Source organism: Escherichia sp. E1V33 (genome assembly GCF_004211955.1).
Lineage (GTDB): Bacteria > Pseudomonadota > Gammaproteobacteria > Enterobacterales > Enterobacteriaceae > Escherichia.
On sequence record NZ_RHJI01000034.1, the window covers coordinates 1 to 48,541 of the forward strand.

The 48,541-nt window shown below is 50.7% G+C and carries 43 protein-coding genes and 3 pseudogenes; 13 read left to right on the forward strand and 33 right to left on the reverse strand.

Going from position 1 to position 48,541, the window contains the following annotated elements:
• From D9742_RS23600 to D9742_RS22100, 4 genes are all read left to right on the forward strand, one after another.
• Positions 1–817 (forward strand): RHS repeat-associated core domain-containing protein (locus D9742_RS23600; protein ID WP_240780510.1); only part of this gene is annotated, 817 nt, incomplete at its 5' end.
• Between the two features lies 1 nt (position 818).
• Positions 819–1,214, forward strand: coding sequence for a hypothetical protein (locus D9742_RS22090; protein WP_130238259.1), 396 nt, complete (start codon positions 819–821; stop codon positions 1,212–1,214).
• 386 nt (positions 1,215–1,600) lie between these two features.
• Positions 1,601–1,864 (forward strand): HNH endonuclease, encoded by a 264-nt coding sequence (locus D9742_RS23605; protein ID WP_240780511.1) that lies wholly within the window; start codon positions 1,601–1,603, stop codon positions 1,862–1,864.
• The gene (locus tag D9742_RS22100) at positions 1,855–2,259 is read left to right on the forward strand and encodes an SMI1/KNR4 family protein (protein WP_130238260.1); all 405 of its coding nucleotides are present in this window, start codon (positions 1,855–1,857) and stop codon (positions 2,257–2,259) included. The genes D9742_RS23605 and D9742_RS22100 overlap by 10 nt, the downstream gene beginning before the upstream one ends.
• An 82-nt stretch (positions 2,260–2,341) precedes the next feature.
• Here the strand turns inward: D9742_RS22100 and D9742_RS23610 are convergent.
• Positions 2,342–2,440, reverse strand: a pseudogene (locus tag D9742_RS23610) (toxin SymE, type I toxin-antitoxin system family protein); the annotation flags it as partial.
• On the opposite strand from D9742_RS23610, the gene D9742_RS22110 reads away from it, so the two are divergent.
• Positions 2,415–2,636 carry a hypothetical protein gene (locus D9742_RS22110; RefSeq protein WP_240780509.1) on the forward strand — a complete coding sequence of 74 codons (222 nt, stop codon included), beginning with the start codon at positions 2,415–2,417 and terminating at the stop codon, positions 2,634–2,636. The pseudogene D9742_RS23610 and the gene D9742_RS22110 sit on opposite strands and share 26 nt — an antisense overlap.
• A gap of 30 nt (positions 2,637–2,666) precedes the next feature.
• Positions 2,667–2,822, forward strand: a pseudogene (locus tag D9742_RS22115) (ISAs1 family transposase); the annotation flags it as partial.
• A gap of 94 nt (positions 2,823–2,916) precedes the next feature.
• On the opposite strand, the gene D9742_RS22120 reads toward D9742_RS22115, so the two are convergent.
• Positions 2,917–3,966 (reverse strand): GGDEF domain-containing protein, encoded by a 1,050-nt coding sequence (locus tag D9742_RS22120; RefSeq protein ID WP_130238284.1) that lies wholly within the window; start codon positions 3,964–3,966, stop codon positions 2,917–2,919.
• 95 nt (positions 3,967–4,061) lie between these two features.
• Positions 4,062–4,655: pseudogene (locus D9742_RS22125) on the reverse strand (alkyl sulfatase C-terminal domain-containing protein); the annotation flags it as partial.
• Positions 4,656–4,986: 331 nt separating this feature from the next.
• On the opposite strand from D9742_RS22125, the gene pptA reads away from it, so the two are divergent.
• Positions 4,987–5,214 (forward strand): tautomerase PptA, encoded by a 228-nt coding sequence (pptA, locus tag D9742_RS22130; protein WP_001120141.1) that lies wholly within the window; start codon positions 4,987–4,989, stop codon positions 5,212–5,214.
• A 3-nt stretch (positions 5,215–5,217) separates the two neighbouring features.
• Here the strand turns inward: pptA and D9742_RS22135 are convergent, their stop codons facing one another.
• Positions 5,218–5,787: a flavin reductase family protein gene (locus D9742_RS22135; RefSeq protein WP_130238261.1), complete on the reverse strand. Its 570-nt coding sequence runs from the start codon at positions 5,785–5,787 to the stop codon at positions 5,218–5,220.
• Positions 5,788–5,961: 174 nt separating this feature from the next.
• On the opposite strand from D9742_RS22135, the gene nhoA reads away from it, so the two are divergent.
• Complete coding sequence (gene nhoA, locus D9742_RS22140; RefSeq protein WP_072663085.1) at positions 5,962–6,807, forward strand: N-hydroxyarylamine O-acetyltransferase; 846 nt, start codon at positions 5,962–5,964, stop codon at positions 6,805–6,807.
• A gap of 108 nt (positions 6,808–6,915) precedes the next feature.
• Here nhoA and D9742_RS22145 read toward each other — a convergent pair whose 3' ends face one another.
• From D9742_RS22145 to yddG, 7 genes are all read right to left on the reverse strand, one after another.
• On the reverse strand, positions 6,916–7,809 hold the full coding sequence (locus D9742_RS22145) for a PhzF family isomerase (protein WP_130238262.1): 894 nt from the start codon (positions 7,807–7,809) through the stop codon (positions 6,916–6,918).
• A gap of 79 nt (positions 7,810–7,888) precedes the next feature.
• Positions 7,889–8,569: a respiratory nitrate reductase subunit gamma gene (gene narI / locus D9742_RS22150; protein WP_000617136.1), complete on the reverse strand. Its 681-nt coding sequence runs from the start codon at positions 8,567–8,569 to the stop codon at positions 7,889–7,891.
• A complete protein-coding gene (gene narW / locus D9742_RS22155; protein WP_130238263.1) occupies positions 8,566–9,261 on the reverse strand; it encodes a nitrate reductase molybdenum cofactor assembly chaperone in 696 nt (231 codons plus the stop codon). Before narW ends, narI begins: the two co-directional genes overlap by 4 nt.
• On the reverse strand, positions 9,261–10,805 hold the full coding sequence (narH, locus tag D9742_RS22160; RefSeq protein ID WP_000702560.1) for a nitrate reductase subunit beta: 1,545 nt from the start codon (positions 10,803–10,805) through the stop codon (positions 9,261–9,263). The genes narW and narH overlap by 1 nt, the downstream gene beginning before the upstream one ends.
• On the reverse strand, positions 10,802–14,542 hold the full coding sequence (narZ, locus tag D9742_RS22165; RefSeq protein ID WP_130238264.1) for a nitrate reductase Z subunit alpha: 3,741 nt from the start codon (positions 14,540–14,542) through the stop codon (positions 10,802–10,804). The genes narH and narZ overlap by 4 nt, the downstream gene beginning before the upstream one ends.
• Positions 14,543–14,639: 97 nt before the next feature.
• Positions 14,640–16,028, reverse strand: a complete 1,389-nt coding sequence (narU, locus tag D9742_RS22170; RefSeq protein ID WP_130238265.1) for a nitrate/nitrite transporter NarU — start codon at positions 16,026–16,028, stop codon at positions 14,640–14,642.
• Positions 16,029–16,306: 278 nt separating this feature from the next.
• Entirely contained in the window at positions 16,307–17,188 is an 882-nt protein-coding gene (gene yddG / locus D9742_RS22175) for an aromatic amino acid efflux DMT transporter YddG (protein ID WP_130238266.1), read from the reverse strand.
• 231 nt (positions 17,189–17,419) lie between these two features.
• On the opposite strand from yddG, the gene fdnG reads away from it, so the two are divergent.
• From fdnG to fdnI, 3 genes are read left to right on the forward strand one after another with little or no spacing between them, the layout of a single operon-like run.
• Entirely contained in the window at positions 17,420–20,467 is a 3,048-nt protein-coding gene (gene fdnG, locus D9742_RS22185) for a formate dehydrogenase-N subunit alpha (protein ID WP_012602782.1), read from the forward strand.
• Between the two features lie 12 nt (positions 20,468–20,479).
• A complete protein-coding gene (fdnH, locus tag D9742_RS22190; protein ID WP_001240582.1) occupies positions 20,480–21,364 on the forward strand; it encodes a formate dehydrogenase N subunit beta in 885 nt (294 codons plus the stop codon).
• On the forward strand, positions 21,357–22,010 hold the full coding sequence (fdnI, locus tag D9742_RS22195) for a formate dehydrogenase-N subunit gamma (protein WP_000045648.1): 654 nt from the start codon (positions 21,357–21,359) through the stop codon (positions 22,008–22,010). Before fdnH ends, fdnI begins: the two co-directional genes overlap by 8 nt.
• A gap of 228 nt (positions 22,011–22,238) precedes the next feature.
• Here fdnI and D9742_RS22200 read toward each other — a convergent pair whose 3' ends face one another.
• The 5 genes from D9742_RS22200 to bdm all read right to left on the reverse strand — a co-directional run bounded on the left by D9742_RS22200 (position 22,239) and on the right by bdm (position 26,122).
• Entirely contained in the window at positions 22,239–22,523 is a 285-nt protein-coding gene (locus D9742_RS22200) for a HigA family addiction module antitoxin (protein WP_000781370.1), read from the reverse strand.
• A 146-nt stretch (positions 22,524–22,669) separates the two neighbouring features.
• Positions 22,670–23,680, reverse strand: coding sequence for an alcohol dehydrogenase AdhP (gene adhP / locus D9742_RS22205; protein WP_000642406.1), 1,011 nt, complete (start codon positions 23,678–23,680; stop codon positions 22,670–22,672).
• A 133-nt stretch (positions 23,681–23,813) separates the two neighbouring features.
• Positions 23,814–25,511 carry a malate dehydrogenase gene (gene maeA / locus D9742_RS22210; RefSeq protein WP_130238267.1) on the reverse strand — a complete coding sequence of 566 codons (1,698 nt, stop codon included), beginning with the start codon at positions 25,509–25,511 and terminating at the stop codon, positions 23,814–23,816.
• A gap of 156 nt (positions 25,512–25,667) precedes the next feature.
• Positions 25,668–25,805 (reverse strand): stationary-phase-induced ribosome-associated protein, encoded by a 138-nt coding sequence (sra, locus tag D9742_RS22215; RefSeq protein ID WP_000841557.1) that lies wholly within the window; start codon positions 25,803–25,805, stop codon positions 25,668–25,670.
• Positions 25,806–25,906: 101 nt separating this feature from the next.
• Positions 25,907–26,122 (reverse strand): biofilm-dependent modulation protein, encoded by a 216-nt coding sequence (gene bdm, locus D9742_RS22220; RefSeq protein WP_000495766.1) that lies wholly within the window; start codon positions 26,120–26,122, stop codon positions 25,907–25,909.
• Positions 26,123–26,464: 342 nt separating this feature from the next.
• Here bdm and osmC point away from each other — a divergent pair, with 342 nt between their 5' ends.
• Positions 26,465–26,896, forward strand: a complete 432-nt coding sequence (osmC, locus tag D9742_RS22225) for a peroxiredoxin OsmC (protein ID WP_130238268.1) — start codon at positions 26,465–26,467, stop codon at positions 26,894–26,896.
• A 35-nt stretch (positions 26,897–26,931) separates the two neighbouring features.
• Here the strand turns inward: osmC and D9742_RS22230 are convergent, their stop codons facing one another.
• The 6 genes from D9742_RS22230 to D9742_RS22255 are packed head-to-tail and all read right to left on the reverse strand — an operon-like array spanning position 26,932 to position 32,645.
• Positions 26,932–27,702, reverse strand: a complete 771-nt coding sequence (locus D9742_RS22230) for a 3-hydroxybutyrate dehydrogenase (protein WP_130238269.1) — start codon at positions 27,700–27,702, stop codon at positions 26,932–26,934.
• Between the two features lie 11 nt (positions 27,703–27,713).
• Positions 27,714–29,105 (reverse strand): GntP family permease, encoded by a 1,392-nt coding sequence (locus D9742_RS22235; RefSeq protein WP_130238270.1) that lies wholly within the window; start codon positions 29,103–29,105, stop codon positions 27,714–27,716.
• 45 nt (positions 29,106–29,150) lie between these two features.
• The gene (locus D9742_RS22240; RefSeq protein WP_130238271.1) at positions 29,151–30,074 is read right to left on the reverse strand and encodes a 3-hydroxyacyl-CoA dehydrogenase family protein; all 924 of its coding nucleotides are present in this window, start codon (positions 30,072–30,074) and stop codon (positions 29,151–29,153) included.
• A complete protein-coding gene (locus D9742_RS22245; RefSeq protein WP_130238272.1) occupies positions 30,064–31,269 on the reverse strand; it encodes an acetyl-CoA C-acetyltransferase in 1,206 nt (401 codons plus the stop codon). Before D9742_RS22245 ends, D9742_RS22240 begins: the two co-directional genes overlap by 11 nt.
• Before the next feature lie 9 nt (positions 31,270–31,278).
• Positions 31,279–31,935 (reverse strand): CoA transferase subunit B, encoded by a 657-nt coding sequence (locus D9742_RS22250; RefSeq protein WP_000957780.1) that lies wholly within the window; start codon positions 31,933–31,935, stop codon positions 31,279–31,281.
• A gap of 2 nt (positions 31,936–31,937) precedes the next feature.
• Positions 31,938–32,645 (reverse strand): CoA transferase subunit A, encoded by a 708-nt coding sequence (locus tag D9742_RS22255; RefSeq protein ID WP_000907686.1) that lies wholly within the window; start codon positions 32,643–32,645, stop codon positions 31,938–31,940.
• A gap of 141 nt (positions 32,646–32,786) precedes the next feature.
• On the opposite strand from D9742_RS22255, the gene D9742_RS22260 reads away from it, so the two are divergent.
• On the forward strand, positions 32,787–33,677 hold the full coding sequence (locus D9742_RS22260) for a LysR family transcriptional regulator (protein WP_089620611.1): 891 nt from the start codon (positions 32,787–32,789) through the stop codon (positions 33,675–33,677).
• A 36-nt stretch (positions 33,678–33,713) separates the two neighbouring features.
• On the opposite strand, the gene D9742_RS22265 is transcribed toward D9742_RS22260, so the two are convergent.
• The 11 genes from D9742_RS22265 to D9742_RS22315 form a co-directional block, all read right to left on the reverse strand.
• A complete protein-coding gene (locus D9742_RS22265; protein WP_130238273.1) occupies positions 33,714–34,640 on the reverse strand; it encodes an ABC transporter ATP-binding protein in 927 nt (308 codons plus the stop codon).
• Positions 34,633–35,619: an ABC transporter ATP-binding protein gene (locus D9742_RS22270; RefSeq protein ID WP_130238285.1), complete on the reverse strand. Its 987-nt coding sequence runs from the start codon at positions 35,617–35,619 to the stop codon at positions 34,633–34,635. The genes D9742_RS22265 and D9742_RS22270 overlap by 8 nt, the downstream gene beginning before the upstream one ends.
• The gene (gene ddpC, locus D9742_RS22275; RefSeq protein ID WP_130238274.1) at positions 35,619–36,512 is read right to left on the reverse strand and encodes a D,D-dipeptide ABC transporter permease; all 894 of its coding nucleotides are present in this window, start codon (positions 36,510–36,512) and stop codon (positions 35,619–35,621) included. The genes D9742_RS22270 and ddpC overlap by 1 nt, the downstream gene beginning before the upstream one ends.
• The gene (locus D9742_RS22280) at positions 36,509–37,531 is read right to left on the reverse strand and encodes an ABC transporter permease (protein ID WP_130238275.1); all 1,023 of its coding nucleotides are present in this window, start codon (positions 37,529–37,531) and stop codon (positions 36,509–36,511) included. Before D9742_RS22280 ends, ddpC begins: the two co-directional genes overlap by 4 nt.
• Position 37,532: 1 nt before the next feature.
• On the reverse strand, positions 37,533–39,083 hold the full coding sequence (locus D9742_RS22285) for an ABC transporter substrate-binding protein (protein WP_130238276.1): 1,551 nt from the start codon (positions 39,081–39,083) through the stop codon (positions 37,533–37,535).
• Positions 39,084–39,096: 13 nt separating this feature from the next.
• On the reverse strand, positions 39,097–39,678 hold the full coding sequence (gene ddpX / locus D9742_RS22290) for a D-alanyl-D-alanine dipeptidase (RefSeq protein WP_130238277.1): 582 nt from the start codon (positions 39,676–39,678) through the stop codon (positions 39,097–39,099).
• A gap of 257 nt (positions 39,679–39,935) precedes the next feature.
• Positions 39,936–42,335 carry an oxygen-sensing cyclic-di-GMP phosphodiesterase DosP gene (dosP, locus tag D9742_RS22295; protein WP_130238278.1) on the reverse strand — a complete coding sequence of 800 codons (2,400 nt, stop codon included), beginning with the start codon at positions 42,333–42,335 and terminating at the stop codon, positions 39,936–39,938.
• Positions 42,336–42,359: 24 nt separating this feature from the next.
• Positions 42,360–43,742, reverse strand: a complete 1,383-nt coding sequence (locus D9742_RS22300; protein WP_130238279.1) for a diguanylate cyclase — start codon at positions 43,740–43,742, stop codon at positions 42,360–42,362.
• Positions 43,743–44,091: 349 nt separating this feature from the next.
• The gene (locus D9742_RS22305) at positions 44,092–45,411 is read right to left on the reverse strand and encodes a glycoside hydrolase family 10 protein (RefSeq protein WP_130238280.1); all 1,320 of its coding nucleotides are present in this window, start codon (positions 45,409–45,411) and stop codon (positions 44,092–44,094) included.
• Between the two features lie 130 nt (positions 45,412–45,541).
• Positions 45,542–47,077, reverse strand: coding sequence for an acid resistance gamma-aminobutyrate antiporter GadC (gene gadC / locus D9742_RS22310; RefSeq protein WP_130238281.1), 1,536 nt, complete (start codon positions 47,075–47,077; stop codon positions 45,542–45,544).
• A 155-nt stretch (positions 47,078–47,232) separates the two neighbouring features.
• Positions 47,233–48,541: glutamate decarboxylase (locus D9742_RS22315; RefSeq protein ID WP_130238282.1), on the reverse strand; the 1,309-nt coding region annotated here is incomplete at its 5' end.

Consider the following 48,541-nt stretch of genomic DNA (forward strand, 5'->3'; position numbering starts at 1 on the left):
GACAAAATTTTTATGGGACGGGATGCGGCTGGCGCAGGAGAGCAGGCCGGAGGGAATAAGCAGCCTGTACATCTACAGAGGGCCGGGGAGTTATGAACCGCTGGCGCGGGTGGATAAGGCGGGGAAAGAGGGACCGACCCGGATACTGTATTTTCACACGGATGTGAACGGCGCGCCGGAAGAGATGACGGACAGTGACGGGAAAATCGTGTGGGAGACGGGGTATCAGGTCTGGGGTAACACGATACAGGAGAAGGACCACGGCAGGGTGGAGCAGAACCTGCGTTACCAGGGACAGTACCTCGACAGGGAAACGGGGCTGCACTACAATCTGCACAGGTACTATGATCCGGATGTCGGGCGGTTCATGGTAACGGACCCGATAGGGCTGGCGGGTGGTATCAATCCCTACCAGTATGCGCCGAATCCGCTGAGTTGGATTGACCCGCTTGGGCTAAAATCATGTTTCTCTAGTAGTACAGGCCAGAAACGTGCTGAAGATATTATCAAAAAGCATGGCGGGATTCAGACCGCTGAGAATCGATATCAGATGCCTAATCGTCGAGCTGCAAGACAGGCTGCATCAGAAATAGCGGGGAATCTCGGTTCTGATCGTATCATAACAAGAAAGCCTGACTTTAGAGGTGGTCCATATACGTGGAAAGATTCTCAAGGACGTATAGGTGCTACAAACGCAAGTGGAACTGCGGGGTGGCGTGATGACATTTTAGGACATCCTGAATTCGGGGCTGGTTCCCATGTCAATGCCTGGAATGAGGCAGACGGTATTTTAAGTAATTTACATTTGGATTATTAAAATGGACAAAATTATATTTAGATCCGAGTCTGATAGAGAGAATGCAAAGGCAAGTGATACCGAAGCTATTTGGTATACAGTAGTGAATGAGCTGAAACAATCAGAACAAATGGCAAGTACAAATCCATGGAACCAAGATGATGCGATTATAAAGAAAAGATTTTGTTTATTAGATGATTGTGTTATTTCTATACGTTCGGCAAGAGCTGAAGATCGAATAGAAAAAAGAGATTATAATAAAGGATATTATTTTATTGAGATAATGAACCAAGATGAATCGATAAAATTTAGCTCACGTAAAATATATTCATGGGAACAAGTTATTGAATGTGCGTCTTGGTTCAAAGGAGTATCTTTTTTAGCTGCGCAAAGAATATGGAAAGCAAAGAAGTTGTAATGAAATAGAATTGAAATAAGGGATGTTACCAGATATTATTTAGCACCCAGTGAATTGGGGTATGGTGATTGCTCCTTACTTTTTCTGAAACTATGCCTTGATGTCGCAAGGTGGGATTGCACTGCAACCTTCTGAGGTACTACGACTCGGACTGTGGAACATTTACGTAACCCGATCCGATAGGGCTGCTTGGTGGATTAAACTTATACCAATATCCACCGAATCCGTTAAGCTGGATCGATCCGTTAGGACTTGCTGTAGATCCAATTGCTAAATTAGAAGATCGCGGTTATACAGGGGTAACAAGAACTTCTGGCGGTGGTTTAGACTATTCAAATAGTAATGCGTTATATAACAAACGACCTGGAGTTAGCCCTAAAGTTACTATTGAATATTCAGGTGATTATGAGGTTGATTATCAGAGAGCGAATGCGAAGGCTGGGTTAAATCAGGTTTCAACTCCAAGAGGATATGTCTGGCACCATCTTGATGATTATGATCCTGTTACTAATACAGGAACAATGCAGCTAATAGAAAAGCAAGCTCATAGCGGTATAAGCCATAATGGTGGTGTTAGTCAGTATAAGGCTGCAACTGGCAAAGAGTATACTCATCCAGCCAGAAACAGAGGATCACGGAAATGCGGTTAACGATTGAAGAGTCGGAAAAAAAACTAACTCAGGATGAATTTTCCGACTTTGAAAAGTATTTCGGTAAAAAACTTCCTGATAGCTTTAAAAATTTTTATCTTGAAAATAATGGTGGATATTTATCTGAAAATGGACAATCTTCTCCGTTATTATTTTCTGGGTTCATTTCAATAAAACATGGGAAAGTTCCGATAGAAAAAACCTATCAAGATTTAATTGATGATTTCCTTGACTTAAAAGATATGGTTCCTTTTGCTGATGATGAGGGTGGTAATTGTTTTTTGCTTTCATTGAGGGATAAAGACTATGGGAAAATATACATATGGTTAATGGATGAAAAGGAATTAGCTTTTGTATGTGAATCTTTTGATTCATTTATTAATAAATTATCATAAATAGTATTTTATTAAAAGGCCGGGAAAGAAATAAAATCTTCCCGGCTTTTTATTATTAAACTCTCGTTCAGCACACTAAACATCCCGTTCCGATCTCAAATCCCGCTTCTCTCAGCCATTTGGCGCTGATTTTGATAACCGGCGTGTCACTGCGGTTGGGAAGATGCTGTGTTGGTAGCACGACGGGTAGAGCCGGATGGCTGCCGCCAGGCGTACCGTTACAACGCGCTGAACGTGGTCATGGAAGTGGTGTTCACCAGTGGTCGGATGCCGGAGAAACGGACGCCCCGGAGATTATCCGCTTCAGTTATGACAGACTGGGGCGGATGCTGACCGAGGAGACGGCGCAGGGCGTCTTAACCCATCAGTACGATTAACTCAGCAACCGGACTGCCACCACCTTTTCATTTCATGAATGTATTACCGGGATGCGTGAATGTCATTCTTCAGATGATAAAAGTCGTCGCAGGGGAGCGATTCACGTTATTATTGCATCCTCAATAATGCACAATCTGGTCCTCGGGAAGAGCAAGATGGATGAAAAATCCAATGAGATGCCAGAAAGACATCGCTAAGAAATAGATATAGACTAATTATTACCCCCCGTCAGTCCTTGTTAAGAGCAGGAGAGACGTAATCTGGCCGGTCCCCTAATGCTTATAAAGCCCATTGATTTCGCCCACTTTCTTTCGCCCGGTATAACGCGGCGTCGGCATCTGAAACAATTTGTTCAGCCGTTTTTGCGGGAGCAGAACAGGTAATCCCCTGACTAACCGTAACAAACGCACTAACAGCAGATGCCTGATGCGGGATAGCTGCCAGTTTAAGTTCTTGCTTCACTCTGGCTGCTACCGTCTCTGCTTCCGGCAATGTTGCATTAAAAAGTATGATGGCAAACTCTTCGCCACCATAACGGACGACGACATCCTCTGACTGGCGAGTTGAACGCTGTAGAGCGTCGGCAACTTGTATCAGACAACGATCCCCAGCGGGATGCCCGTAAGTGTCGTTGTAACGTTTAAAAAAATCGACATCCAGCATAATAAGAGCAAATGGCCCGCCGTTATCTATCGCGTCGTGTAAGATACTGTTCATTGCACGTCGGTTTGCTACCCCAGTTAAAGGATCACGGTGTGCTAATGCGTCAAGGCGATTAATTAACTGATTGTTATAGCTGTTTTGTTCCCATGCTTCTTCAAACCAACGTAACAAAATGAGTCGCCCACCATATAGAGCCAGTGAAAAAATACACCAGATAACAGCAAAATGAATATTGATCTGTTGATTAAGCATAAGACTCGCTATTGGAGTGGTGAACCATAAGGGAATGACAAATGCGAGCAATGATGGGGTATGGAAATAAAGTGCAACAACGCCACTAAGCATTAATAATACACATAGTGGATAAGCAAACTGCAGCGTCCAGTGCGCAATAAAGTGATAACTACACCATGACCATAGCAGGCTCAGGGCAACTAATAGCACCTGGATAGGTAAGGTTTTTTGCCGAGGGATGAGTAGTAAACCACCGCAAATCAGCAGAATACCCGTTGCAGATATATCAATGGAATGTATAAGGCTTTTTTCATTTAACCAAGGAGGAGTAAGGTCATTAAACAGAACACGGCGCAGCAAAATCATCAATGCAAAACTGACATTGATAAAAGCAAACCATGGCAAACTAATTGTCATGCCGCGAATTACCATATCGCCGCGGGTTTTCCACGAGTGAGGCGTTTTTCTTCTTTCAGCCATTTTTTTAACCAAAAAAGGGCAGGATACCTGCCCGATACACAGTAAATTTATGGTGTCACTATATTGAACCAAAATTCAAAATTATCCATATAACCTAACAGCTCGTTGAGTTTTTCCGCATTACCAGTAATTTTGACATCTCCTTTGTCCGTGGCTTCTTTCAGCGTCTCTTCTTTCAGTACAATTTTGTTCAATACATCACGAGACAGAGAGATAGTAGCATCAGCATCCGAAGCCTCTACACCAGCGGTATGATTGAGAACACCAAAATCGAAATTCAACACGGCTTTGGCATCTGCCGCTTTCTCACCATTAATATGGACGGCACGATAATCAAAAAACATCTCTGGCGTCATCGCACGCACGGTGTCAGGGCCGGCAGTATTTGGTGTTGGTAATTGTTGTACGCCATTACGCAATTCCTGTGCGCCACTGAGATGGAAATTACGCCACGGCCCAGATTCAGCCTGATAGCCTAACTGCTCAAGCGCGTCAGCTTCCAGATTTCTCGCTGCCTGGTTGTTTGGATCGGCAAACACCACCTTACTAACAACCTGGGCAACCCAGCGGAAATTACCCTGGCCATAATCCTGTTTGGCTTTTTGTAAAATAGCATCAGCACCGCCCATATACTCGACAAATGTTTGCTTGTTGTTGATTAAGCTGCATCTTTAGCGTCTCCAGAATGGGTTTTTATTGGTGTAATTAAGAATGAAAATTTTTAGTGAGGGCAAGAATAACTATAATGGGCGTTAATAAATTGGCAAGCCGGGACTTGATGTTTTCTTAATGGCATGTTGGCGAAGAATATATTCTGCAAGTTAACGTTTTTGTTGGTGCTTTATTTAAAACAGGGTAGTACAAATATGTACAAATTCAAGTAGGCATTATTGTCGTAAAAAAGCATCACCGGACACATGACAGTCACAACGTGTGTTAATTTTACTGACATCTTTCAAAAGGAGCACAATCATGCCTCACATAGACATAAAATGTTTTCCACGGGAACTGGACGAACAACAAAAAGCAGCACTTGCTGCAGATATTACCGACGTTATTATTCGCCATCTGAACAGTAAAGACAGTTCGATAAGCATTGCTCTACAGCAGATTCAACCAGAATCATGGCAAGCTATCTGGGACGCCGAAATCGCGCCCCAAATGGAGGCTTTGATAAAGAAACCTGGTTACAGCATGTAATGCTTAACCTGCCGTAACTCGCTTGCCGCTGGTAACGAAGGTGCCAGCGCCTAAATGATGTAGTGTATTGAGTTTATCATCATCAAACTGCCAGCGGCCTTCGACAAATACTCGTGCGTCTGCCGCTGCCGATACCACTTCGCCAAATAGCGTATCGTATTTTTCTTGCTCGGAGGTCGCAGGTAGCAGGCGGCACTCCATCCACGCCAGACATTTTTCCTCGACCAGCGGCAAACCAAGCACCGGGCCTTTCACCACCGGAATGCCGTAGCAATTAAATTTATCTTCTTCACGACCCGACACACTTCCCACCGCCCACGTCCAGTTAGTTGCTGCAACGCCCGGGATAACGATGCCAAATTTACTGTTACGTTCAATCAACTCCCTGGTCCATGTCGATTTATCTACCACAATCGCCACACGTGGCGGTTCAAACTCCACCGGCATCGACCAGGCCGCAGCCATAAGGTTACGCCGCTGAGATTGATCATCGAAACTGGTTATCAAAACTGTGGGGCCATGATTTAACAGACGGCTGGCATGATGCAACTCGACGGGGATGAATCGGCTCACGGTATCGCCTCGCTAAGAAGGGTGTTTTAAAAGCGTAGCTCGTAACGCAATAAGCAACGAAATTAACGGGATCGGCGATTTGCGAACGTGATGCATGTCCGCGATCGCACAAAATAGCCTGTGCGGCGTCTATTCCAGGTTATAAGTTGATAAAACCACTAACGGAAACGCCTGATGACGCCCATTCTGAATCATTATTTTGCCCGCATTAACTGGTCTGGAGCTGCTGCGGTCAATATCGATACGCTTCGTGCATTACACCTGAAACACAATTGCACCATTCCATTTGAAAATCTCGATGTTCTGCTGCCGAGGGAAATGCAGCTTGATGATCAATCTCTGGAAGAGAAATTGGTGTTCGCCCGGCGTGGCGGTTACTGCTTTGAACAGAATGGCGTGTTTGAGCGGGTATTACGTGAGCTGGGTTTTCAGGTACGCAGTCTGTTAGGTCGCGTAGTGTTATCTAATCCGCCAGCATTACCGCCGCGTACACATCGTTTGCTGTTGGTGGAGCTGGAAGGAGAAAAATGGATTGCTGATGTCGGTTTCGGTGGTCAGACATTGACTGCGCCGATTCGTTTAGTGGCGGATATCGCACAAATAACGCCACATGGCGAATATCGGCTTTTACAGGAAGGGGATGACTGGATTTTGCAGTTTAATCATCATCAGCACTGGCAGTCGATGTATCTTTTTGATCTCTGCGAGCAACAACAAAGCGATTATGTGATGGGCAATTTCTGGTCGGCGCACTGGCCGCAATCGCATTTTCGCCATCATTTGTTGATGTGCCGCCATTTGCCGGACGGTGGCAAGCTAACGCTGACCAATTTTCATTTCACCCATTATGAAAATGGGCACGCGGTGGAGCAGCGAAATCTACCTGATGTGGCGTCGTTATATGCTGTGATGCAGGAACAGTTTGGTCTGGGCGTAGATGACGCAAAGCATGGCTTTACCGTGGATGAACTGGCGTTGGTGATGGCGGCGTTTGATACGCACCCGGAGGCGGGGAAATAGTTTGTGCCAGAGTGCCGGATGCGGCGTAAACGCCTTATCCGGCGGTTGTAGGCCTGATAAGCGAAGCGCATCAGGCAATTTGTTTTTCTGCCATCTATTGCAACGGTTTCAGAGTTCAATTGCCCATTCAGCATGGAAAAGAATCACCGCAGTGCCAGAAATGGTGACACTCTCCGGTTGGTTATCGCGAATTGTCACCGTCACATCAATCACGCCGTCACGCCCCAATGCGCGCCCCTGATGGCCTTTAACACGCAACACGCTGCCATCGTGGGGCAATACGTTGTGATGTACCAACCATGCGCCCATCGGGCCATTGGCATTCCCGGTCACCGGATCTTCCACAATACCAATTGCAGGTGAGAACATGCGACCATCGGTTTCATTTTTGCCTGGGCGGATCTGGAACGGGAAGAAACCATTGCAGCCAATCTGCTTGCTGATAGCGGTCAGCGCAGCAAGGTCAGGCGAAAGGGCGTCGATGTCCACTTCCGGTTTCAGTGGAATCATCACTTTTGAGTGTCCTGTGGTTGCCACCTGGATTGGTAAGCCAGGCAATATATCGTCTTCAGTGAGATGAAGTGCGTTGATAATCTCCGCTCGTGTTTCACCTTCCAGCGGTGGCTCAAAGCCCGGCGTACCTTGCTCTAGCGAAATACGATAATCATCGTTTTGCTTTTCGATAGTCACGCGATGTTTTCCTGCCAGTGACGTTTGCCAGATCGTGCAATTTCCTAAACCTAACGCCTTCGCACGTACATAGTGCGCAGCTACTGTCGCGTGACCACAAATCGGCACTTCAACTGTTGGCGTAAAGTAGCGGATGCGCACATCGCTGTCGTCGCTGTGCAGCAGAAAAGCCGTTTCCGAATGACCTAATTCGCGGGCGATAAGCTGCATTTGCGCTTCGCTAAGATTATCGGCGGGGAAAACAACACCGGCAGAATTGCCGCGAAACGGTTGAGAGGTAAAAGCATCGACGTGGTAAACCTGCGGTTTCATTAACGTTCTCCTGTGACTGGAGAGCTATCATAGCCTGCAAGTGGCCGGAGAGCGAAGGGCTATCCGGCCAGGGTGAAAATTATCGCCGCGAACGCACAATCTGATACCGACGAGTAAAGTACTCAAACGGCGCGCTCCACACATGCACCAGTCGGGTGAACGGGAAGAGTAGGAAGATGGTCATTCCCAGCACCAGATGAACGCGGAAAATAAAGGCGACACCATCAAGATGTGTTGATGCACCGCCCTGGAAAGTGACGATGCTTTGTGCCCAGCCCACCAGCTTCATCATTTCACTGCCGTCCGGATGTTGTGCTGAAAAGGGAATGGTGGTTAATCCCAGAATGCATTGAATTAACAAAATGGCGAGGATCAGGATATCCGCCCCAGAAGATGTCGCCCTGATGCGGGGATTGGTTAAACGACGCACCAGCAACCCCGCGCCGCCAATCAGCGTCAATACCCCGCATATCCCGCCGAGGATCATCGCCATTTGCTGTTTTACCGCCACCGGCAGAAACCACGCGTACATCCAGTGCGGCGTTAACATGCCGAACAGATGACCGAAGAAGATTCCAAGAATGCCGATATGGAACAGATTCGACCACAGTACCATCCCGCGTTTATCCAGCATCTGGCTGGAGGCGGCGCGCCAGGTATACTGCCCGTAATCGTAGCGCAGCCAGCTTCCGAGGATAAAAACCGTGCCACACAAGTACGGGTAGATATCGTAAAAAAAGACGTTCAGATACTGAATCATTTCCCACCTCCCGCACTGATGTCGACGTACTGCGGCGCGACATCCTGGCTAAAGCGTCGCTGATATTGATTAAGCGGCGAGCTGTCACACGCCGTGGCGTTATCTTCAATAAACTTCACCTGTTCTTCTTCCCACACCGCATCCAGCGCCTGGCGGGTGTCGTCACGCTCTTCACTACGAATTTGTTTTGTGACACTGTCACTTGACAGGGGGCTTCCTGCCAGTTGCAACAGGCCGTCAAATAACACGTACCACGGTGCCTCACGTTGTTTTAAGCGTCCGCCAAGCAGGGCGAGGATCGGCGCAACGTTGAGTAATCCTTCTTTCGCCTGATCGTCCGGCAGTACGCTTAAATACTCCAGATACAGCGGCAAATAATCGGGCAGTTCCCGACAATCCAGTTGCAGACCGACCTTTTCATACTCCGCCAGCAGGTCCACCATTGCCTGGCCGCGATCGCGGGACTCGGCATGAACATGTTCAAACAGCAGCAGCGACGTAGTGCGCCCGCGGTCGAACACTTCACACCATTCGGCCTGTTTATCCAGCAGCGGCGCGTTGAGCAGGTCGAGTGCAAAATCGGTGAGCATCGGCGCGTCGCGGCGGATAAGCGCCAGCGCGTCGTCCTTACACTCCCACAACAGCTCGTCCGGGTACTCCATCAACAGGCCGATCACTTTGAGGATCTGCATTATTCACCCTCCGCTTTGTCGCGCACTTCGGTGATGTTGATGGCATCGATACGGCTACTGTTGAACAGGTTGAATTTGCTGTCTGAGCCGTGGCAACCGTCGCCAAAGGTGAAGCCGCAGCCGTTGCGTTCTGCAAAGGCATCGCCCGCCATTTCCCGATGACTGGTTGGAATGACAAAACGATCTTCATAGTTGGCGATGGCAAGGTAGCGATACATTTCTTCTACCTGGGCGACACTCAGCCCAACTTCGTCGATGGCACGGGTATCGGTCACACCTTCCACGGTTTGCGAACGCATATAGTGGCGCATCGCCATCATCCGTTTTAGCGCTCGAAGTACCGGACCGGTATCGCCCGCACTCAACATATTGGCGAGATATTGCACCGGAATACGCAGGCTTTCGATGGCGGGCAGCACGCCTTCGCTTTTCGGTAAGCCGCCCGCATCGGCGTAGGACTGAATCGGCGACAGCGGCGGTACGTACCAGACCATCGGCAGGGTGCGATATTCAGGGTGCAACGGTAGCGCCAGTTTCCAGTCCATCGCCATTTTGTAGACAGGCGAACGCTGAGCAGCTTCAATCACATTTTGCGGGATACCTTGTTTCAGGGCCTCTTCGATCACTGAGGGATCGTGCGGATCGAGGAATACTTCGCACTGGCGTTCATAGAGATCAACCTCGCGTTCGGTGCTCGCCGCTTCCTCAATGCGGTCGGCGTCGTAAAGCAGCACGCCCAGATACCGGATGCGACCCACGCAGGTTTCTGAGCACACGGTGGGTTGGCCTGACTCAATTCGCGGATAACAGAAGATACATTTTTCTGACTTGCCGCTTTTCCAGTTGAAGTAGATTTTTTTGTACGGACAACCGCTAATGCACAAACGCCAGCCACGGCATTTATCCTGATCGATCAGCACAATGCCATCTTCTTCGCGTTTGTAGATAGCGCCGCTGGGGCAGGTCGCCACGCAGCTGGGATTGAGGCAGTGTTCGCACAGGCGCGGTAGATACATCATGAAGGTGTTTTCAAACTGCCCGTACATCTCCTTTTGCATGGCCTCGAAGTTGCGGTCGCGGGCGCGTTTTTCAAACTCGCCGCCCAGCAGTTCTTCCCAGTTTGGCCCCCAGATCACTTTGTCCATCCGCTTACCATCAATCAGTGAACGCGGGCGAGCAGTAGGAATATGTTTACCTTCCGGCGCGCTATGCAAATGTTCGTAGTCGAAGGTGAAAGGTTCGTAGTAATCGTCAATCTGCGGCACCACCGGGTTGGCGAAGATTTTGGTTATTACGCCCATCTTGCTGCCCAGACGCGGGCGTATCTTGCCATTCACATCGCGGACCCAGCCGCCTTGCCACTCTTCCTGATCTTCCCAGTTTTTCGGATAACCAATGCCCGGTTTGGTTTCGACGTTGTTAAACCATGCGTACTCCATGCCTTCGCGTCCGGTCCAGACGTTTTTACAGGTCACCGAACAGGTATGGCAGCCAATACATTTATCGAGGTTAAGCACCATGCCGACTTGCGAACGTATTTTCATTTTTTCGCCTCCTGTACCTGATCGCGACTTTCATCATCCAGCCAGTTAACGTTCTTCATCTTGCGGATTATGATAAATTCGTCGCGGTTCGAGCCGACGGTGCCGTAGTAGTTGAAGCCCCAGGCCAGCTGCGCGTAACCGCCAATCATATGCGTCGGTTTCGGGCAAACGCGGGTGACCGAGTTATGAATGCCGCCGCGCATGCCGGTTACTTCCGAGCCGGGGATATTCATAATGCGTTCCTGGGCGTGATACATCATAGTCATACCCGGCGGTACACGTTGGCTGACCACCGCGCGGGCCGTCAGCGCGCCATTGGCGTTAAACACTTCCACCCAGTCGTTATCGACAATGGTCAGTTCACGGGCATCGGTTTCGCTGATCCAGACAATCGGTCCACCGCGAGAGAGCGTCAGCATTAGCAGGTTTTCACTGTAGGTGGAGTGAATGCCCCATTTCTGGTGCGGCGTCAGGAAGTTAAGTGCTTTTTCCGGGAAGCCGTTTGGCGGGATCTGGCGCATCTCACTGACGCTACGGGTGTCGATAGGCGGGCGATAAGCCACCAGGCTTTCACCAAAAGCACGCATCCACGGATGATCCTGATAGAGCTGCTGGCGTCCCGACAGCGTGCGCCACGGAATTAACTCATGAACGTTGGTATATCCGGCGTTGTAAGAGACGTGATCGCTTTCGAGACCGGACCAAGTGGGGCTGGAGATAATTTTACGCGGCTGCGCCTGAATATCGCGAAAGCGAATCTTCTCGTCCTCTTTGTGCAGCGCCAGATGGGTATGTTCGCGTCCGGTGATCTCGCCCAGCGCCTGCCACGCTTTGACTGCAACATGACCGTTGGTTTCCGGTGCCAGAGCCAGAATCACTTCTGATGCGTCAATGGCGGTGTCAATCAGTGGACGCCCCTGTGCCGGGCCATCACGTTTGGTGTAATTGAGTTTACCGAGGAAATCGATTTCATCCTGGGTATTCCACGAAATCCCTTTACCGCCGTTGCCGAGTTTGTCCATCAATGGCCCGAGCGAGGTAAAGCGTTCATACGTAGCAGGGTAGTCACGCTCCACCGCTACAATATTCGGCGCGGTTTTACCTGGAATCAGATCGCATTCCCCTTTGCGCCAGTCGAGCACTTCACACGGCTGTGAGAGCTCTGCCGGAGAGTCGTGCAGCAGTGGTTGCAGTACCACGTCGGTTTCTTTGCCGAGATGACCCACGCACACTTGTGAAAATGCTTTGGCAATACCTTTGTAGATTTCCCAGTCGCTGCGTGACTCCCACGCCGGATCGACCGCCGCAGAAAGCGGATGAATAAACGGATGCATATCCGAGGTATTCATATCGTCTTTTTCGTACCAGGTGGCGGTAGGCAGAACAATATCGGAGAACAGGCAGGTGCTGGACATGCGGAAATCGAGCGTCACCAGCAGGTCGAGCTTGCCTTCAATCGCCGCAGTTTGCCACTCGACATCTTCCGGTTTGATCCCGCCACTGGCGCCGAGTTCTTCCCCCTGAATCCCGCTTTCCGTACCCAGCAAATACTTCTGCATATATTCATGGCCTTTGCCGGAGGAGCCAAGCAGGTTAGAACGCCAGACAAACAAGTTCCGTGGATGATTGCTACCGCTATCTGGCTGTTCGCAGGCCATACGTAAATCGCCCGACTTCAATGCCTGAGCGGTAAATTCGGCGGGTGATAATCCGGCCTTGTCGGCTTCGGCTTTAATCCTGAGCGGGTTACGCCCCAGTTGCGGCGCGGAAGGCAGCCAGCCCATGCGTTCGGCGCGAACGTTGAAATCAATCAGATGACCGCTGTATTTGCTGGCATCGGCCAGCGGCGAGAGCAACTCCTGAGCAGAGACTTTTTCATAGCGCCATTGGCTGGAGTGATTGTAGAAAAACGAGGTGCTGTTCATCTGGCGCGGTGGACGGTTCCAGTCGAGCGCAAAGGCCAGCGGCAACCAACCGGTTTGCGGGCGCAGTTTTTCCTGACCGACATAGTGCGCCCAGCCGCCACCGCTTTGCCCGACACATCCGCAGAAGATCAGCATGTTGATCATCCCGCGGTAGTTCATGTCCATGTGATACCAGTGGTTGACACCAGCACCGAGGATAATCATCGAGCGCCCATGCGTTTTATGGGCGGTATCGGCAAATTCGCGGGCGATGGTTTCAATGTACTGGCGCGGTACGCCGGTAATTTGCTCACCCCAGGCTGGGGTGTACGGTTTGATTTCAGCGTAATCTTTCGCGCTGCTTTCATCTTCCAGCCCGCGATCGAGGCCGTAATTCGCCAGTACCAAATCATAAACGCTGACGACCGGACAGTTGCTGCCATCGGCTAATGTCAGGTTTTTAACGGGTAATTGACGCACCAGTACCGGATCGTGTTTTACGCTGCGAAAGTGCGGATTTTCAATGCCGCCAAAGTAGGGGAAGGCCACGCCTGCAACGGTGTCGTGTTGACCGAGCAAGGTTAACGCCAACTCAGTTTCTGTCCCTGCGGCGATGGATTCCAGGTTCCATTTGCCTTTTTCGCCCCAGCGAAAACCAATCGAACCGTTCGGCACCACCAGTTCACCTGCGGTATTAACTGCCACGGTTTTCCACTGCGGATTGTTGTTTTCGCCCAGTCCATCCACCAGGTCGGACGCGCGGATCATGCGTCCGGGAATGTAGCTACCATCGTCGCGAGGCTCCAGCATTACCAGCATCGGCATGTCGCTGTAGCGGCGGCAGTAGTTGATAAAATAGTCGCTGGGATTATCGAGATGAAACTCTCTTAAAATCACATGGCCCATTGCCATCGCCAGGGCGCTATCAGTGCCTTGTTTCGGTGCCAGCCACTGGTCGCACAATTTGGCCACTTCAGAGTAATCAGGGGTAATGGCGATAGTTTTGGTGCCTTTGTAGCGCACTTCGGTAAAGAAATGGGCGTCCGGCGTACGTGTCTGCGGTACGTTAGACCCCCAGGCAATGATGTAACTGGAGTTATACCAGTCGGCAGATTCCGGCACGTCGGTTTGTTCGCCCCAGGTCATCGGCGAGGCGGGCGGCAGGTCGCAATACCAGTCGTAGAAGCTTAAACAGGTGCCGCCAAGCAGCGAAAGATAACGCGTTCCGGCGGCGTAAGATACCATCGACATGGCTGGAATCGGCGAGAATCCGGCAACGCGATCCGGGCCATAGGTTTTGATGGTCCAGACGTTAGCGGCAGCAATCAGTTGGTTTAGCTCCTGCCAGTTGGAGCGGATAAAACCGCCACGCCCACGTACCTGCTTGTAGCTCAGGCACTTTTGCGGGTCATTCATAATCGATTCCCACGCTATTACAGGATCGCTGTGTTGCTTGAGGGCTTCGCGCCACAGTTCAATCAGTCGTTTACGAATGAGCGGGTATTTCAGGCGGTTAGCACTGTAGAGATACCATGAGTAACTTGCGCCGCGTGGGCATCCGCGTGGTTCATGATTGGGCAGGTCAGGGCGGGTACGTGGGTAGTCGGTCTGCTGGATTTCCCAGGTCACCAGGCCGTTTTTAACATAGATTTTCCAGCTACAGGAGCCAGTACAGTTAACGCCGTGGGTAGAGCGCACGATTTTGTCGAATTGCCAACGCTGGCGGTAGCTATCTTCCCAGTCGCGGTTGCTATGCATCACCTGGCCGTGACCATCGGCAAAGGTTTCGCCCTTTTGTTTGAAGTAGCGAAAGCGATCCAAAAGTTTACTCATGACATGACTCCTGCTTCAGGAATGATTTGGGATCGGATGCCTTGTCGGATGCGACACGGTTGCAGCCTGATAAGAAGACGCATCAGGCATCGATCTCTTATTTTTGGCTGAACTTCCGCCGACCATAAACCAGCCAGGTCAGCAGCACACAAATGATGTAAAAGATTAAAAACACTTTCATCGCGCCCACTGGCGAGCCGGTCATATTCAGCGACATGCCAAATGCTTGTGGAATAAAGAAACCGCCCACCGCGCCGATGGCGGAGATAAAGCCCAGTGCCGCCGCCGTTTCGGTGATTGCTTCTCGCTGGGCTTGTTCATCGCTACCGCCTTTCATCTTGACGCGATAAATCGTTATCTGGCGAAAGATGACAGCGATCATCTGAAAAGTAGAACCACTTCCCAAACCAGCGGTAAGGAATAACCCCATAAAAACAGCGTAAAATGCGATGAAATTGCCGGACCCCGTGCCAGGTAGGGTAAGGAACAGCAGAGCGCTGAAAATCGCCATAAAAATAAAGTTGATTAACGTCACCCGCACGCCGCCAAATTTATCGGAGATCGCACCGCCGACGGACCGCGCAATGGCGCCGATAAACGGGCCAAAAAAAGCCAGTTGCAGAATGTTCACATCCGGGAACTGCGTTTTTGCCAGCATGGCAAACCCGGCGGAAAAACCGATAAACGAACCGAAGGTGGCAAGGTAAAGCAGGCTCAGCAGCCAGAGATGCAGGCGTTGTAACACAGGGAGCTGGTCGGCAATTGACGCGCGTGAACTGGCGATATCATTCATCCCTGACCAGGCGGCGATCGTAGCAATCGCCAGTAGCGGTACCCAAATCCATGCGGCATTCGCCAGCGACATCACAGAACCATCGGCCTGCGGTACGCCATTGACGCCAAGAAAAGCAAATACCGGTACAAAAATCACCAACGGCGCAACCAGTTGCATCACGCTGACGCCTAAATTCCCCAACCCGCCATTAATCCCTAATGCACTGCCTTGTTTGGCTTTCGGGAAGAAAAAACTGATATTTCCCATACTCGAAGCAAAGTTCGCGCCAGCAAAACCACAGAGCAAAGCAATAACAATAAATATCCCAAAAGGAGTATTCGGATTTTGCACAGCAATACCGAGCCAGACGCAAGGAATAATCAGAATCGCGGTACTAAAAACTGTCCAACGGCGTCCGCCGAATATAGGCACCATAAAGGAGTAGGGAACACGCAATAATGCGCCGGAAACGGAAGGTAAGGCGGTTAATAAAAAAAGCTGATCGGTAGTGAAATTAAAGCCGATTTTATTGAGATTAACGGCAACTGCGCTAAATAACATCCAGACACAGAAGGCAAGGAGTAAACAACTTACTGATATCCAGAGGTTTCTTCTGGCAATGTGTTTTCCTTTATTTTCCCAGAAGGCCGGATTTTCTGGCTTCCAGTCGCGCAAAAGGTAACGATTATTTTTCTCATTTTGTAGTGCCATATTCTTCCTCACATGCACACATTGTTAATGAAAAAAAGACAAGGCAGGACATTGGACGCAATGGTCCGTTATTAGAATTAAGAGTAAATAGAGTGAAGTGCTGATTGAAAGAATAGATAACAAAGCGAAACTGCGGGGGGAGAAAGCTGATTATCTGAATGGATATGTGTTACTGAATGTAACAGTGATGCATCATATTTGTTACTTATTCTTAGACTAACATACGGCAAACGTATTTGTTGCCGTATGAATCGTGGCTTTATTGTCGTAGCCTTTGCTTATCGTTGACGCGTTGCCAGCCAGCAGAGCAGGGAACCGCCGCAGACCATCAGCGCACCTTGCCAGAACGAGAACGACAGCGGCGCACTGAGCAGCACAGCAGCAAGCGCAGAGGAAAGCACAGGCGTAAAATACGAACCTACCGCCATAATGGTGACGTTGCCATGTAATATACCGACATTCCATGCAGCGTAAGCAAATCCTAAGGTAAATGCCGCAGAAATGAGTTTTATAATGACGGGCGTGCTAAATACCATTTCTGGTTGCGGCGTTAAAAAATAGTAAACCCACAAACTTGCTCCTGTCAGTAGGACGAAAACGGTAATACCGTTAAATCCACGGGCATATTTATTGGTGACCGTGCAATAAGCGGCCCAGATAAAAGCACCAACAAACGCCAGGCAATAACTTAACGGGCTGGTAGTGATATTGTTGATAATTTCATCCGGCTTGAGGCCATTTTCACCCCCTAATACCCAGCAGACGCCGCCAAGGGCTAATAATAATCCAGGAACAATCAGCCAGTTGGTCTTCTGACCATTAAACAGAATGGCAAAAAGTATCGTCAGACTGGGCCATAAATAGTTCACCATGCCCACTTCAATTGCCTGATGACGAGTCGCTGCATAACCTAAGGAAAGTGCCAGACAGATTTCATAGCTGACGAATAAGAAACTCCCCGCAAGTAAATAACCTTTGGGGATCTGCCGAATACGCGGAAATCCAACCGTGAAGATTAACAGCAGCCCGCTTAATGAATAAATAGCAGCTGCGCCGCCGACCGGACCGAGCCCCTCACTGACGCCGCGAATCAACCCTACCATCGTGCTCCACAGGACGATCGCTATTAGCCCTATGAGCGTTGCTTTTTGTCGTGTCATGCTCGCTGTTTTGTCTCTCTTGCCGTTAAAAATTAAGTTGAAATTTATAGCATTTTTTTAACCGGCCTGTCAGGCGGTGGTGCGTTTTTCTACCGCTATTGAGGTAGGTCAATTTGCGCAGGCGGATTATTTTGTGGCAAACAGATGTTCTTTTTGATTTCGCGCAAAAAGATTCAGAATTTTACTGTTAGTTTCCTCGCGCAGTAATACCCCTGAAAAAAGAGGAAAGCAATGGACGTCAGTCGCAGACAATTTTTTAAAATCTGCGCGGGCGGTATGGCTGGAACAACAGTAGCGGCATTGGGCTTTGCCCCGAAGCAAGCACTGGCTCAGGCGCGAAACTATAAATTATTACGCGCGAAAGAGATCCGTAACACCTGCACATACTGTTCCGTAGGTTGCGGGCTATTGATGTATAGCCTGGGTGATGGCGCAAAAAACGCCAGAGAAGCGATTTATCACATTGAAGGTGACCCGGATCATCCGGTAAGCCGTGGTGCGCTGTGCCCGAAAGGGGCCGGTCTGCTGGATTATGTCAACAGCGAAAACCGTCTGCGCTACCCGGAATATCGTGCGCCAGGTTCTGACAAATGGCAGCGCATTAGCTGGGATGAAGCATTCTCCCGTATTGCGAAGCTGATGAAAGCTGACCGTGACGCTAACTTTATTGAAAAGAACGAGCAGGGCGTAACGGTAAACCGTTGGCTTTCTACCGGTATGCTGTGTGCCTCCGGCGCCAGCAACGAAACCGGGATGCTGACGCAGAAATTTGCCCGCTCCCTCGGGATGCTGGCGGTAGACAACCAGGCACGCGTCTGACACGGACCAACGGTAGCAAGTCTTGCTCCAACATTTGGTCGCGGTGCGATGACCAACCACTGGGTGGATATCAAAAACGCTAACGTCGTGATGGTGATGGGCGGTAACGCTGCTGAAGCGCATCCCGTCGGTTTCCGCTGGGCGATGGAAGCGAAAAACAACAACGATGCAACCTTGATCGTTGTCGATCCCCGTTTTACGCGTACCGCTTCTGTGGCGGATATCTACGCACCTATTCGTTCCGGTACGGACATTACGTTCCTGTCTGGCGTTTTGCGCTACCTGATCGAAAACAACAAAATCAACGCCGAATACGTTAAGCATTATACCAACGCCAGCCTGCTGGTTCGTGATGATTTTGCTTTCGAAGACGGCCTGTTCAGCGGTTATGACGCTGAAAAACGCCAGTACGATAAATCGTCCTGGAACTATCAGTTCGATGAAAACGGCTATGCGAAACGCGATGAAACACTGACTCATCCGCGCTGTGTGTGGAACCTGCTGAAAGAGCACGTTTCCCGTTACACGCCGGACGTAGTAGAAAACATCTGCGGTACGCCAAAAGCCGACTTCCTGAAAGTGTGTGAAGTGCTGGCCTCCACCAGCGCGCCGGATCGCACAACTACCTTCCTGTACGCGCTGGGCTGGACGCAGCACACCGTGGGTGCGCAGAACATCCGTACTATGGCGATGATCCAGTTGCTGCTCGGTAACATGGGTATGGCCGGTGGCGGCGTGAACGCATTGCGTGGTCACTCCAACATTCAGGGTCTGACTGACTTAGGCCTGCTCTCTACCAGCCTGCCAGGTTATCTGACGCTGCCGTCAGAAAAACAGGTTGATTTGCAGTCGTATCTGGAAGCGAACACGCCGAAAGCGACGCTGGCTGATCAGGTGAACTACTGGAGCAACTATCCGAAGTTCTTCGTTAGCCTGATGAAATCTTTCTACGGCGATGCCGCGCAGAAAGAGAACAACTGGGGCTACGACTGGCTGCCGAAGTGGGACCAGACTTACGACGTCATCAAGTATTTCAACATGATGGATGAAGGCAAAGTCACCGGTTATTTCTGCCAGGGCTTTAACCCGGTTGCGTCCTTCCCGGACAAAAACAAAGTGGTGAGCTGCCTGAGCAAGCTGAAGTATATGGTGGTTATCGATCCGCTGGTGACTGAAACCTCTACCTTCTGGCAGAACCACGGCGAGTCGAACGATGTCGATCCGGCGTCTATTCAGACTGAAGTATTCCGTCTGCCTTCGACCTGCTTTGCTGAAGAGGATGGTTCTATCGCTAACTCCGGTCGCTGGTTGCAGTGGCACTGGAAAGGTCAGGACGCGCCGGGCGAAGCGCGTAACGACGGTGAAATTCTGGCGGGTATCTACCATCACCTGCGCGAGCTGTACCAGGCCGAAGGTGGTAAAGGCGTAGAACCGCTGATGAAGATGAGCTGGAACTACAAGCAGCCGCACGAACCGCAATCTGACGAAGTGGCAAAAGAGAACAACGGCTATGCGCTGGAAGATCTCTATGACGCTAATGGCGTGCTGATTGCGAAGAAAGGTCAGTTGCTGAGTAGCTTCGCGCATCTGCGTGATGACGGTACGACCGCATCGTCTTGCTGGATCTACACCGGTAGCTGGACAGAGCAGGGCAACCAGATGGCCAACCGCGATAACTCCGACCCATCCGGTCTGGGGAATACGCTGGGATGGGCCTGGGCATGGCCGCTCAACCGTCGCGTACTCTACAACCGTGCTTCGGCGGATATCAACGGTAAACCGTGGGATCCGAAACGGATGCTGATCCAGTGGAACGGCAGCAAGTGGACGGGTAACGATATTCCGGACTTCGGCAATGCCGCACCAGGTACGCCAACCGGGCCGTTTATTATGCAGCCGGAAGGGATGGGACGCCTGTTTGCCATCAACAAAATGGCGGAAGGTCCGTTCCCGGAACACTACGAGCCGATTGAAACGCCGCTGGGCACTAACCCGCTGCATCCGAACGTGGTGTCTAACCCGGTTGTTCGTCTGTATGAACAAGACGCGCTGCGGATGGGTAAAAAAGAGCAGTTCCCGTATGTGGGTACGACCTATCGCCTGACCGAGCACTTCCACACCTGGACCAAGCACGCGTTGCTCAACGCCATTGCTCAGCCGGAACAGTTTGTGGAAATCAGCGAAACGCTGGCGGCGGCGAAAGGCATTAATAATGGCGATCGAGTCACTGTCTCCAGCAAACGTGGCTTTATCCGCGCGGTGGCTGTGGTAACGCGTCGTCTGAAACCGCTGAATGTAAACGGTCAGCAGGTTGAAACGGTGGGTATTCCAATCCACTGGGGCTTTGAGGGTGTCGCGCGTAAAGGTTATATCGCTAACACTCTGACGCCGAATGTCGGTGATGCAAACTCGCAAACGCCGGAATATAAAGCGTTCTTAGTCAACATCGAGAAGGCGTAAGGGGGCGAAAAGATGGCTATGGAAACGCAGGACATTATCAAAAGGTCCGCAACTAACTCCATCACGCCGCCTTCTCAGGTGCGTGATTACAAAGCAGAAGTCGCGAAACTTATCGACGTTTCCACCTGTATCGGCTGTAAAGCCTGTCAGGTGGCGTGTTCGGAGTGGAACGACATCCGTGATGAAGTGGGGCACTGCGTCGGGGTTTACGATAACCCCGCCGATCTGAGCGCCAAGTCCTGGACGGTGATGCGCTTTAGCGAAACCGAACAGAACGGCAAGCTGGAGTGGCTGATCCGTAAAGATGGCTGTATGCACTGTGAAGATCCGGGCTGCCTGAAGGCGTGCCCGTCTGCCGGTGCAATCATTCAGTACGCTAACGGGATTGTCGATTTCCAGTCGGAAAACTGCATCGGCTGTGGTTACTGCATTGCCGGGTGTCCGTTTAATATTCCGCGCCTCAACAAAGAGGATAACCGGGTATATAAATGCACGCTCTGCGTCGATCGCGTCAGCGTCGGCCAGGAACCGGCTTGTGTGAAAACCTGTCCGACCGGGGCTATCCACTTCGGCACCAAGAAGGAGATGCTGGAGCTGGCGGAACAGCGCGTGGCGAAACTGAAAGCGCGTGGTTACGAACATGCTGGCGTCTACAACCCGGAAGGGGTCGGTGGTACGCACGTTATGTACGTGCTGCATCACGCCGATCAGCCGGAGCTGTATCACGGTCTGCCGAAAGATCCGAAGATCGACACCTCGGTAAGCCTGTGGAAAGGCGCGTTGAAACCGCTGGCAGCGGCTGGCTTTATTGCCACTTTTGCAGGGTTGATTTTCCATTACATCGGTATTGGCCCGAATAAGGAAGTGGACGATGACGAGGAGGATCATCATGAGTAAGTCGAAAATGATTGTGCGCACCAAGTTTATTGATCGCGCCTGTCACTGGACCGTGGTGATTTGCTTCTTCCTGGTGGCGCTGTCCGGGATTTCGTTCTTCTTCCCGACGCTGCAATGGCTGACGCAAACCTTCGGTACGCCGCAGATGGGACGCATTTTGCACCCGTTCTTCGGCATTGCGATTTTCGTCGCACTGATGTTTATGTTTGTGCGTTTTGTGCATCACAACATCCCGGATAAGAAAGATATTCCGTGGCTGTTGAACATTGTCGAAGTATTGAAAGGCAATGAGCACAAAGTGGCGGATGTTGGTAAGTACAACGCCGGGCAAAAGATGATGTTCTGGTCGATCATGAGCATGATTTTCGTGCTGTTGGTGACCGGGGTGATTATCTGGCGTCCGTACTTTGCGCAGTACTTCCCGATGCAAGTTGTTCGCTACAGCCTGCTGATTCACGCGGCTGCGGGTATCATCCTGATCCACGCCATCCTGATCCATATGTATATGGCATTTTGGGTGAAAGGATCGATTAAAGGGATGATCGAAGGTAAGGTAAGCCGTCGCTGGGCGAAGAAACACCATCCACGCTGGTATCGTGAAATCGAGAAGGCAGAAGCGAAAAAAGAGAGTGAAGAAGGGATATAATCTCTTTTGAACTTTAAGCTGAAAATGGCGCTATAAGAAGCGCCATTTTCATATTGTAGACAACGTAGGCTTTGTTCATGCCGGATGCGGCGTGAACGCCTTATCCGGCCTACAAACCGTTCAAATCCAATAGATTGCAGTGAACGTGTAGGCCTGATAAGCGTAGCGCATCAGGCAATGTTGCGTTTGTCATCAGTTTCAAATGGCGCTTTATAAGGTGCCATTTTTTTATTGCGTAACCAGACGGCGTAATCGTGACACATCCACCGTTTTTTCTGCCTCTGCCAGACTCCAGGCGTTTTGCAGATTCAGCCACATTTGCGGCGAACTGCCGATCACCACGGAAAGTTTAATCGCCATTTCTGGCGTCAAAGCTGCTTTTCCGGTCAGCAACCGGCTTGCCGTTGAGGGCGCAATTTCCATTGCTCTGGCAAACTCGCGCAGGCTGACATTAAGTTCGTCCAGTGATTCCTGAATAATGTCCCCCGGGCGGGGATGATTGGCCATTTTCATCAGTGTCTTTACTCTCAGTAGTGTTCCTTCACTGGGAACACTATCATTATTGTTCCTTCCTACGCAACAATAATCCATTTAGCCATTTCATGTTGGAGAGTGTGCGATGCTGCGACACCTGGACTGGCAGTCGCAGCAAAGGCCTCTTAGTGACGGAAATCAATCACCATGCGGCCACGGATTTTGCCTTCTTCCATCTCGGTAAAGATGGTGTTGATGTCCGCTAACGGACGCAGGGCAACTTTCGGCACAACTTTACCTTCAGCGGCAAACTGGAAGGCTTCGGTTAGATCCTGGCGCGTGCCGACCAGCGAACCGACCACTTCAATACCATCCAGCACAAGGCGTGGGATATCCAGGCTCATAGACTCCGGCGGTAGACCGACAGCCACAACACGCCCGCCTGCGCGAACGGCATCAACTGCCGAGTTAAACGCAGCTTTAGCTACCGCTGTCACCACCGCCGCGTGTGCACCACCGGTTTTCTCCTGCACAATTTTGGCGGCGTCTTCGGTGCGTGAGTTAATAGCTAAATCAGCGCCCATTTCGGTCGCCAGTTTTAACTGCTCATCATTGACATCAATGGCGATCACTTTGGCGTTAAAGACATTTTTAGCGTATTGCAAGGCGAGGTTACCCAGACCGCCAAGACCGTAGATAGCAATCCACTGCCCTGGACGAATTTTTGACAGCTTCACCGCTTTATAGGTAGTGACCCCCGCACAGGTAATGCTGCTGGCCGCCGCCGAGTCCAGGCCATCTGGCACTTTTACCGCATAATCGGCTACCACGATGCACTCTTCCGCCATCCCGCCATCAACGCTGTATCCCGCATTTTTTACCGAACGGCAAAGGGTTTCGTTACCACTATTACAGTATTCGCAATGACCGCATCCTTCATAAAACCACGCCACGCTTGCGCGATCGCCTGGTTTTAATGAAGTAACGCCAGGGCCAACTTCTGCCACCACACCAATGCCTTCATGCCCCAAAATTACGCCGGTTTTGTCACCAAAATCGCCATTCTTAACATGAAGATCGGTATGACATACACCACAACACTCCATTTTCAGCAGGGCTTCGCCATGTTTCAGTGAGCGCAGTGTTTTATCCGTAACGTCAACATGATGATCCTTCGTAACAACTGCAGCCTTCATAGTTCCTCCTTTTCGGATGATGTTCTGCATAGCAGGTGAGGCAAATGAGATTTATTCGCCACTACCCAGTATGGATGAGATCTGAAAAAGGGAGAGGGAAATTGCCCGGTAGCCTTCACTACCGGGCGCAGGCTTAGATGGAGGTACGGCGGTAGTCGCGGTATTCGGCTTGCCAGAAATTATCATCAATGGCCTGTTGCAGAGCTTCGGCAGATGTTTTCACCGCCACGCCTTGCTGCTGCGCCATTTTGCCAACTGCAAACGCAATTGCACGGGAGACTTTCTGAATATCTTTCAGTTCCGGTAGTACCAGACCTTCGCCGTTCAGGACCAGCGGCGAATACTGAGCAAGCGTTTCACTTGCCGACATCAGCATTTCATCGGTGATACGTGACGCGCCGGAAGCAATAACACCCAGCCCGATGCCTGGGAAAATAAAGGCATTGTTGCACTGGGCGATAGGGTAGATTTTATCTTTCCATACCACTGGATTAAACGGACTGCCGGTGGCGACCAGCGCATTACCTTCGGTCCAGGCAATAATATCCTGCGGCGTGGCTTCAACGCGCGAGGTCGGGTTAGACAGCGGCATCACGATCGGACGCGGACAGTGTTTATGCATCTCGCGGATGATTTCTTCCGTAAACAGCCCGGTCTGGCCAGATACGCCAATCAGAATATCCGGTTTGACGTTGCGTACGACATCAAGCAATGACAATACATCGCTGTCGGTATCCCAGTCGCTGAGATTTTCCCGCGCCTGCACCAGTTTGGTCTGGAAAGGCAGCAGGTTCGGCATCTTGTCGGTCAACAGGCCAAAGCGATCGACCATAAAGACTTTCTGTCGTGCCGCTTCCTCGCTTAATCCTTCACGCTGGGTCTGGGCGATGATCATTTCGGCAATGCCGCATCCCGCTGAACCTGCGCCAAGGAAGACAATCTTTTTCTCGCTTAATTGACCGCCTGCCGCGCGACTTGCTGCGATCAGCGTGCCTACCGTTACCGCTGCGGTTCCTTGAATATCATCATTAAAGGAACAAATTTCATTGCGATAGCGGTTAAGCAGCGGCATCGCATTTTTCTGCGCGAAGTCTTCGAACTGCAAGAGCACGTCCGGCCAGCGATGCTTCACGGCCTGGATAAATTCATCAACGAATTCATAGTATTCGTCGTCAGTGATACGCGGATTACGCCAGCCCATATACAGTGGATCGTTAAGCAGCTGCTGGTTGTTGGTCCCGACATCCAGCACCACCGGAAGGGTATACGCCGGGCTGATACCGCCACAGGCGGTATAGAGCGACAGTTTACCGATCGGAATGCCCATCCCGCCAATACCCTGGTCGCCGAGGCCAAGAATACGTTCACCGTCAGTCACCACAATCACTTTAATATTATGGTTCGGCACGTTTTGCAGAATATCGTCCATATTGTGGCGGTTCTGGTAAGAGATAAACACGCCGCGCGAACGACGGTAGATCTCAGAAAAACGCTCACAGGCTGCGCCGACGGTTGGGGTATAAATAACAGGCATCATCTCATCAAGATGATTGTTTACCAGGCGGTAGAACAAGGTTTCGTTGGTGTCCTGGATATTACGCAGGTAGATGTGTTTGTCGATTTCAGTTTTGAATCCCTGATACTGGATCCACGCACGTTCCGCTTGTTCTTCGATGGTTTCGACGACTTCCGGCAGTAACCCCAGCAGGTTGAAGTTACGGCGTTCTTCCATGCTGAAGGCGCTGCCTTTATTCAACAACGGAAATTCCAGCAGTACAGGGCCAGCGTAAGGAATATAAAGCGAACGCTGTTTTTTTGTTTTTGGTTCCATGTCACTCACTCTTTTTTGAATATCCATCCCTGGCACGCTTTTATCGTCTTTGCTTTACTGCCAGGGCGTCGGCCCCAAGTATAAAGCAGATAAAAACAAAAACACCATTGCGCAGGCAATGGTGTTTAATCGTCATTGAGGACTGATTGTTAAAGATTACTTTTCAGCGGGGCGTTTTCTGCCGGTTGGGGTATTTACCACGCTGGATTTGTCACCTTCGGTAACTATTTTGCGCTGGTTAGATATTTTATGATCCAGTCCAAGAATATGACGTGCCTGACGGTTCGATTTCATTTTAACTCCTCAATCCTGTTGCTAGTTTTAAGGACAACATCGCCGTAGCGAAGAAACACGTGCTAAACCCCTAAATTAGGTTGCCGATCAAGCATAGCAGCTTAAAGCGTAGGGTGCTGGCCGCTGACCACATAATTTATCGTTTGCTGGTAGATGTCACTGAGGATGTCGTTATCAGAGGCTTCGACCCATTTTGTCAACTCCATGAGAATGTCATCTTCAGTGACAACACCATGCTCTGCCCGAAGGCCTTGCTCAATGGCATTAACCAGAGCGGGTTCTGCTGTTGAATTTTCTGCCTGATAATAAGTAAACATAGTGATTCTCCGTGTCTGTGTATTTATGATGTCTGCTACGGATCGCAGATTTATAAAGCACATTCAGCATGGCAAATATTTGCCGCTTCGTTGTTAAGATTTGTCCTGGTTGGCGAATTTTATATTTTAACTTCATGATATTTATGGTTATTATTTTTGGTGTTTACTGGTTGATATTGCTGCATCATCCCTTGAGAGTTATATTTCCTGATATCTATTATGGTAATTCAATTTAATTTTCCGGGTATTTTTTGTCGGAGTTAATTCGGAATATCCCGCTTATCCTCGTGCTGTTTCTCCGGTAGTCTATAATTTCCTTTTTAAGCCCACAGGAGAGCAACAATGACAATCCATAAGAAAGGTCAGGCACACTGGGAAGGCGATATCAAACGCGGGAAGGGAACAGTATCTACCGAGAGCGGCGTACTGAACCAACAGCCGTATGGGTTTAACACGCGTTTTGAAGGCGAAAAAGGAACTAATCCTGAAGAGTTGATTGGTGCGGCACATGCCGCTTGTTTCTCGATGGCGCTTTCATTAATGCTGGGGGAAGCGGGATTCACCCCAACATCGATTGATACCACCGCCGATGTGTCGCTGGATAAAGTGGATTCGGGGTTTGCGATTACTAAAATCGCCCTGAAAAGCGAAGTCGCCGTACCGGGCATTGATGCTTCCACCTTTGACGGTATTATCCAGAAAGCAAAAGCAGGATGTCCGGTTTCACAGGTGCTGAAAGCGGAAATTACGCTGGATTACCAGTTGAAAGCATAAGTACTCGCCGGATGATGTTGTCATCCGGCTAACTCTTACTGCGCTACCCAGCCGCCATCCATATTCCACGCTACCCCACGCACTTGTGCTGCCGCATCTGAACAGAGAAACAGCGCCAGTTCACCCAGTTGTTGCGGAGTCACAAATTCAAGAGAAGGCTGTTTTTCTGCCAGTAAGGCGTCACGCGCGCTTTCCGCATCTTCGCCTTGTGCAATGCGCTTATCAATCTGCTGTTGTACCAGCGGCGTCAGCACCCAGCCAGGGCAGAGCGCGTTGCAGGTAATACCCGTCTGCGCAGTCTCCAGAGCAATGGTCTTTGTGAGTCCCACCACGCCATGTTTTGCCGTAACATAAGCCGATTTGTCTTTCGACGCTACCAGCCCATGCACAGAGGCAATGTTAATGATCCGCCCCCAGTTACGAGTGCGCATTTCTGGCAGTGCCAGACGCGTGGTGTGAAAGACAGAAGAGAGATTGATAGCGATAATTGCGTTCCATTTATCTACCGGGAAAGATTCCACCGGGGAGACATACTGGATCCCGGCGTTATTCACCAGAATGTCCACACCGCCAAATACCCTCTGTGCATAGGCCATCATGCTGACAATTTGCGATTCATCGCTGAGGTCTGCCTCATGATAGCCAGGCGTTTTACCCACACGAGAAATCGCATTGATTGCCGCGTCAACATCACCGAAGCCGTTGAGGATCACTTGCGCGCCAGCTTTTGCCAGTGTCTGAGCAATACCGAGTCCAATACCGCTGGTGGACCCCGTTACCAGCGCAGTTTTACCTTGTAAATTCATGATGATTTTCCTTAGACAATGCCGGTGGTGTAGTACACGCCGATGATAAACAGCACGGCCAGACTTTTAATGATCGTAATTGCGAAGATGCCGCCGTAAGCCTGACGGTGACTCAGTCCAGTAATTGCCAGCAGGGTAATCACGGCGCCGTTATGGGGCAATGTATCCATGCCGCCACTGGCCATAGATGCCACGCGGTGAAAAACTTCCAGTGGAATATTGGCAGCGTGCGCAGCGGCAATAAAAGTGTCGGACATAGCCGCAAGAGCAATACTCATCCCGCCGGACGCTGAACCGGTAATTCCGGCAAGTGTGGTGATGCTGATGGCTTCGTTGAGTAATGGATCAGGAATGGCGGCCAGCGCTTTCGAGAGCACCAGAAAACCGGGTAGGGCGGCGATAACCGCGCCGAAGCCATATTCTGAGGCGGTGTTCATCGCAGCCAGGATAGCGCCGCCTACCGCTGTACGGCTTCCTTCTGCCAGTCTTCCATGAATATTGCGATATCCAAAAATCACTACCAGCAAAATTCCAGCAATGAGCGCAGCTTCAACGGCCCAGATAGCGGTGATTTTGGCGACATCTGTGGTAATCGGGGCGGAAAGTCCCGGCAACTCCAGTTGGTGGCTCGCACCGTACCAAACAGGGATCCACCAGGTAAACAACAAGTTCAACAACCCCACCAGAATCAATGGTGAAATCGCAATGAGTGGGTTCGGTAAATTGATGTTATCTGGTGTTTCGGGTTCATTAAGTAACTCTGTGCCGTAACCTTCATTTTTTGCCTGCGCTTTACGACGCTGCCGCTCCAGATAGATAAGCCCGACGGCAATGATAAACAGTGAACCAATAAGCCCCAGCCACGGCGCGGCCCAGGCGTTGGTGCCAAAGAAACTGGTAGGAATAATGTTCTGAATTTGTGGCGTGCCGGGCAGAGCGTCCATAGTAAAAGAGAATGCTCCGAGGGCCACCGTTGCCGGTATAAGCCGTTTGGGGATATTACTCTGGCGGAACAATTCAGCCGCGAACGGATAAACGGCAAATGCCACCACAAACAGCGACACGCCGCCATAGGTGAGTAATGCGCATACCAGCACAATCACCGGAATCGCATGCCGCCGCCCGAGAATATTGATTGCAGCAGCGACAATCGAACGAGAAAATCCTGAAAGTTCAATCAGTTTTCCGAACACGGCCCCGAGCAGAAACACCGGGAAGTACAATTTCACGAAGCCGACCATTTTTTCCATGAACAGGCCGGTAAATGCTGGGCCAACGGCCCCCGGATCGGTGACAAGAACTGCGCCTAATGCCGCGATGGGGGCAAAAAGGATAACGCTGTATCCGCGATAGGCTGCCAGCATTAGCAGCCCAAGCGCGGCAAGGGCGATTAATACACTCATCGGGACTCCTCAATATCGTTGTTATAGTGGGTACAGAGAGAGAAGTTATGGTTTCAGGGCGAAGCGAAGTTGATGTTTCCGACGCTGCTGGATGTACTGCTTCCGCGATTCATCCCAGCGGTAAAAACCCTGACCGCTACGTACGCCGATGTCTCCACGTTCCACTTTTTCGGCAACTAACGACATCATGTCGCTGCCAGTCGCCAGTTCAGGGAGCAGATGGCGACAAATATCCTGCACCGTCGAAAGTCCGGTCATGTCGGCGGCCTCCAGCGGGCCGACCATGGCATAACGTCGCCCAAGCGAGGCGCGCATCACCTGATCCACCACTTCGGCACTGGCGATGCCGCTTTTTACGATATGCAGGGCTTCACGCAACAGTGCAAATTGCAGACGGTTGCCGACAAATCCTGGCGCAGCGCGATCCAGCAACACAGCTTCCAGTTGCTGTGACACAAGCAAGTGTTGCAGCCAGTGCAAATGCTTTGCCTCGGTAACGCTGCCGGGGACAATCTCCACAAGTGGAATGAAGTGCGGCGGATGCCAGAAATGGGCGATTAGCAGTCGTTGCGGGTAGCGCATCTTCGCGGCCAGATCATCGGGCGGCAGACCGCTGGTATTGCTGGCGACAATGGCCTCAGGAGAAATAAGCGTTTCAAGCTCGGTATATAATGCGTGTTTTAGTTCAAGTCGCTCCGGGATCGCCTCAATCAGTAGTTGCGAGTCGGCGATGTCTGCAAGAGAAGTCGTGCCGTGCAGACGTTTAAGCACATTCTCTTTTTCCGAGGCAGTAAACTGTTCGCAGCTAATCAGCTCATCAAGAATTCCGCCTGCAACTACGTCGATTTCTGCAATCCGGCTCTGCTCGGTATCGTACAGCCAGATATCATGACCAAAGCGGGCGAAATGAGTGGCAATCCCCACGCCCATCAATCCGGCGCCCAGTACCGCAAATTGTTCAGTTTGCATGGTGTTCTCCTGTGGTTCTTTCCAGCGTCAGCGCCACGCCCTGACCGCCACCGACGCACAGCGTCGCCAGCCCTTTTTGCGCATTACGTCGCGCCATTTCATAAATGAGAGTGACCAGAATGCGGCAACCGGAAGCGCCAATAGGATGCCCAAGTGCGATTGCACCGCCGTTAACATTCACTTTGTCGCTATCCCAGTTCAGTTCGTCGCCAACGGCCAGCGCCTGTGCTGCGAAAGCCTCGTTGGCTTCAATAAGATCAATATCTTCCAGTGTCCATCCGCAACGATTAAGACATTCGCGGGTAGCGGCGACCGGGCCAATGCCCATAAAGGCAGGATCGACGCCAGAAACGGCATAACCAGCCACCCGAGCCAGCACTGGGAGGCCAAGTTCCGCAGCTTTGCTGGCGCGCATTAACATGACTGCGGCGGCACCATCATTGATGGAAGAGGCATTTCCTGCGGTGACGCTTCCCGCCCCTGGAAGAAAGGCCGGTTTCAGTTGCGCTAGTTTTTCCAGTTGCGTCCCGGAACGTGGTTGTTCGTCGGTATTTACCCAGCGTGGTGGTTTTTTACCTTGTGGTACGCTCACCGGAGTAATTTCGTCTGCAAAGCGCCCGGCTTCCATTGCGGCAGCGGCTTTTTGCTGAGAACGTAGCGCGAATGTGTCCTGTCGCTCGCGACTGATGGCATATTTTTGCGCCAGGTTTTCTGCAGTAATGCCCATGTGGTAATCATTGAAAGCATCCCATAGTCCGTCATGCACCACGCTGTCTTTCATGCTGGTATGCCCGAGGCGTAAACCTGCCCGCGCGCCATCAATAAAATAGGGCGCGTTGCTCATGCTTTCCTGGCCACCTGCGATAATTATCTGTGCATCACCGCAACGGATCGCCTGTACGGCCTGGTGTACGGCTTTCAGACCGGAACCACATACCAGATTGATGGTAACGGCAGGTGTATCATGGCTTAACCCGGCTTTGAGCGCCGATTGTCGTGCCGGGTTTTGTCCGCTTCCGGCGGTCAGGACCTGACCAAAAATCACTTCGTCGATCTGTTCTGCTGCAAGTGCGGTTTTCTCCAGCAACGAACGGATGGTGGCAGCACCGAGATCAACCGCAGAAAGTGGGGCGAGAGCGCCATGAAAACAGCCAATCGGTGTGCGCGTAGCGGCAACAATAACAACGTCCTGCATGGTGATTCCTCAGTTGAATTGCATTTCCGGGACATGTTCCGGCACAAACAACTTACCGGCGGTTTTGGCGACGATTTCCGCAACGCTGATTCCCGGCGCGCGCTCGCGCAGAATGAAAGCGCCGTCAGCAATTTCCAGCAGCGCAAGGTCGGTTAAGACGCGTTTGATGCAGCCAACGCCGGTCAACGGAAGGGTACAGTCAGGAAGCAGTTTGGATTCGCCGGATTTCGAGGCGTGGGTCATTACCACAATAATATTCTCGGCACCGGCAACCAGATCCATGGCACCGCCCATGCCTTTAACCATCTTGCCGGGGATCATCCATGAGGCAATGTTGCCATTCACATCCACTTCAAATGCGCCAAGCACAGTCAGATCCACATGGCCGCCACGGATCATGGCGAAAGATTGCGCCGAGTCGAAAATTGCCGCACCTTTCCGTGCGGTAACGGTTTGTTTACCGGCGTTAATCATGTCGGCGTCCAGTTCGTCTTCCGTAGGAAATGCGCCCATTCCCAGCAAACCATTTTCTGACTGCAACATCACATCCATCCCGTCAGGAATGTAGTTGGCCACCAGTGTCGGGATACCAATGCCGAGATTGACGTAATAGCCATCGCGCAATTCGCGGGCGACTCGCATCGCCATTTGTTCACGGGTTAACATGGTCAGGCTCCTTTGCGACTAAGGGTGCGTTGTTCAATGCGTTTTTCAAATTGCCCCTGAATGACGCGATTAACAAAAATCCCCGGGGTATGGATAGCGGCAGGATCAAGTTCACCGGGTGGCACTATTTCTTCCACTTCCACCACGGTGATTTTTCCGGCAGCCGCCATCAGTGGGTTAAAGTTTTGCGCGGTATGACGATAAATCACGTTGCCGTACCAGTCGGCTTTCCAGCCTTTGACCAGGGCAAAATCACCAGTGATAGCCTGTTCCATGATGTACGGGCGACCGTTGAATTCGCGGACTTCTTTCCCTTCGGCAACGGGAGTACCGTAACCGGTGGCAGTAAAGAACGCCGGGATACCCGCGCCGCCTGCGCGCAGTTGTTCTGCCAGGGTTCCTTGTGGTGTGAGAATCGCCTCCAGTTCGCCGTTAAGCACCTGTTTTTCAAACAAAGCATTCTCGCCAACATAAGAAGCGACGACTTTACGGATCTGTCGGCTTTCCAGTAGTACACCCAGTCCAAAACCATCTACGCCACAGTTATTGGAAACCACCGTTAATCCGGTTACTCCACGGTGGCGAACTTCAGCAATCAGATTCTCCGGGATGCCGCACAGGCCAAAACCTCCTGCCAGAATCGTCATCTCATTGGTAAGTCCTTCAAGCGCCTCGTGATACGTAGCGACCCGTTTATCCAACCCAGCCATACAGTTGCCCTCCAGTTGTCCTTTTCAACATCATTAAGGGCAAAAAATGATTTGTTAATTTTAAATTTGTGACTCATTCATTTGTATTATTTATCAATATAATGTTAATTAAATGTATTCAGTAGGTTAACGGAGTGCCAGATGAAAATGAGCATCAAACAGTTACGCGCGTTTTTAGCGGTAGCTCACACTCTGAACTTTGCCCATGCCAGTGAACGGCTGAATATGTCGCAGCCTGCGCTAAGTCTTGCCATTAAAGGACTGGAAGATGCCTTAGGGGGCGCTTTACTGCTGCGTACTACGCGAAAAGTGACGTTAACCCAGGAGGGGGAAACGTTATTGTCGATGGCACGGCCTTTGCTGGCTGACTGGGATAACACCGAGGAGGCCATGCGTCAGCGATTCACGCTCAGGCGGGGCAAAGTCTCGGTGGCAGCGATGCCGTCATTTGCAGCCAACGTTTTGCCTCCGGTGCTGAAAACCTTCCGCGATTGTTATTCAGGGATTAATGTCACCGTGCACGATGTGGTGAATGAGCAGGTGATCGAAATGGTAAGCGAAGGGCGCGTGGAGATGGGGATTGCCTTTGAACCTGACTATTGCGGCCATTTGCATTTTACCCCGCTGGGCGTGGATCGGTTTGTCGCTATTGTTCCAGCCGATTCCCGACTGGCAAATCGGCAACGCGTGAGCTGGCGGGATTTGCTGACGCTCGATTTTATCACCCTCCAGCGACCGTCAGCCGTCAGGTTGATGCTGGAAGAGGAGTTGGCACAAAGTGGAACGCAACTGGAAGTGGCGCTGGAAAGCCATCAGCTGGTTACGGTTGGGCGGCTGGTGGCAAACGGTTTGGGAGGAAGCGCTGTGCCTGCGCTGTGCCGCAGGCAGATGAGCGAACTGGGCGCAGTGTGTCTGGAACTGGATAATCCAGTGATTGAGCGACGAGTAGGTGTACTGCGTTCGTCACACCATAAGCTTTCTACTGCGGCGCAGGCGTTGATGGAAACGTTAAAAAAAACCTATGACGCATAACGTTTCCGCAGACATGCAATAGCCGGATGCCGCGTCCTACAGCGCCCGCCAGCAACGGATCTCACGTCCGTCAGCCCGCGTCGTTAATGATTGCCGGACTTCGCATCCGCTGGTTGCAAGGGGGCAACGTTCGCGGAAAAAACAGCCCTGTGGCAACGTGCGGTTTCCTGGCAGTTCCGTTTTACGTAATGCCCATTCTTCCTCCAGCGGTTTATCAATGGCGGGGAGGGAGTCCAGCAATAATAGGGTGTACGGATGTGCCGGAGCCGTCAGTACCTGTTGCGCGTCGCCCAGTTCTACAATCTGCCCGAGATACATCACCGCTACCCGATCGCTCATATGACGAATCACCGAGACATTGTGTGAGATCAGCACATAGGTCAGCCCGCGATTTACCTGTAGCGTTACCAGTAAATTGAGGATCTGCGCCTGTACGGAGATATCCAGCGCCGAGGTGGGCTCATCCAGCACAATCACATCCGGTTGCGAAGAGAGTGCTCTGGCAATGGCGATACGTTGCCGTTGCCCGCCGGAGAACGCATGGGGCAGACGGTCGAGATACTCCGGTCGAATACCCACCTGTGAAGCCAGCTCCTCTGCCAACGCTCGCCGCTGTTGTTCACTACTACGCTTAGCTATCCAGAGCGGTTCTGTGATGATGCGCCACACCGGTAAGCGCGGATTAAGCGAAGAGAGCGGGTCCTGAAACACCATCTGCATAATGCGTTGTGATCCTGAACGGATGTATTGCCCGTGGCTCGGTTGCAGCATACCCATTAAAAGCTGTGCGAGGGTGCTTTTGCCGCAGCCTGACTCACCGACGATCCCTAAGGTTTCACCACGGCGGATCTGTAAATCAATACCATTAATGGCATGAACATGTTCCGTAGTTTTACCAAGCCAGTTTTTACGGGCAGGGAAATCGACATGGACATCGCGTAACGTTAATAACGCGTCAGACATTGATGACCTCCTGCTGAGGATACCAACAAGCGCAGTGGTGGTTGTTGTCACCACACGCTGTCAGCGCAGGGACGTTTTCACACAGTACTCCCGCCGCATAGCAGCGATCGCGAAAAGCGCAGCCGTCAGGCAAATGGGTGAGGTTTGGCACCGTCCCTGGGATGGCGGGTAATGGCTGACGCGGTATTCCATGCTCTGGCGCACATTGCTGCAAGCCAATGGCATACGGATGTCGGGGATGATGAATGACGTCTGCCGTCACGCCGCTTTCAATTACGCTTCCGGCATACATCACATAGACGCTATCGCACAATTGCGACACCACGGCCATATCATGGCTAATGAACAGCACCGCAGTTCCGCTGGCGCGGGCTTTACGTTTAAGCAGGCGCAGTACCTGCAACTGTACCGTGACGTCCAGCGCCGTTGTCGGTTCGTCGGCAATAATCAGTTGCGGTTCGCAGGAGAATGCCAGCGCAATCATTACCCGCTGGCGCATACCGCCTGAAAGCTCAAACGGATAGCGTGACATGACTTCGGCGGCATCAGGGATTTGCATCTCTTCCAGCAGAGCAATCGCTTTAGCTCTGGCGTCGTGACGATTTAACGGCTGATGATGGCGGATCACATCCATCATCTGAAGACCTATTCGACGGGTTGGATTGAGGGCGGTCATCGGTTCCTGAAAGATCATCGCCACCCGTGTTCCACGCCACTGACGAAGCTGTTTTTCCCCAGCGTTAAGAACATCTTCTCCCAGCAGTAAAATCCGGCCTTGATGCACGCGATAACTTCCTTCCGGTAGCAGGCGCATGATCAGCATTGCGGTGACTGATTTACCCGAGCCAGATTCCCCCACAAGGCCGACAATCTCCCCGCGGTTGATTTGCAAAGACACATTGTTGAGCGCGTGAACATCGCCGTTAAAACCTGGGAAACTCAAATACACCTGATTCATATTCAATACAGGCTGTGTCATCACTGCTTTCCTCCTGCTTTCGGGTCAAGCAGATCGCGAATACCATCGCCAAATAAATTAAATCCGACGGCAGTAATCAAAATCGCCGCTCCCGGAAATGCGCAATACCACCACTGATCGAGTACATAGTTGCGACCATTCGCCACCATAGCGCCCCATTCAGCACTCGGTTGTTGAGCACCCAGACCAATAAATCCCAACGTGGCGGCCATTAAAATTGCGCTACCAATATCCAGCGATGCCTGCACAATCAGCGGCGGCAGGGAGTTACGTAAAATATGCCAGTTGATCAGATGCCAGCGTGACGCGCCAAAGGTTTTCGCCGCCTGAACGTAAGTGTACTGGCGGACAACTAATGTTTGCCCGCGCGCCAGGCGCACATAAAACGGGATACGCACGATAGCAATCGCCAGCATGGCGTTAAACAAACTCGGTCCAAGAGCAGCAGCCAGCGCCATTGTCAGCACCAGCGAAGGAATCGACAGCATAATGTCCATAATGCGCATGATAATGGCGTCAGCGCGTCCGCCCAGTACGCCTGAAAGACACCCGAGCAGCGAACCAATAATGCCCGCAATGGCGACCACCACTAATCCGGCGAGAATAGATTGCTGGCTACCGACCAGAACGCGGCTAAAAAGATCGCGTCCCACTTCATCAGTGCCAAACCAGTGCGCCGCAGAGGGAGGCAACAGGCGCGCGGTTAAATCAATGGCGTTGGGATCATGCGTTGCCAGCCACGGTGAAAAAACCATCATCAATAACATCACCACAATGATAACCGCGCCGGTCACGGTGAGCGGACTGCCTTTCAGCATCCATAACAGTTTTGTACCGTTAAATCGCTTGCGTTTTTGCGGACATACGACGGGCGTTTCCTCGCTTAACATCATTCATCACCTCCGCGCCCGATACGCGGATCAATCCACAAATAGAGCAAATCCACCACCAGGTTCACCAGCACATAAGCAAACGAAACCACGACCGCAAAGCCCATCACTGCCGGGAAATCGAGCGCCTGTATTGATGTGACTACCCATGCACCCATACCTGGCCAGGCAAAAACGGTTTCGGTGAGCACTGCGCCATATAACAAATCGCCCAGCGCCAGGCCCAAAACGGTAATCGAGGGGATCAACGCATTGGGTAGCGCATAACCTAAAACGATATACCAGCCGGGCAAGCCGCTGGCCCGGGCGGTACGAATGTAGTCTTCACTCAACTGTTCCAGCATCGCTGAGCGGATCTGGCGGGCGACAATCCCCAGGTGAACGAACGCCAGGGTTAACGCCGGTAAGATGAGATGTTGCAGGGCATTGAAAAAGACTTCACCGTTCCCTTCAAGCAGCGCATCAATCAGATAAAAGCCGGTTACACGCGTGGGTGGATCAAGCCAGTCATCAAGCCTTCCGCCGCCGGGAAGAATTTGCAGATGACCATAAAACAGCACAATGACACCCAGTCCAAGCCAGAACGCAGGTGTGGATATTCCGGTTATGGCCATCAGACGGACAAGATGATCCAGCCAGCGATTACGCCAGACGGCAGAGAGTATGCCCAGTGGGATGCCAATCAGTAGCGCCAGCAGCAGGGCGCAAAAGGCCAGTTCCAGCGTCGCCGGGAAGAATATACGCAGCTCTTCCAGCACCGGACGCCCGGTACGAATGGATGTCCCCAGGTCACCATGAAACAGGTCGCTGACGTAGCGGTAAAATTGTACGTATAGCGGCTGGTCGAGCCCCAATTGCTGGCGAATATTTTCCACGATGGCATCGCTGGCGCGGTCGCCAGCCAGCAACCGCGCCGGATCGCCGGGGATCAGGTGCGAGATAATAAAAGTAATCACGCAGACGCCCGCCACCACGAGCACCAGCCCCCAGCAGCGTTGGCGCAAAATACTCCAGAAGGTCACGTTATTTACTCATGGTATTGATATTGAAGACCTGTTCCAGCATGGGATTAAACACGAAGCCTTTCACCTCTTTGTTCATCGCCAGTTGGTAGTTTTTCTGGAACAGATACACATAAGCAGCGTCATCAATGACGATTTTCTGTGCCTGCTGGTAGTCCTGGGTACGCTGGGTCTGGTCGGTGGTCGCGAGTGCATTGCGCAGTAACTTATCGACCTCGCTGTTTTCATAGAACGAGCGGTTACCCGGCAGACCTTTTTTGTCTGATTCAAACCAGTAATTCATAAACATATACGGGTCGGCGAAATCCGGACTCCAGTTGCCAATCGCAATGTCGTAATCACCTTTACCCACTCTGTCGCGCATGGTGGCGTTCGCCAGTTTCTCCAGCTTCACGTTGATACCCAGCTTGCTGAGACTGGATTGTGTTGACAGGGCGATCGGTTCCCAGTTCGGGTCGTTATCGGAATAGAGAAACGTCAGGCTGGTGGGTTTGGTCGTCACTTTATCCCATTCCGCTTTGGCTTTCGTTTCGTCATGGTTGTATTGCATTGCCGTAGCGTCGTATCCCCACATGCCTTCGGGGATCGGCCCGCGCATCTGTTTACCGTTACCGCTAAGAATGCCGTTAACCATCCCCTGATAATCAGTAGACCAGGAGATGGCCCGCCGCAAATCCGCCTGATTAAGCGGCGCTTTGCTGTTATTCAGATACAGATAGGTGACGCGCAGTGACGGGTATTCCGCCACGTTGACTTTATTTTCCTGCTTCAGTGCGTTGAGTTGATCTACCGGCAGTGCATCGGCAATGTCAATGTCGCCACGGGAGAGCTGCAGGCGACGGGAGGCACTTTCACCAATAATTTTTACCGATACCCGTTTGAAGTTCGGTTTATTACCGGGGTAGTGTGGATTTGGCACCAGAACTAATTGCTGACCTTTTTGCCAGCTTTTCAGCATAAACGGTCCGGAACCGGCAGTATTTTGCGCGAGAAAACCGCGTGCATCATCCGCAGCGTGTTCCTTTAAGATTGCCGGATTGATAATGGATGCACCATCATTCGCCAGGGTGTAGAGGAACGGCGCGAATGGCTGAGTGAGGGTAAATTTGACTGTGTGTTCGTCGGGAGCGTCGATCTTTAAATCTTTGGGAAATGCTTCCGCTGGCCCCTGGCCGATTTTTAGTAGCCGCTCAAAAGAAAGTTTAACTGCTTCGGCAGTGACCGGTGTGCCATCGGCAAATTTGGCGTCGTTCTTCAGGGTGAACGTCCACTCTTTTTGGTCGTCAGACGCTTTCCAACCACTTGCCAGATCGCCTTCAACGTCCGTTGAGCCTTTGTCACCATCCGTTTTGTACTGTACCAGTCGCTGATAAGACGGGTAGGTGACAGTCCAGTCGTTATTATCAATAGTGACCGCCGGGTCGAGGGTTTGTGGGTCGGCAGCCTTACCAATCACCAACATATCTTTCGGTACGGCGGCGTGAGCAACCGGCAGTATGGTGGCAAGGACGATCGCGAGCAGTGTAGGGCGAAATGATATCGATCTTTTCATAACAGTTTCCTGATTAACTAGCGTGCTGTGTAGTAGGAGATACAAAACAGGCGAACTGGTCAGCGAGCAGCGGGTAACTTGCAGCCTTCGGTAATTCGAAGTGCCACCATTCGCTGGAGATACCAACAAAGCCACCGCCAGTCATAATTGCATTCAGTAACAGGCGATTACGCTGGGCTGCGGGTGGTACGGAAGGGTGATAAGCATGGGAGCGTTCGTGCATTTCATCGAATCCGGCCCCCATATCCAAAATGAAGCCATGCTCATCACGAAGCGTCAGGTCGATCGCTGTACCTCGGCTGTGATTGGAGCCGACGGCCACATCAACGACATATTGTGGGTCAGGGCAGGCTTGCCACAACATAGCCTGTGCTTGTTGTGGGCGATACGCGTCGTAAATCACCAGTTGTAAGCCCGACAGCTGGGCGATACTGATGCTTTTCGCCAGCGCGGTAAGCGCGTCTTTATGTAACAGACAACGCGCTTGCTGATAAATCGGCTTGCCCGTGATGTTATCGCTGCAAGCGTATTTCAAATCGATCTCCAGGTCAGGGAAGATAACGGCTAAATCAACCAGTTCGGTGGTATCCGACATAAGCGGTTCCTGTATAAGACAAAAATTGCTGCGCTTTCCGCTTATGCAGATCTCATGCCATGTCGGGATAAGCGCCAGATTGCTGGCTTAAAGTTATATATTTTAACTTTTGATCAACATTTGTGCAGCGTAGTGCAGTTTTGGTGCAAGAGGGTGACTTCGGGAAGGAATCTCCTGAAATCGTAGCGAGAATCACATTATTTTAGTGACAGTGTCACGTTTATGTGAAGCCCGCGTGTGCGGGCGGGCGAAAATTATCAGATTTTCAGCGGCAGAACGCTGCTAATCCAGCCAGGTATTTCTTCGGCGGGTAGGGGACGTGAGAAGAAATATCCCTGAATAACGCGACAGTGGATCTTGCGTAATATCTCAAATTGTTCTTTGGTTTCTACACCTTCGGCTACCACCGTTAAATTGAGGTTCTGCCCAATACTGGTAATCGCTTCCAGTAGGGCGAGGATACGTTTTTCGCTCAGACAACGATCGACAAAGCTTTTGTCGATTTTGATTTCCGTTACCGGAAGGCTGACTAAGCGGGATAATCCGGAAAAGCCGGTGCCGAAATCATCGACAGATAAACCTACGCCCATATCGCGAAGGATCTGGATGCGTTTGAAGATCTCCTTATCGTGCTCCATCATCATGCTTTCCGTGATTTCCACCGTCAGCTGGTGGCCGTCAATCGCCCAGGCCTGCATCGCATCAGACACCTGATTGGGTAGCTGATTGCTGCGAAAGTGCAGCGCAGACAAGTTAACGGAAAGCGCCGGGATATGAATATTCTGGCTACGCCATTCTGCTAACTGGCGGCAGGCTTCAGCAATAACCCAACGGCCAATGTTTTCTATTTCGCCAATCTCTTCAGCAAGGGGGATAAACCGTGAAGGGGGAACATGACCATGCTGTGGGTCATACCAGCGAGCGAGGGCCTCGATACCGTACAGCTCGCCGGTTTCCGCAAAGATCTGCGGCTGATAAACCAGTTTTAGTTTGTTGTTGCTGATAGCTTCTTTCAGCGCCGCACCGAGAACCAGACGCTCTTTCACCATTTCGTTCATTACCGGGCTAAAGAATTGCCAGCCGTTACCGCCGTTTTTGCGAATAAAATCCATCGCATTGTGGGCAGTCGAAAGCAGATAGTCCCGGTTTTTACCAACGTCGTAACTGATACCAATGCTTAAGGTTAGCGGGAATGGTTTATCGTCAATCATGACCGGTTTATTAACGACGTTACGAAGTTCATCTGCTATTTGGGTAATGATACTGACGTCGTTTTCCGGGCTAATGAGGACAAACTGTGTACCTTCAATACGACAGAGATACTGGTCAGGTTTAATTTTTTCGCGAAAGCGATTGACCACTTCCAGCAACGCCTGGTCGGCCCACGCATAGCCCAGGCTGTCGATGACATCCTGAATATGGTCAATGCCAATAAGATACACCACCGGAGAGACGGCATTTTCTACCAGGTCATCGAGATAATTGTGCAGGTTATTGCGGTTTGGCAGACCGGTCATCGGATCAAACTGAATGAGCTGCTCGATATGCTGGCGACTTTTTTCCTGTTCCAGCGCCAGGGCGGCCATATGCTGGCTGATATCCGCTACTCGTTCGATAAACGCGCTGGTTACCGCCCCGGACGCTGTTTTGATTTTCAGAATCCCGGCAGGTGCGCCATCGCGCTGGCGAATGGTGACTGACCAGCTTTGCGCATTCTTTACTTCTGTCCCATGAGAGGACGACGCCCAATGCACTGGCATACCATTACGCAATGCATACAACGACACATGGGATTCATGAAGAATGGATTCGATATTCCGGCAGATGATTTCGCCCATTTCATGAAATGGCGGACTGCTACACATCGCGGCGAGAATATTGCCTTCAAGCTCACGAATTTGTCGTTCTTCGGTGATATCGGAGAAGGTCATCACCAGGTTTTGCAGATTAGCCAGCACATCATAAACTGGGCTAATAGAGGCTTTAATCCAGATTTTTTCCCCTGTGCGCGTTAACAACAGAAATTCATCCTGATCACGCGTTGTTTTCCATAGCAGTTGCTGTAAGCGAATACGATTATCTGCCGGATATTCAGGGATGTTAAGCAAAGTATCGGGCTGCATACCGCTGGCTTCGCTGATGCAGTAGCCAAACATTTCAGTAAACGCGCGATTGCACTGCACAATATGGCGTTCCGGGTCCAGCACAATGACCGGGCGGTCGAGATGGTCCACGGCAATAATCAACTGCCGGGTCTGTTCTTTCTGTGCCATTTCTACGCTGGCATCACGGACCAGCGCCAGGTAATAAATTTTCCCTTCAGCAGTGACTTTGGATAGTGCGAAACGGGTCCATATTTTACTGCCGTCTTTTTTCTCCAGCTGCAATTCCCGGCTCATACCTTCAACCCGCGCTTTACCGCCTTCGCGGTTATGGCGGATATATTCTGGATGCGCAGGGCGCAAATTATGGGGTATCAGCATATCAATGTTTTTGCCTATCACTTCTTCGCGCTTATACCCCCACAGCTTCTCCGCAGCAGGATTAAAAAACATTACCTCGTCATTTTCGTTAATTAATACCGCGCCCATCATATTTTGCTCAAGGGCGGGGAAAAAAATGCCGTCGACGGCATTTTCTGCATCGGTTAGCTTCATGATTACCTCTGCATCCGGGCGCATCTAAAGACTGGCTTTCCAGAGTTCAACACGGTTTCTACCTCGTCTTTTCGCGATATACAGAGCTTCATCGGCTATTTGAATTAGGCGTTCATAATCAGGATGTCCATTAAACATGGCGGCGCCAATGGACAGGGAGAGGGCTATGTCTTCGCCGTTTGCGGCTTTCAGTTTGGTTTTTTCCACCCGGCTGCGGATCCGCTCTGCGGTACGCAAAGTGTCATTTTCTGAAGCTTCAGTCAGCACTATGATAAATTCATCGCCACCATAGCGGAAAACATAGTCACTACTGCGAACGTTGTCGTAAAACGCCTGCGAGACCTTACGTAAAATCTCATCACCTGTGTTATGTCCCCATGTATCGTTGATCTCTTTGAATTTATCTACATCAATGATCAGAACAGACAACGGTGTACCGGTCCGATTGGCATGGGCAATTTCGCGTTTGAAGATAGTCGGTAGGAAACGGCGGTTAAGTAGCTTAGTTAACACATCCATTCCTACTTCATGGCGAGAAACTTCTTCAAACAGTTCTCGTAGTAGGGTGATAATTTGCGATACGGTATTTCGTATCTGTAATAAAAACTTCACGCGCAGACTTTTGTTACTCAGATTTTTGGCATGGAGTATTGTCTGATTAAAAACCCCGTCGAAATCCTGAATAAGGCGGGAGATATGGCCCACTTCGGCAATGCCGCTAAAATAATGGCGACCTTTATGGTTAAACCATAAGCCAAAATCAGCCTGGCTTAACGGTAAGCTGCTGCCTAAATCAGAATCCAACAAGACTTTATAAATAACATCTAATTCCCATGAAAGTAGCGAGGCTATTTGCCGTTCTTTTTCTTCTTCGGCATTTTCAAGTAGTGAGAAGATACGATAGTTCTCGTCTTCTTTAGCCGCACTACTGTCACTAAAGGTAAATGCTCTGGTCATCACTTCCATGGCTATATCGATACTGTTAATCGAAAAATGATAAACCTGAAGTTTATCCGCAGGCGAATAATCAGAGGAAAATATTGCTGGATATAGGATTTTCTTCAATACACGAAAACCCATCTCAACTATTTCTACGGGAATGCCAATGCGAGCATGGACTTCGGCTACGGTATGTTGGATTTGTATAAGCCTGTCAACATCGTCCGCTTGCGCAGAGAGCACATCGATAATCCATGTTTCCAGAGCACTTTTAAGTTGCCTTTCAACCTGTTCGTTACTCAAAAACTCTTCGGCATGTGGGTCAGTGCGTACAATTCGATAAAACTCAATACTTAAGTAATGAGCATGCGTTACGGCAATTTCTGCCGCTTTGTTACGAATGAGGGGGTCGACCTGGGCAACTAATCCGGTCCACTCATCTTTCATTCTTTTAAAATACATCTCCATAATTCATACCCTTATACGGCTGGAAAGGCAGACGGAATTGAAAAACGAAACGCAACTCGGTTGGACAGGTTTATGGCACCATATTCTCCTGAAATATGAAGATATACTGAAACGAAATAAGTGACTTATGACAGTTTTAATCTACGCTACTGGTCTTCTGAAGAGTATAGCCTATCGTAATTATTTTTCGGTGATGGTTAATATCGTATGGTTTTTCATATTCATACGTTTTTATCAGGGGAACTATAACAATTTGACTTAAGTTGATTTGATTATTAGTTGAGAATGTTTCGTTGATGACACGCCGGTGTTTAAAGCACCGGCAGTGCCACAAAGTAAGAAAGGGCGTTTAGCTTCCCCAACGGCTTTGCAGATAGCTAACTGCTTGTTGAGTCTGCGGCTTGTTCAGATAGTCTTCGCGGAACAAAATCGTGCCGCTAATTTCTGGCACGGCATCGTTAAGATCGAGCTGCTTTTTCAGTTCTGGCACGCCGCCGTTAACCATCCAGTCAGGTTCTATCTTTGAAGGTTCGCCGACTTTATAGAAGGCGATACCAATATAAAGGCGGGTTTTGGTTGGTTTGACGACATCTGCCCACCATTTTGCCAGCACGTCATAACGCGCGGCGCTACGGGAGAACGGCCAGTAAATTTGCGGGGCTATGTAATCCAGTAAGCCTTGTTCGACCCAACGACGAGTATCAGCGTAGGATTCATCATAAGCTGCTGCCCCGCGCGTATCAGAACCGAGCGGATCGTGTGAGCGATTGCGCCAGACGCCCGCAGGGCTCACGCCAAACTCGACTTCCGGCTTAATGCTTTTAATGGTGTGCGAAACCTTAGCAATTAACTGCTGGGTATTGTTGCGCCGCCAGTCAGCTTTTGACGCAAATGCACCACCGTACTTGCGGTACGTCTCGTTATCGTTAAGCCGTGAATCCGGCGATTCAGTGTAAAAATAGTCGTCAAACTGCACGCCATCTACCGGATAGCGAGAAACCACTTCCGCAACTATCGATGTGATCCAGTCCTGAACTTCAGGGATACCAGGATCGAGAACGAAACGGTCACCTGACGTCCTGATCCAGTCGCGATGTTGCACATAGACGCTGGCCGGCTGTTGAGACAGAGTGCTATTCAGTTCCCTAATAGTTCCGGGCTTTGTATTAACCGACACGCGGTAGGGATTAAACCAGGCGTGTACTTTCATCCCACGCTTGTGGGCTTCGTCGAGAATAAATTGCAGCGGATCGTAACCAGGGTATTCACCAATTTTGCCGGTCATTAGATCGGACCACGGCAAAATCTTCGATGGCCAAAGGGCAGTGCCGTCGGGCTTCACCTGGAAAAAGACCGTGTTAATTCCCAGTCGTTGCAAGTTTTCCAGTTTGTCGATCATCGCCTGCTGTTGCACGCGGACCCGGCTGGTGGGGTTGCTGATGTTAACTGAGGAGACGGGGGGCCAGTCGAGGCGGGACACCGTAGCCAGCCAGATACCGCGCATAGGTTGCGATGATTGTTGTGCGGTCGCTGGTGGTTTTGAGTCTGCAGGCGGTGTCGTCATTGAATCTGGAGGCGTGCTTTTACAACTACACAGTAAAAGTGCCAGTGCAACCAGTGCAGCTGGCCTTTTAAACTCGAATTTCACAGTTCGGGAGCAGATATCCATATATGCTTATTTCCGGTAAACAGATGTGCGCTTATTCTCGTACTTATCTGGGGCAAGTCAATACGGCAATAAGTACGCAAAAGGGAGCGATTAATTTTCGCTCCCTTGTGTTATTACCACTCAGACATGGTTAGTGTTTCTTATCATTCATCACAATATAGTGCGGTGAACGAGCACGTGGATGCAGGAAGAAGTGACCTTTCGGCGCGTTCTGGCTGTTAATTGGCTCCAGTGTAACACCCGTATTCGCTTTGCCTTTACGGTCATGAATGGCATAGAGAATAAACGGTAGAGCAAGTACCACCAGGAAACTTACCACTAATAATTCAACATACATATCAGTAGAATCACCCTGGATATTATCCGGCGGCAGGAAGGAGACGACAAACGCCATAATTGAAGTCAGTAAACCGACAATCGCCACGACCAGTTTAACCCCTTTACCACCAGGGATATTAAATGTGCGTTTTAAGTCAGGATGTTTAAGGACTAACACAATGTAGCCAATAAACAGCATGAAATAAGCACACAGATAAATCACCACCGTCAGTGCCAGCGCGATCAGGAAGGACATGTTGTTACCACCACCGGTGTTTGTGAGGATAATCAACGCGATAGAGGTAATCACCAGCTGGGAAATTACCAGAGTTACCGGCACACCATTTTTGTTCATTTTGGCGAACGCGGCTGGCAGTAGATTTTTCTGAGCGGTGACATACATCCCGCGAGAAGGTCCTACAATCCATGAGGCGATTTCCGCAAGAACACCCAGCAGAAGCAGGGCAGAGATAACGCGAACCGTCCACTCTATTTCCGGTGCCACATGAGACATAAGCACAGTGAAGGTTTGCATTACACCTGCGGACAGGTTGATTTCATTACCTGGAATAACCATCGCAATGGACAAACCGCCTACTGAACTTAAGCAAATCGCTGCCACCATCAGCAGTAACATTGCCAGCGGATAGTCGCGCCCTGGGTTGCTCATTTCATTGACGTGGGTCGCGGAAGCTTCTACTCCCATATAACTCAAAATGAAGGCGACAAACACAACTAAAGTGCCAACTTTCGAGAAATCAGGGAAGAAAGTTTTCGCATCCATTTCGATAGCAACCGGTGCTCCGGAGTGCAGATAAATCGCCGCTAATGCAATCAAAATAAATGCAGGCAGCAGAATGCCCGCAAAGAAACCAACTTTCGCGATTCGCGCAGTATATTTAGTGCCGCCAAACTGAGTTAATGCCAGCGCCCAAAGAATGATCAGCGCCGCGATGGTTTTCGTTACCGGGTCTTCATTCAGTGCTGGCCATTTCAGAATGTAGGAGAGCGCCCCTAACACGAAATAGAGCATTGGAATAAAGCCAATAGCGATTTGCAAATAGCCAAATGAGATAGCTGCAAATCCCCATTTCGGCCCCAGGGTATTTGATACCCAGGCGAACACACCACCTTCTTCCCAGCCGTCCACGGTGGCCATTTCCGCAGCACAAAGACCAACGGGAATAAACCATAAAATCCCGCCTAAGAGCAGGAAGAAAACTAATGAAAAGCCAGATGTTGCGAAGGTAGGGTATTCATAAACAGCCATTACCATCGACGCCGTGATGGCGAAGAAACCCAGTAATGTTAGCTGCTTAGCTTTACCTGTCTGTACTGATGTAGCCATATTATCCCCCTAAAACGGTTGTCCTGTGGAACCGCACCTGTGTTGCTCTGAAGTGCCTTCAGAACAATATTTTCCGTTGCTAATGCCAGTGAACAGACTTCGGAAATTGTCCCGAAACGGGTGCGTTTCGGGACACCGTTACCGCTTAAACGTTATCAGGTATGTTTAAAGCTGTTCTGCTGGGCAATACCCTGCAGTTTCGGGTGATCGCTGAGATATTTCAGGGAGGCTTTGTAGTCTTCCAGTAACAGTTCAGCGAAGTCCATTTCGAAGCCACGACGGCACATAATGCGCATTACCACGATGTCGGTAGCTTCACCGCCGAGGGTAAATGCCGGAACCTGCCAGCCGCGCAGGCGCAGACGTTCAGAGAGGTCATACAGGGTGTATCCTGGATTTTCCCCGTCTTTCAGTTTGAAGCACACCGCCGGGATACCTTCATCCGGGCGCCCCGTACAGATGAACTCATACGGCCCCAGTTTGGCGATTTCATCCGCCAGATAAGCAGCAACCTGGTAAGAGGCGTTCTGTACTTTGGTATAACCTTCACGGCCGAGGCGCAGGAACTCATAGTACTGTGCAATCACCTGTCCCGCCGGACGAGAGAAGTTGATGGCGAAAGTACCAATCTGACCGCCGAGGTAGTCAACGTTGAATACCAGTTCTTTCGGCAGCGCTTCTTCGTCACGCCAGATCACCCAGCCGCAGCCCAGCGGAGCCAGACCGAATTTATGGCCTGAAGCACTGATCGATTTCACGCGCGGCAGGCGGAAGTCCCAGACAATATCCGGCGCCACGAACGGCGCAAGGAAGCCACCACTGGCGGCGTCGATGTGCATGTCGATGTCGATACCGGTATCCGCCTGGAATTTATCCAGTGCATCGTGCAGCGGTTGCGGGAACTCATAGTTACCGGTGTAAGTCACGCCGAAAGTCGGCACCACGCCGATGGTGTTTTCGTCGCAGGCCTCAATCATACGTTTCGGATCCATGAATAGCTGGCCGGGACGCATAGGGATCTCACGCAGCTCTACATCCCAGTAGCGGGCAAATTTATGCCAGCAGATTTGCACCGGGCCGCAGACCAGGTTTGGCTTGTTGGTCGGCTTACCTGCGGCTTCCATACGTTTGCGCCAACGCCATTTCATCGCCATCCCGCCGAGCATGCAGGCCTCGGAAGAACCAATGGTGTTGGTGCCAACGGCCTGGCCGTTTTTCGGCGCAGGCGCGTGCCACAGGTCAGCAACCATGTTCACACAGCGCAGGTCGATGGCTGCGGATTGCGGATATTCTTCTTTGTCGATCCAGTTTTTGTTGATCGACAGGTCCATTAATTTATGGACATTTTCGTCGTCCCAGGTCTGGCAAAAAGTTGCCAGATTCTGACGCGCGTTACCGTCGAGAAATAATTCATCATTGATAATTTGAAATGCGACATCATCACGCATTTCATGCAGCGGAAAA

Bases quoted from the DNA above. Each gene is read 5' to 3' on its own strand.
- ddpX (WP_130238277.1), bottom strand. From the start codon at position 39,678: ATGTCGGATACCACCGAACTGGTTGATTTAGCCGTTATCTTCCCTGAC.
- D9742_RS22245 (WP_130238272.1), bottom strand. From the start codon at position 31,269: ATGCAGGACGTTGTTATTGTTGCCGCTACGCGCACACCGATTGGCTGT.
- D9742_RS22250 (WP_000957780.1), bottom strand. From the start codon at position 31,935: ATGTTAACCCGTGAACAAATGGCGATGCGAGTCGCCCGCGAATTGCGC.
- fdnI (WP_000045648.1), top strand. From the start codon at position 21,357: ATGAGTAAGTCGAAAATGATTGTGCGCACCAAGTTTATTGATCGCGCC.
- D9742_RS22305 (WP_130238280.1), bottom strand. From the start codon at position 45,411: ATGGATATCTGCTCCCGAACTGTGAAATTCGAGTTTAAAAGGCCAGCT.
- pptA (WP_001120141.1), top strand. From the start codon at position 4,987: ATGCCTCACATAGACATAAAATGTTTTCCACGGGAACTGGACGAACAA.
- bdm (WP_000495766.1), bottom strand. From the start codon at position 26,122: ATGTTTACTTATTATCAGGCAGAAAATTCAACAGCAGAACCCGCTCTG.
- D9742_RS22260 (WP_089620611.1), top strand. From the start codon at position 32,787: ATGAAAATGAGCATCAAACAGTTACGCGCGTTTTTAGCGGTAGCTCAC.
- sra (WP_000841557.1), bottom strand. From the start codon at position 25,805: ATGAAATCGAACCGTCAGGCACGTCATATTCTTGGACTGGATCATAAA.
- narU (WP_130238265.1), bottom strand. From the start codon at position 16,028: ATGGCACTACAAAATGAGAAAAATAATCGTTACCTTTTGCGCGACTGG.
- D9742_RS22145 (WP_130238262.1), bottom strand. From the start codon at position 7,809: ATGAAACCGCAGGTTTACCACGTCGATGCTTTTACCTCTCAACCGTTT.
- narH (WP_000702560.1), bottom strand. From the start codon at position 10,805: ATGAAAATACGTTCGCAAGTCGGCATGGTGCTTAACCTCGATAAATGT.
- narW (WP_130238263.1), bottom strand. From the start codon at position 9,261: ATGCAGATCCTCAAAGTGATCGGCCTGTTGATGGAGTACCCGGACGAG.
- D9742_RS22230 (WP_130238269.1), bottom strand. From the start codon at position 27,702: ATGAATTTACAAGGTAAAACTGCGCTGGTAACGGGGTCCACCAGCGGT.
- D9742_RS22090 (WP_130238259.1), top strand. From the start codon at position 819: ATGGACAAAATTATATTTAGATCCGAGTCTGATAGAGAGAATGCAAAG.
- D9742_RS22270 (WP_130238285.1), bottom strand. From the start codon at position 35,619: ATGACACAGCCTGTATTGAATATGAATCAGGTGTATTTGAGTTTCCCA.
- D9742_RS22200 (WP_000781370.1), bottom strand. From the start codon at position 22,523: ATGAAAATGGCCAATCATCCCCGCCCGGGGGACATTATTCAGGAATCA.
- D9742_RS22240 (WP_130238271.1), bottom strand. From the start codon at position 30,074: ATGCAAACTGAACAATTTGCGGTACTGGGCGCCGGATTGATGGGCGTG.
- D9742_RS22285 (WP_130238276.1), bottom strand. From the start codon at position 39,083: ATGAAAAGATCGATATCATTTCGCCCTACACTGCTCGCGATCGTCCTT.
- maeA (WP_130238267.1), bottom strand. From the start codon at position 25,511: ATGGAACCAAAAACAAAAAAACAGCGTTCGCTTTATATTCCTTACGCT.
- D9742_RS22265 (WP_130238273.1), bottom strand. From the start codon at position 34,640: ATGTCTGACGCGTTATTAACGTTACGCGATGTCCATGTCGATTTCCCT.
- D9742_RS22300 (WP_130238279.1), bottom strand. From the start codon at position 43,742: ATGGAGATGTATTTTAAAAGAATGAAAGATGAGTGGACCGGATTAGTT.
- yddG (WP_130238266.1), bottom strand. From the start codon at position 17,188: ATGACACGACAAAAAGCAACGCTCATAGGGCTAATAGCGATCGTCCTG.
- narI (WP_000617136.1), bottom strand. From the start codon at position 8,569: ATGATTCAGTATCTGAACGTCTTTTTTTACGATATCTACCCGTACTTG.
- D9742_RS22255 (WP_000907686.1), bottom strand. From the start codon at position 32,645: ATGGCTGGGTTGGATAAACGGGTCGCTACGTATCACGAGGCGCTTGAA.
- D9742_RS22120 (WP_130238284.1), bottom strand. From the start codon at position 3,966: ATGGTAATTCGCGGCATGACAATTAGTTTGCCATGGTTTGCTTTTATC.
- adhP (WP_000642406.1), bottom strand. From the start codon at position 23,680: ATGAAGGCTGCAGTTGTTACGAAGGATCATCATGTTGACGTTACGGAT.
- D9742_RS22100 (WP_130238260.1), top strand. From the start codon at position 1,855: ATGCGGTTAACGATTGAAGAGTCGGAAAAAAAACTAACTCAGGATGAA.
- ddpC (WP_130238274.1), bottom strand. From the start codon at position 36,512: ATGATGTTAAGCGAGGAAACGCCCGTCGTATGTCCGCAAAAACGCAAG.
- D9742_RS22235 (WP_130238270.1), bottom strand. From the start codon at position 29,105: ATGAGTGTATTAATCGCCCTTGCCGCGCTTGGGCTGCTAATGCTGGCA.
- nhoA (WP_072663085.1), top strand. From the start codon at position 5,962: ATGACGCCCATTCTGAATCATTATTTTGCCCGCATTAACTGGTCTGGA.
- fdnH (WP_001240582.1), top strand. From the start codon at position 20,480: ATGGCTATGGAAACGCAGGACATTATCAAAAGGTCCGCAACTAACTCC.
- osmC (WP_130238268.1), top strand. From the start codon at position 26,465: ATGACAATCCATAAGAAAGGTCAGGCACACTGGGAAGGCGATATCAAA.
- narZ (WP_130238264.1), bottom strand. From the start codon at position 14,542: ATGAGTAAACTTTTGGATCGCTTTCGCTACTTCAAACAAAAGGGCGAA.
- gadC (WP_130238281.1), bottom strand. From the start codon at position 47,077: ATGGCTACATCAGTACAGACAGGTAAAGCTAAGCAGCTAACATTACTG.
- dosP (WP_130238278.1), bottom strand. From the start codon at position 42,335: ATGAAGCTAACCGATGCAGAAAATGCCGTCGACGGCATTTTTTTCCCC.